The organism is Streptomyces thermocarboxydovorans (genome assembly GCF_039524635.1).
In the GTDB taxonomy this organism is placed as follows: Bacteria; Actinomycetota; Actinomycetes; order Streptomycetales; family Streptomycetaceae; genus Streptomyces; species Streptomyces thermocarboxydovorans.
Genome location: NZ_BAAAGU010000057.1, coordinates 1 through 42,549, shown reverse-complemented (window position 1 = coordinate 42,549; position 42,549 = coordinate 1). Strand labels below are relative to the sequence as shown.

Genomic DNA, 42,549 nt, shown 5'->3' with positions numbered 1-42,549 from the left:
TCTTGGTCGGTGAGTTCATGACGACGTACCACACCACCATGATCCACCATCTAGCGATCTTTGAAGACGGACCCTAGCAGTACTGGCCGGATCAGCTGCCGGCCGAGGGCTCGGTCCGGTCCCAGAAGTCCGCGAGAGCCTTCGCGGTCGCCTCCGGCCGGTCCGCGTTGGGGGAGTGCTCGGCACCCTCGATGACCGAGCGGTGCGCGTTCAGCCGCTTGGCCATGGCATCCAGGTCCGCCACCGGCCAGGTGTCGTCGCGCGACCCGGACAGCACATGGAACGGCAGCGGCACGGCGGATAGCCGGTCCACCAGGTCCGGCTCCGTGCACAACTGCCGGCCCGTGGCCAGGAGCTGCGCGGGCCGGGTGCGCAGCCAGCGGCGGCGCAGCAGCTCGGGCCCGCCGATGCCGCGCGCCGGGCCACCGACCTCCTCCGGCGGGCCCATCGCCAGGATCGCCTCCCAGCACTCCTCCATCGACATCACCGCGAGCGCGTCCCGCAGCAGCTTCACCCTCTGCTCCTGGGAGACGGAGATGCGCGCCGGCCCCGAGGCCATCAGGGTGAGGGAGCGGAAGGGGGAGGGGTCCAGCAGGACGGCGCGGCGGGCGATCAGCCCGCCGAGCGAGTGCCCGACCAGATGCACCCGTTCCCCGAGGGCCTCCACCTGTGCGAGCACGTCCCGCGCCAGCTCGTCCAGCGCGTAGGCGGACTCGTCGTCCGGCCCGTCCGACTCGTGCTGCCCGCGCCCGTCCACGGCGACGCTGCGGTACCCGCGCGCGGCGAGGGGTTCGTGCAGCAGCGTGAAGTCCTCCTTGCTGCCGGTGTACCCGGGCAGCAGCAGCGCGGTGCCCTTCGCGCCGGCCCCGGGGGCCGCGGGTACGTCGACGACGGCGAACGGCCCGCGCGCGGTGGGCAGTTGGCGGGTCTCGTAGCTGGGGACGTGGAGGTCGCTGGTCACGCAGTGAGGGTAACGGGCGGCCCTGGACACGCCGACGGCCCGGCCCCCGCGTGGGGAACCGGGCCGTCGCCGTTCGTTCAGCCCTCCGTGGGCTCCGCGGCCGCCGCCTTCTTGCGCGTACGGCGCGGCTTGGCCTCGGTGGCCTCGGCCGTGTCGACGCCGGCCTCCGCCTTGGCGGCGGTCTTGCGCGTGCGGCGCGGCTTGGTCTCCGCCTCCTCGGCCTCCGCTGTGGCCTGGGCCGGGATGTCGGCCAGGGGTGCGGTGCCGGCGGCCTTGCGGGTGCGGCGGCGGGGCTTGGCCTCGGTGCCTTCCGCGGTGTCGGCCGCGGCCTCGGCGGCCGTGGTGGCCGTCTTCCGGGTACGGCGCGGCTTGGCCTCGGCGTCAGCCACAGCCTCCTCCGCGGCCGCTGCCTTCTTCCGCGTGCGACGCGGCTTCGCCTCGGCGGCTTCGGCGGTCTCGGTGGCCTTGGTTGCCTCGGTCGACTCGGTGGCGCCCTCGGCCGTCTCGACCGCGGTTTCCGCGGCCGTGGACTTCCGGGTGCGGCGGCGCGGCTCGGCGGCGGGAGCCTCGGGCTCCTCGGCCACCGCCGTGTCCGTGCTCACCTCGGCCACCGGGGTCACCTCGGCCGTCGTCCCGGCCGCGACCGTCTCCGCCGAGCGGCGGGTCCGGCGGCGGCGCGGCTTGGCCGGAGCCTCGGCGGCGTCGTCCTGCGTGGTGCCCTCGGCGGTGGCGACGGCGGCCTGAGCCGCCGGTGCCGCCTCGGCCGTGACTCCGCCGCGCGTACGGCGACGGCGCCGCGGGGTGCTGGCAGCGGTGCCGTCCTCGGCCTCACCGGTGTTCTCGCTCGCCGCGGGCTGCGCCTGACCGGCCTCGTCCAGCGGCGTACCGGCGCGCAGCCGACGGCGGCGGCGCGGCGTACGCGCCGGGCGCTCGCGGTCGTGCTCACGGTCGTGCTCACGGTCACGGCCGCGGTCGGCGGAGCGGCCGCCCCGGCCGCCGCGCCCGGGCGGCCCGCCGCCGCCCAGCTCGCCCAGATCCTCCACCTGCTCGGCGTCCAGCCCGGCACGGGTCCGCGCCGAGCGCGGCAGGACACCCTTGGTGCCCTCGGGGATGCCGAGGTCGCTGAACAGGTGCGGGGAGGTGGAGTACGTCTCCGGCGGGTCGTTGAAGTCGAGCTCCAGCGCCTTGTTGATCAGCTGCCAGCGCGGGATGTCGTCCCAGTCGACCAGCGTGATCGCCGTGCCCTTGGCGCCCGCGCGGCCGGTGCGGCCCACCCGGTGCAGGTACGTCTTCTCGTCCTCGGGCGACTGGTAGTTGATGACGTGCGTCACGCCCTCGACGTCGATACCGCGGGCGGCGACGTCGGTGCAGACCAGCACGTCCACCTTGCCGTTGCGGAAGGCGCGCAGCGCCTGCTCTCGGGCGCCCTGGCCGAGGTCGCCGTGGACCGCGCCGGCGGCGAAACCACGCCGCTGGAGCTGCTCGGCGATGTCGGCGGCCGTGCGCTTGGTGCGGCAGAAGATCATCGCCAGTCCGCGGCCCTCGGCCTGCAGGATGCGGGCGACCATCTCCGGCTTGTCCATGGAGTGGGCGCGGTAGACGAACTGCTTGATGTTCGCCACCGTGGCGCCCTCGTCGTCCGGCGCGGTGGCGCGGATGTGCGTGGGCTGCGACATGTAGCGGCGGGCCAGGCCGATGACCGCGCCCGGCATGGTGGCCGAGAACAGCATGGTCTGGCGCCGGGCCGGAAGCAGATTGATGATCTTCTCGACGTCGGGCAGGAAGCCCAGGTCGAGCATCTCGTCGGCCTCGTCGAGCACCAGGGCCTTGACGTGGCTGAGGTCCAGCTTCTTCTGGCCGGCGAGGTCCAGCAGGCGGCCCGGGGTGCCGACGACCACGTCGACGCCCTTCTTCAGCGCCTCCACCTGGGGCTCGTAGGCGCGGCCGCCGTAGATCGCGACGACGCGCACATTGCGCACCTTGCCGGCGGTGAGCAGGTCGTTGGTGACCTGGGTGCACAGCTCGCGGGTGGGGACGACGACCAGCGCCTGCGGGGCGTCGGTGAGGTCCTCCGGCTTGGCGCGGCCCGCCTCCACGTCCGCCGGGACGGTGACCCGCTCGAGGAGCGGAAGGCCGAAGCCGAGCGTCTTGCCGGTGCCGGTCTTGGCCTGGCCGATGACGTCCGTGCCCGAGAGGGCGACGGGGAGCGTCATCTCCTGGATGGGGAAGGGTGTGGTGATGCCGACGGCCTCCAGGGCCTCGGCGGTCTCGGGGAGGATCCCGAGCTCTCGGAACGTCGTAGTCAGGGTGCTGCCTCTTCTGTGTGCGCGGTACGAGGCGAGCGCGGGGGTCTTGATGTGACCGTGCCGGGGACGTCGGCGCCTTACGGGCTGTGCCGTGAGGCACGGGACCACTGCCTACGCTCCAGCGCTCGAACCGCTGAGGGTGTCCCCCTCCGGATCCCGTACGCAATGTGCCGTACGGTCCATGGGGGCTGTCTGGTCGGAGCCGATCGGGCCACCGACCGGGCATCCTCATACATGCGGCCTGTCGAGTACGTCGAAGTGCTCAGCAGGCTCATTACCACCATACCCCGGATTCGCGCACATGCGATGGCCGATTTGGTCACGTAGTCGTCGTCACACTGATCGACCAGGACCTTCCCGGACGCGACGGGCGGGCTATTGTGCGCTTCATGACGAGCTCTGACAAGCCTGATCGCGCCGCGGACGCCCCCGAGACCACCGACGCACACACCGGTGTCGCCGCCCTCGACTGGGCCGCCGCCTCAGCCGACCCGCAGTACCGCGCCGCCGTCGTGGACCTGCTCGGCGCGCTCGCGTACGGGGAGCTGGCGGCGTTCGAGCGGCTGGCGGAGGACGCCAAGCTGGCGCCGACGCTGGACGACAAGGCGGAGCTGGCGAAGATGGCCTCGGCCGAGTTCCACCACTTCGAGCAGCTGCGCGACCGGCTGGCCGAGATCGGTGAGGACCCGACCATCGCGATGGAGCCGTTCGTCGCCGCGTACGAGGGTTTCCACAAGCAGACCGCGCCCTCCGACTGGCTGGAGGGGCTCGTCAAGGCCTACGTAGGCGACTCCATCGCCAGCGACTTCTACCGGGAGGTCGCCGCCCGGCTGGACTCCGACACCCGCGCCCTGGTGCTGGCCGTGCTGGACGACACCGGGCACGGCGGCTTCGCCGTGGAGAAGGTGCGCGCGGCGATCGAGGCGGACCCGCGGGTGGGCGGACGGCTGGCGCTGTGGGCGCGGCGTCTGATGGGGGAGGCCCTGTCCCAGTCGCAGCGGGTGGTCGCCGACCGGGACGCCCTGTCGACGATGCTGGTCGGCGGCGTCGCGGACGGCTTCGACCTCGCCGAGGTCGGCAAGATGTTCTCCCGCATCACCGAGGCCCACACCAAGCGCATGGCCGCCCTGGGCCTGGCGGCCTGACTGCCCCAACGCCAGGGGCGCGGGGAACCGCGCACGCAGCTGCAACTCAGGGCGCCAACAAAATCAACGCCCCCGACGTACACCCCGCCGGCGGCGACGCGCCTTCACGCCGTCGCCGACCGACGCCGCAGTCTTCCCGCGGGCCGCAACAGCAACGACAAGGACGCCACGCAAACAATCACCGCCCCCAGCAGGCTGGCCGCCAGGCCCCCCGCCTCCAGCGCCGTATCCGCGAGAAACGCACCGAACAACGCACCCGCCACCCCCGTGGACAACACCAGTGCACGGGCCGGAAGCCGATGCGACAGCCGGTGGACGGCCACCCACGCGAGAGCGAGGCCGAGGATCGCGGAGCTGAGCGCTTGCAAGAGCATCTCGGGGGTCCCTCCCACATGGCCGGCCTGCTCACATCGGTCGTAGCCCGGTTTACCCCTGGCCTGCGGAATCCAATCCTCCTGTAAGGGACCTGTGCTCCATCCGTGAACGCACCCGGACGAGCGAGGGCCCGGCGGTGTCGTAGTGTCGTACCGCCGGGCCCTCGCCCATGTCCCGCGCGTTGTGCCTACAGCGCGCCGAAGCCCACCTTGCGCGGAGCGGGCTCCCCGATCTCGACGTACGCGACCCGGTCGGCCGGGACGAGGAGCTTACGGCCGTGCTCGTCCATGAGGCTCAGCAGCTGCGACTTCCCGGCCAGCGCCTCGGCCACCACGCGCTCGACCTCCTCGGCGCTCTGACCGCTCTCCAGAACGATCTCGCGCGGCGCGTGCTGCACGCCGATCTTGACCTCCACGGCTATGTCCCTCCGACGGTCAGTGAAGTGCGCGACCTACCGCGCCGTACTCCGCACACATTAGCCCGGTGAGGGGACCTGCACGGTCCGCCCGGCCACGCCAGGAGCGAACAGCCGGCGGGAACAGACGCCCGCCCGCGGCGCTCAGCGCTGCTGCTCGCCGCCCTGCTGCTGACCGGCGTCGCTGCCGTGCAGCGGGAAGCCGGCGATGCCCCGCCAGGCGAGCGAGGTGAGCAGCTGGACCGCCTGGTCGCGCGGCACCGTGCGGTCGCTGTGCAGCCAGGCCCGGGCCACCACCTGGGCGAGACCGCCCAGGCCCGAGGCGAGCAGCATCGACTCGTCCCGGGACAGCCCGGTGTCCTCGGCGATGACCTCGCAGATCGCCTCGGCGCAGTCGTTGGTGACCTTGTCGACCCGCTCGCGCACGGCGGGCTCGTTGGTCAGGTCCGACTCGAAGACCAGGCGGAAGGCCCCGCCGTCGTCCTCCACATAGGCGAAGTACGCGTCCATGGTCGCCCGGACGCGCTGCTTGTTGTCCGTCGTCGACGCCAGCGCGTTGCGCACGGCCTGGATCAGTGACTCGCAGTGCTGGTCCAGCAGTGCGAGATAGAGGTCGAGCTTGCCCGGGAAGTGCTGGTAGAGCACCGGCTTGCTCACGCCGGCGCGCTCGGCGATGTCGTCCATCGCAGCCGCGTGGTAGCCCTGCGCGACGAACACCTCCTGGGCGGCGCCCAGCAGCTGGTTCCGTCGGGCTCGGCGCGGCAGGCGGGTGCCCTTCGGGCGAACCGCCTCTGTCTGCTCGATGGCTGTCACGCCGCCTCCCATTGTCGTCCACATGCGGTGTGAGCCGCGCCGCCATCGTACTTTTCGGTAACCGTGGTGCGCGCGGTGAGAACGCAGAAATTTCACGGACCGGACGACGACGAAAGCGGCACGGACGGTTTCAAAAGGCGCAGGAGAGGGCAACACGTGGCCCCTCCCCTGCTCTGATCAGCGGTAATCGTCCTCGTCCAGGGAGACGATCCGAGCCTGTTCCAGCAGGTCCGCCTCGTTGGCGCGGTCCGGATCGACGCCCGTCAGCGGGTCGTCGCCCTCCGGCGCGATGTCCGCCTGCTGCTCGGCCGCGTCGACCCTGGGGGCCTCGACGTCGTACTCCTCGCCCTCCTGGGCGTCCTCGACTTCCTCGAGCGTCTCGGGGTCGGTGGGGTCAACGGCCATGTCGGGCTCCCTTCCTGATCGTCCCTGGTGATGCAGGGGCCATATCCGGGTGCCCTCTGTCCGAGCCTAGGAGACACCCGATCCGGACGTTATGCGATGAGCGACCGTGAGGTGACACGGTGCGCACCCTGTGACCGGCCGCTTTCGGCCGGCCTGTGACGGCGAACACATGAACCACTGCGTGATCGTCTCGTAACATTGCCGCATGTCTTCGACCGAGCTGCCGTCCGTGCCGCCCGCAAACGTGCTGCCCAAGGTGGCCGCCGTGAGGGTCGGGGAGGGCGAGCATCTCAGGTCGGTCCGGCTGCCCGGCGTCACCTTGACACTACGTGCACGCAGGCCCGCGCGGGAGGGGCTGCCGCCCGCGCTCTACGTCCACGGCCTGGGCGGCTCCTCGCAGAACTGGTCGGCGCTGATGCCGCTGCTCGACGACGTCCTCGACAACGAGGCCGTCGACCTGCCGGGCTTCGGCGACTCCCCGCCACCCGACGACGGCAACTACTCGATCACCGCGCACGCCCGCGCGGTGATTCGCTATCTGGACGAGGCCGGGCGCGGCCCGGTCCACCTCTTCGGCAACTCGCTGGGCGGGGCGGTCGTCACCCGGGTCGCCGCCGTACGCCCCGACCTGGTCCGCACGCTCACCCTGGTGTCGCCCGCCCTGCCCGAGCTGCGGGTGCAGCGCACCGCCGTGCCGACGGCACTGCTGGCGGTGCCCGGGGTGGCACCCCTGTTCACCCGCATCACCCGTGAGTGGACCGCGGAGCAGCGGGTGCGCGGTGTGCTGGCGCTCTGCTACGGCGACCACTCGCGGGTGACCCCGGAGGGGTTTCGCAACGCCGTGCACGAGATGGAGCGGCGCATGCGGCTGCCGTACTTCTGGGACGCGATGGCCCGCTCCGCGCGCGGCCTCGTCAACGCCTACACCCTCGGTGGCCAGCACGCTCTCTGGCGCCAGGCCGAGCGGGTGCTGGCGCCGACCCTGCTGATCTACGGCGGCCGGGACAAGCTCGTCGGCTTCCGCATGGCCCAGCGGGCGGCCCGTGCCTTCCGGGACTCCCGGCTGGTGACGCTGCCCGACGCCGGCCATGTGGCGATGATGGAGTACCCCGAGACGGTGGCCGCCGCCTTTCGTGAACTCCTCGCCGATGCGGAGGAATCCTCCGCCGAGGGGGCTACCTTTGTCCGGGGCGCGAAGGGCGCCCCGGACGCGTCCGCCGGTGCGGACGCGTCCGCCGGTGCGGACGTGACCGCCGACGGCGGAGCCACCGCCGACAACGTGAGGGGCTGAGGCGCGACGTGGGACGCCACAGCCGTCGTGGACCCGCCCCCAAGGGCGGCACCACGGAGACGACCTCGGTGCGCCAGGGCCGCACGGGCGTGGACGAGACGCGCCGTGGCACGGGCCGCTGGGACACGAGGGCCCCGCAGGCCGCCCGGCCGCAGCAGGCCCCGCCCGGACAGGGGCCCGGATCCGGGCCCGGCGGGCGGACGTACCCGGCCGAGGGCCAGGGGGCTGCCGCGTACGACGGCGCCCGGTACGACGCCCCGGCTCACGGGACCCCGCCTCACGGGACGCCGGTCCAGGGTGCTCCCGGGCACGGGGCTCCGGGGCGAGGAGCTCCGGGGCAGGGTGGCCCGGCGTACGGTGCCCCGCCCTACGGCGGCTCGCCGCGTCCGATGCCGGGACGCGAGGCGCCGCGCGGCTACGGGACTCCGCCGCACGGGACGCCGGCGCAGGGCGTTCCGCGCTTCCCGGACGGGACCCCGGCCCATGGTGTTCCGCGTTTCCCGGACGGGACCCCGGCGCACGGTGTTCCGCGTTTCCCGGACGGGACTCCCGCTCATGGTGTTCCGCGTTTCCCGGACGGGACCCCGGCGCACGGTGTTCCGCGTTTCCCGGACGGGACTCCCGCTCATGGTGTTCCGCGCTTCGCCGACGGCACCCCCGCTCACGGCGTCCCCCGCTTCCAGGACGGGACCCCCGCTCACGGCGTCCCCCGCTTCCCCGACGGCACGCCCGCGCACGGCACGCCGCAGGTCCGCGGTGGGCACCCGGAGCAGCGGGAAGGCGGAGGCGGCTGGGGCGAGCTGAACGGGCGGACGGCCGCGGCAGCCGGTTACGGCAGGCAGGCCGGGATGACCGCGCCGCTGCCGCGGCAGCGGCAGGCACCTGCCGATGACACCGTCGGTGCCGGTGGCGTCCGCCAGGAGTACCTCGACGCCTTTGACGAGCCCGGCGATCTCTTCACCCCGCGCACCAAGCCGGCGCCCCGCACCCGCCCGGCCTCCGACCCCTACGCCACGGTCACCGACTGGGACACCGCCTCCGCGGCCGAGGCCCCGGACGCCCCGCACGAAACGGACGCGGCGGACGACGACGCGCCGCCCACCGGTGCGCCCGCGCGGCCCCGGGGCGGCAAGGGACGTACGTTCACCGGGATCGCGGCCGCGGCCGTCACCACCGCGCTGGCCGTCGTCGTCGCCGGGCAGGTCGCCGAGGACCGCAGCGGTGACGCGGTGCAGGCGCAGTCCGCCCCCGAGCAGTCCCGCGACGCCCGGGACCCCGCCTCGCGCGGCGACGGCCGCGAGGCGCCCGCCGGGGCGCCCGACGCCAAGCCGGCGACGTACGAGCAGAAGATGAGCAAGAGGTACCCGCTCGGCGCGGACTTCACCGGCTCGGGCGTGTTCGAGGCGATCCGCGGCGTCGACAAAGCCCCGGGCAGGGGGCAGAAGATCACCTACCGGGTGGACGTGGAGAAGGGACTCGGCCTGGACGGCGAGCTGTTCGCCGAGGCCGTGCACAAGACGCTGAACGACCAGCGCAGTTGGGCGCATGGCGGCGCACGCACCTTCGAGCGGATCCACTCCGGCCGCCCCGACTTCGTGATCACCCTGGCCAGTCCGGGCACCACCGCCAAGTGGTGCGCCAAGTCCGGCCTGGACACCACCGAGGACAACGTCTCCTGCGACTCGGCCGCCACCGAGCGCGTGATGATCAACGCCTACCGGTGGGCGCAGGGCGCCGAGACCTACGGCGACGACCTGCTGGGCTACCGCCAGATGCTGATCAACCACGAGATCGGCCACCGCCTGGGCTACGACCACGTCACCTGTGACAAGGACGGCGATCTGGCCCCGGTGATGCAGCAGCAGACCAAGTTCCTGGACCACGACGGCATCAGCTGCCGCCCCAACCCCTGGGCGTACCCGAACAACTGACGGTCGATCACCCCACCGCGACCCCGGCGGGCAGCCGACGGGCGCGTAGCGCGGCCAAACGCGCCCCGCACGGGAAAGTTACGGCCGTTCACCCCTTTTGGTGGAGCGACGGACAACCGTCCATCGCTCCAACGCCTTGTCCGCATACGTTCGTCCCGCTGCGAGCCGCCGGGGCAACGGCGGCTCCCCACACGGGAGATCGGGGGTGCTTGTGCGCATCGGACTGCTTACGGAGGGTGGTTATCCGTATGTGAGCGGTGACGCCAGGCTCTGGTGCGACCGCCTGGTGCGCGGGCTCGGTCAGCACGAGTTCGACGTCTATGCGTTCAGCCGCAGCCAGGCGGAGGAGGACGAGGGCTGGGTCCCGCTGCCACCGCAGGTCAGCCGCGTGCGCACGGCACCGCTGTGGACGCCGGAGGACGACGGGGTGGTGTACGGGCGCCGCGCACGCCGGCGCTTCACGGAGCACTACGCCGAACTGGCCGCCGCGCTCTGCGCCGCCGGCCCCGCCCCGACCGGCGCCCGTCCCGACGCGGGTCCCGCCACCGCCGAGACGCCCGGCGTCCCGCCCCAGGCGGACCGTTTCGCCAACGCCCTCTACGGTCTCGCCGAACTCGCCCGCGAGGAGGGCGGACTGGCGGCGGCCCTGCGTTCCGAGACCGCCGTACGCGCCCTGGAGCGCGCCTGTCGTGCGCCCGGTGCCCAGCGCCCCGCGCGCGAGGCGCGCGTACCCGATCTGCTCGCCGTGGCCGCGCACCTGGAGCGCGCCCTGCGCCCCCTGACCCTCGACTGGTACCAGGAGGACGGCCTCGGCGCGGTCGACCTGTGCCACGCCGCCTCCGGCGGCACGGCCGCGCTGCCCGGCCTGCTCGCCCGTCACTTCTTCGGCGTCCCGCTGCTGGTGACCGAGTACGGCGTGCGGCTGCGCACCCACTACCTGACCCGGCCCGACTCCTCACCGGCCGTCCGCTCGCTGCTCGCCGCCTTCCACGGCAGGCTCGCCGCCGAGATCTACCGTCAGGCCGCCTTCATCACGCCGGGCAACACCCACGCCCGGCGCTGGCAGGAACGGTGCGGCGCCGACCGGGCGAAGCTGCGCACGGTCTACTCCGGCATGGACGCCGCCCCCTTCACCGAGGTAGGGGAGGGTCAGGAGAGCGCCGATCCGCACACCCTGGTCTGGGTCGGGCGCGTCGAGCCGGCGAAAGACCTGGTGTCGCTGCTGCACGCCTTCGCGGAGATCCGCAAGCAGGAGCCCGGGACCCGGCTGCGCATCATCGGCGGCCCCGCCGGGCCCGAGGGCGAGGCCTACCTGGGCCACTGCCGGATGCTGGCCGCCCAGCTCTTCCCCGACGAGGCCGAGGGACCGCACGCCGTGGGCGACAACCCGGTGTCCTTCGAGGAGACCGGCGGCCCGGAGCTGCCCACCCCGGCCGACGCCTACGCCGCCGGTGCGGTGACCGTGCTGTCCAGCGTGGTCGAGGGCTTCCCCGTGCGGCTGGTCGAGGCGATGTTCTGCGGCCGGGCCACGGTCTCCACCGACGTCGGCGCGGTCGTCGAGGTCATCGGCGGCACCGGCCTCGTCGTCCCGCCGCGCAACCCGCGGGCGCTCGCCGAGGCGTGCGTCTCCCTGCTGCGCGACCCCGAGCGCCGTGAGCGCCTCGGGGCCGCCGCCCGCGCCCGCGCGCTGGAGCTGTTCACCGTCGAGCAGAACATCGCCGCCTTCCACGGCCTGTATCTGGAGATCGTCGCCCGCACCCCGGTCCGCCGCCTGCCGCTGGACCACACCGGCGCCCCCCAGCCCTTCGCCACCCCCGCCGAGGCCCACGTCCCCGGCCACTGGACCGACCCCGCGCCCCGCCCCGTGCCCAGCTGGGCCGCGCAGGAGCAGGTCCCCGTCACGGAGGCAGCACGATGACCGACCTCAGCGCGCCGGCCCGCGAGCCGGGCACCCCCGCCCCCCGCCGGGGCGCCGACCCGGTGAAGGCCCTGCTGCACCGCCACCGCGAGCTGTGCGAGACCGCCGTGGACCCCCTGGAGATCGCGGCAGGGCTGGAGGCGCACGGCGTCACCGACCGCACCGCGGCCCGCTTCCGCCACCGGGACGTCTTCTCCCTGGCCGAGGAGCTCTACGCCCGCGCCAACCACCACACCGACGCGCCCCCCGCCGCACCGCCCGCACCGGCGCCCCGCACCACCTGGGCGGTCCTCACCCTCCTGCCCGGCCTGCTCTGCCTCGCCACCCTCGCGGCCCTCCGCCTCACCGCCGGCCAGACGCGCCTGCTGACCGCCGCCGTGGGCACGCTGGCCGTCTTCCTCGCCCTGCGCGCAGCCCTGCGCCGGGGCCCCCTGAGCGGCCCCCGCTCCCCGGGCACGGCCCTGCCGGTCTGCTGGCTCATCGCCTACGCCCTCCTGGGCGAAGGGCTGCTGCGCGCCGCACTCACCGGCGGCCCCGACACCCCGCCCACCACCGCCGACTGGCCGCTCACCGCGGCGACCCTCGCGGCCCTAGCCCTGGCCTGCGCACCCGCCGCCTGGACGACCCACCTCTTCCGCACCCGCACCCACCGCCGGCTCACCGCCAGCCGGGCCCTGGAGGACTTCGCCACCTCGGTACGCCCGCTGCTGCTCGGCACGGTCGTCCTCCATCTGCTCGCGGTGGCCGCCCTCACCCTGCTCACCGCGGCCCTCCTCGACGAGGCCCCGGCCCTCGGCACCACCCTCACCCTGGGCGCCCTCCTCCACCTGTCCCGCCTTCTCGCCGTGCACGGCTTCACCCACGCCCCCCGGGTGATCCTCACCGCCACGGCCCTCACCCAGGCGGCCGCCCTGGCCACCGTGTTCGCCGCGCGCCTGCCCGGCCTGGCCGCCCTCGCCACCCCCGTGGAGACCCTGGTCACCGCCTGGACGCCGTCCGCCCTCCCCGCCCTCACCTGCGGCGCGGCGGCCTGCGTCCTGCTGCTCCACGCCGCTCGCCGGCTCACCCGAGCCTCGGCCCACGCCCACGCGGAGGCCCGCCGATGACCCCCGGGCAGCCGGGGCGCCCACCGGCAGCCGCACACGGCCTCACCCGCACGAAGGAGGACCCCACATGACCACCCGTCCAGGAGCCTCGGACGACGCCGAAGGAGTCGCGCGATGAGAGTCCTGCTGATCGGAGCCAACGGATTCATCGGCCGCTTCGTGGCGGACCGCCTGCTCGCCGACCCGGCCGTGCAGCTCACCGCCCTCGGCCGCGGTGACGACGCCGACGTCCGCTTCGACCTCGCCACCGGCAGCCCGGGAGCGCTCACCCGCTTCCTCGACGCCGTCCACCCCGGCGTCGTGGTCAACTGCGCCGGCGCCACCCGGGGCGGCGCCCGGGAACTCACCCGGCACAACACCGTCGCCGTGGCCACCGTCTGCGAGGCACTGCGCCGCAGCGGCTGCGGTGCCCGGCTGGTGCAGGTCGGCTGCAGCTCGGAGTACGGCCCCAGCCAGCCCGGCTCCTCCACCGCCGAGGACGCGGTGCCGCGCCCGGGCGGCCCCTACGGCGTCAGCAAGCTCGCCGCCACCGAACTCGTCCTCGGCTCCGGCCTGGACGCCGTCGTGCTGCGGGTCTTTTCGCCCGCCGGTCCCGGCACCCCCGCCGGCTCCCCGCTCGGCCGGCTCGCCGAGGCCATGCGCCGGGCCATGCAGTCCGGCGACGGCGAGCTGAAGCTGGGCGGCCTCGGCGCCCAGCGGGACTTCGTCGACGTGCGCGACGTGGCGCGCGCGGTCCACGCCGCCTCGCTCTCCGCGGCGCAGGGCGTCATCAACATCGGCTCGGGCCGGGCGGTCCGGCTGCGCGACGCCGCCGCGATCCTCGCCCGGGTCGCCGGATACGGCGGCGCGCTCCACGAGCTCGACAGCCCCGGCGTGCACGCCCCGCACGGGGTCCACGCCCACGGCACGTATCTGCGGCCGGCCATCGGTCACCCCCGCTCCGGCGACGCCGACCACCACCCGGCCCCCGTCGCCTTCCCCTACCCGGACGGCTGCGGCAGCTGGCAGCAGGCCGATGTGCGCACCGCCCGCGACCGGCTCGGCTGGCGCCCCCGCATCAACCTCGAGGAATCCCTGGCCGACATCTGGATGGAGGCGGCATGCCGTATCTGAGCCGTGCCAAACCGGGCATCACCTGCACGGACTTCCGCACCGGCTTCGGCATTCCCGGCATCGCGCACCCGCTCGTCGCCCCGGCCGAGTGGAAGGCGCTCACCACGCCCGGCGCACCCCTGCACTGGGTCGTCCTCGACGTGGCCGACGGGCCCGGCGCCCAGCCCGACCCGCACTGCCTGGACGCGGCCGGACGGCTGCGCAACGCCGGCGTCCGCGTCCTCGGCCGCCTCGACTCGGCGCACGGCGACCGCGGCTTCGGCCAGGTGATCGCGGACGCCCACCGCTACCTCGACTGGTACGAGGTCGACGGCTTCCTGCTGGACCGGTGTCCCGCCGACGCGCTGCGGCTCTACGAGATGCGGCGCACCACCGCCGCGCTCCGCGTGCTGCGTGACGATGCCCACATCGTGCTCGGGCACGGCATCCATCCGCACCCGGGCTACGCCGACATCGCCGACCAGCTGGTCACCTTCTCGGGCCCCTGGAGCGACTACCGCTGGTCGCAGGTCGCCGAATGGACGGCCGACCTGCCGCCCGAGCGGTTCTGCCACTTCGTCCACGGAGTGCCGCGGCCCCACCTGGAGGAGGCGCTGCGCATCGCCCGCTGGCAGGGGGCCGCGACGATCTACTTCACCGACCACACCGATCGCACCGGGCGCGGGGGCCGGTCCGAGACCTGGGAGACGAACCCCTGGGAGGTGCTGCCCGGCTACTGGGATGAAATCGTCTCGCGGATCGGAACAGGTGTCTCGGAATGAAAAAGCCCATGGCAGTGTTACGGAGGAACAACCGTACTGATTGACCGACCAACGGAGTCCCCGTGTCGCTGCCACCCCTGGTCGAGCCCGCTTCGGAGCTCACCGTAGACGAGGTCCGCAGGTACTCCCGCCACCTGATCATCCCCGACGTGGGGATGGACGGGCAGAAGCGGCTGAAGAACGCCAAGGTGCTGTGTGTGGGCGCCGGCGGCCTGGGCTCGCCGGCGCTGATGTACCTGGCCGCCGCGGGCGTGGGCACGCTCGGCATCGTGGAGTTCGACGAGGTCGACGAGTCGAACCTGCAGCGCCAGGTCATCCACAGCCAGGCCGACATCGGCCGCCCCAAGGCCGAGTCCGCCCGTGACACGGTCAAGGGCATCAACCCGTACGTGAATGTGGTCCTGCACGAAGAGCGGCTCGAGGCCGACAACGTGATGGACATCTTCAGCCAGTACGACCTGATCATCGACGGCACGGACAACTTCGCGACCCGCTACCTGGTCAACGACGCCTGCGTGCTGCTCGGCAAGCCGTACATCTGGGGTTCCATCTACCGCTTCGACGGCCAGGCCTCGGTGTTCTGGGCGGAGCACGGCCCCTGCTACCGCTGCCTCTACCCGGAGCCCCCGCCCCCCGGCATGGTTCCCTCCTGCGCCGAGGGCGGCGTGCTCGGCGTGCTGTGCGCGTCCATCGGCTCCATCCAGGTCAACGAGGCGATCAAGCTGCTGGCCGGCATCGGTGAGCCGCTGGTCGGCCGCCTGATGATCTACGACGCCCTGGAGATGCAGTACCGCCAGGTCAAGGTCCGCAAGGACCCCAACTGCGCGGTCTGCGGCGAGAACCCGACCGTCACCGAGCTCATCGACTACGAGGCGTTCTGCGGCGTCGTGTCCGAGGAGGCCCAGGCGGCGGCCGCCGACTCCACGATCACTCCCAAGCAGCTCAAGGAGTGGCTCGACGACGGCGAGAACATCGAGCTCATCGACGTCCGCGAGCCGAACGAGTACGAGATCGTCTCCATCCCGGGCGCCCGCCTGATCCCCAAGAACGAGTTCCTCATGGGCAACGCCCTGGAGAGCCTCCCGCAGGACAAGAAGATCGTCTTGCACTGCAAGACGGGTGTCCGCAGTGCGGAAGTCCTCGCCGTCCTCAAGTCCGCCGGCTTCGCCGACGCGGTCCACGTGGGTGGCGGCGTCGTCGGCTGGGTCAACCAGATCGAACCCCACAAGCCGGTGTACTGACCCGGGTTCGCCCGCCGGCGCACCAACGGGACTGAAGAAGCCCACGGCTCTGAACTGGTCAGATGCCGTGGGCTTCTGCCTCGAATGGCCGTAGCCGCGTCGCACGCTCTGTGGTCGTGCCGGAGCCTGGAGACGTGACCGATCGAAACGCCGGGCGAGTCCGTGTGGGACGATCACGCCTGGTGTGGGCTGGCGCTGCTCTGATGGTGGTAGGCCTGACTTTGCTGGCCGTGGTTCTGATCGGCGGTTTGACGTCGCCGAACGAATCAACGAGGCCGCCGCCCACACCATCCACCAGTCAGGAACCGGAGCCGCCGGCGCCCTCGCCGACCAGCGAGATGCCGGACGGTTCACCTCCCGCCGATTCCACTTTCAGCGAACCCGTTGAGGACACCGCCAGCAAACCTGCTGAGGAAACAGAACAGCCTCGACCCCCGTCAGCTCCTGCGGCGGTGACCATCACGGTCACGGAAACAAAGACGGAACCGCCCGGGGGCAGCAGTGGAAAGGCAGGACTCGACGTTCCCAGCACCATCACCGCAGTCGCGGGGCTGGTCACTGCTGGAGTCGGGGCAGCTTCCTTCCTCTCGGGAAAGAAGGGGAACCCACGAGCAGCCGACGAATCCGGGGCGCGGTGATCATGCGGGCGGCAGCAACCGCGCCTCGCGGCCTCGTCAGGAACAGACCTTCCCGTCCTTCGGGACCGTGCCCTCGATCAGGTATGCGTTGACGGTGGAGTCGACGCAGTCGCTGCCGTTGCCGTAGGCGCCGTGGCCCTCGCCCTTCCAGGTGAGGACTATGCCTACGTTCTTGCCGAGTTCGTCGGCCATGCGGCGGGCGCCCTCGTAGGGGGTGGCCGGGTCGCCGGTGTTGCCGATGACCAGGATGGGGGCGGCTCCCGGGGCGCTCACCTCGGGGGTGTCGTGCTGGCCGGGGACCGGCCAGTCGTGGCACCAGCCGGCGATGTCCCAGCCGAGGGCGGGGCCGAAGACGGGGGAGATCTTCTCGAACTCCGGCAGCAGCTTCTTGGTCTCCTCGAGGCTCGGCCGCGCCTTGTCGTCCAGGCAGGAGATGACGCGCTGGGAGTGGGTGGTGGTGCCGTAACGGCCGGAGGCGTCGCGCTCGTTGTAGCCGTCGGCCAGGGCGAGGAGTTCGGAGCCGTCGCCCTCCTCGGCGGCCTGCAGGGCGCTGGTCAGGGCCGGCCAGCCGTCCTTGCTGTAGAGAGGCAGGATGATGCCGGTGAGCGCCAGGGACTGGGTGAGCTCGCGGCCCTTGGTGGAGGTCGGCAGCGGCTCGGCGTCGATCCGCCGCAGCAGGTCCGCTATCTCGCGGGAGCCCTCCTCGGGGTCCTTGCCGGTGGACTTCAGATAGGCATCCAGGGCGCGCTGGAAGCCGAGGGTCTGGTTGCGGGCGTGGCCCACCATGTCGGCGCCGGGGTCGACGACCGCGTCGAGGGTCATCCGGCCCACCTTCTCGGGGAAGAGGTGGGCGTAGACGCCGCCCAGCTCGGTGCCGTAGGAGATGCCGAAGTAGTTCAGCTTGTCGTCGCCGACGGCCTGGCGGATGCGGTCCAGGTCGCGGGCCGTGTCGGTGGTGGAGACATGGCCCAGCAGCTCGCCCGCCGACTTGGCGCAGCCCTTGCCGAAGTCGGAGGCGTCGGACAGGAACGTCCGCTCCTCGGCCGGGGTGTCGGGCGTGGTGTCGACCGACGCCTCGGCCGCCTGGATGTCCTTGTCCTCCCGGCACCGGACGCCCTCGCTGGCCGCGACGCCCCGCGGGTCCCAGCTCACCAGGTCGTAGTGCTCGCGCAGCTCCGCGACCGTGTCGGCGTAGGACGGCAGCATCGACACGCCGGAGCCGCCGGGGCCGCCGAAGTTGAACACCAGCGAGCCGCGGCGCTCGTCGCCGGTCGCCTCGGCGCGGATCAGCGCCAGGGCGATCTTCTTGCCGTCCGGCTTCGACCAGTCCAGCGGCACCTCGAGCGTGGCGCACTGCCACTCGTCGCCCGGCGCGGGGGCGTCGCCGGTGGACTCGCACTTCGTCCAGTCGAGCGCCGAGTTGCCCCTCTTGTCGTCGTCGCGGGCCCCGTCGTCGCCGGACGAGCCGCTGCAGCCCGCCGTCAGGAGCGCGGCGGCGACCCCGAGAGCCGTCCACCGTACGAAGCGCGTCATGTGCCACATCCCCCCTCAGGTGCCCTCCGCATGTGCCGCGGCCGGCGGTCAGGCCATGGTAGGCGCACCCCGGCCGTGCCGTGGCAGCCTGTGGACAACCCTCTGACCTGCTGGCTTCTGACGCAGATCGGCGCAATCAGGTGCAGACGGTGCCGGTGGGCGGCACCTCTCCGTCCAGCAGATAGCCGTGCACCGCGTTCCGCACGCACCCGTTGCCGCTGCCGTAGGCGCCGTGCCCCTGCCCCTTGTACGTGAGCTCGATGCCGACTCCCTCACCGAGCGCCCGCACCATCCTGCGCGTCCCCTCGTAGGGGGTGGCCGGGTCGCCGGTGTTGCCGATCACCAGGATCGGCGCGGCGCCGGGCGCGCTCACATCGGGGTGGTCGGCGGCTCCCGGCACGGCCCAGTCGGTGCAGGTGACCAGGCCCCAGGCCAGGTAGTCGCCGAACAGCTCGGAGGCGGCGCGGAACCGGGGCAGGCTGCGCTCCACGTCCCCGGCGGTGTAGCGGGGCTTGTCGTCGGCGCAGTTGATGGCGACGTTGGCGGGGACGAAGTTGCTGTACTCGCCGTTCTCGCTGCGGCCGGTCATGCTGTCGGACAGGGCCATCAGGATGGTGCCGTCGCCGTCGTAGGCCCGCTCCAGCCCGTCGGTGAGGAACTCCCAGAACTCCTGCGAGTACAGGGCCTGGGCGATCCCGTTCATCGCCTCCGTCTGGGTCAGCTCGCGCGGGGGGATGCCGGGGATGGTCTTGCTGTCGAGGTCCTTCAGCAGGGCGGCGATGCGGTCCTTCACGTCCTGGGCGGTGTCGCCGACGGGGCACTCCTCGGTCTGCGAGACGCAGTTCTCCGCGTAGTTGTCGAGGGCGCGCTGGAAGCCCCGCGCCTGGCCGAGCGAGCCCTGCTCCGGGTCCTGCGTGGGGTCCACGACCGCGTCGAACACGGCACGGCCCACCTTCTCGGGGAAGAGGTGTGCGTAGACGCCGCCGAGTTCGGTGCCGTAGGAGACGCCGAAGTAGTACAGCTTGTCGTCGCCGAGGACCTGCCGCATCAGGTCGAGGTCGCGAGCGGTGTCCGTGGTGCGCACATGCGGCAGGATCGGCTCGGACCGGTCCTCGCAGGCCGCGTTGAACGACTTGGTGCCCTCCAGCAGTTCGGTGCGCTCGGCGCTGTCGTCGGGGGTGGCGTCCTGCTGGAAGTGTGCATCCAACTGCCGGTCGTTCAGGCAGAGCACCGGGGCGCTGCGCCCGACGCCGCGCGGGTCGAAGCTCACCAGGTCGTAGCGGGTGCGCAGGCGCTCGTAGTCCTCGCCGAAGGCGGGCAGCGCGGTGACGCCGGAACCGCCCGGTCCGCCGAAGTTGAAGATCAGGGAGCCGATGCGCCGGTCCGCCGGTCCGCTGGACCTGGACCGGATCAGCTCCAGACCGATGGTGTCGCCCTCGGGGTCGTCCCAGTCGAGCGGCGCCTTCATCGTGGCGCACTGCCAGGTCCCGCCGCCGGGCAGGGGCGAGGGGGAGGGGCCGCCGCCCTGGGCCTCGGAGGGGGCCGGGCAGTCCTTCCAGCTGAGCTTCTGACTCGTCAGGTCCTGCCCCGGGCCGCCGTCCTCGCCGCAGCCGGCCAGCAGCGCCGGCAGCAGCAGGGCGGAGGCGGTCAGGGCCGCGGCGCGCGCACGGAAGGACTTGGGCATGACCCCATCCTGCGGCCGTACCCGGCGGTAGGCGCGGGGCACCGGCCGTCCGGGCGAAACGGCCCCGGGGATCCCTGCACAGGCAGCGCTTCGGCGCTTGCGAGCCGGTGACGCCTGGAGCGCTTCCGAGCAGGCGAGCCCTACAGCGCTTCCTTGCGCGTGAGGTGGTTGAAGGCGAGCCAGCCCGGCAGCACCGGCAGCCACAGGGTCAGCAGCCGGAACAGCAGCACGGCCGGGGTGGCGACCGCCTGCGGGAGACCCACGGCGATCAGACCGACCGTGAGAGTCACCTCGACCGCGCCCACACCGCCGGGCGTCGGCGCCGCGGAACCCAGCGCGTTGCCCGCGAGGAAGACGACGGCGACGCTGGCGATGCTGATGGAGGTCGACTCGTCGCCGAAGGCGCGGACCGAGGCGTCCAGGCAGAGCACGAAGCAGGCGGTCAGCAGCAGCATCCCGCCGATGCCGGTGATCAGCTTCTGCGGCCGCTGCAGCACGTCCAGCATGCGCGGCACCACACCCGCGAACAGCGAGCGCACCCGGGTGACCACGAACTTCCGCAGGAACGGCACCGAGGTCACCACCAGCATCAGCACCGCCACCGTCAGCAGGCCCGCGATGACCGTGCGGGACGGCGACAGCGAGGGCGTCTTCTCGGTGCCGGTCAGGTAGCCGAAGGCCAGCAGCATCAGGACGTGACAGCCGAGCCCGAACAGCTGCGAGGCGCCGACGCTGGCCACCGCGAGGCCCGGCCGCACCCCCGCCCGCTGGAGGAACCTGGTGTTCAGCGCCACGCCGCCCACCGCCGCCGGGGCGACGATCTTCACGAAGGACCCGGCCACCTGCGCGGCCACGGTCCGCAGGAACGGCACCCGCTCCGGCACGAACCCCAGCAGCGCCAGGGCCGCCGCGAAGTAGGTGGCCGCCGAGAACAGCACCGCCGCGATCACCCAGCGCCAGTCCGCGTTGGCGATCAGCGGCCCGAACTCGATGTGGGTGAGCTGGGTCAGCAGGAAGTACGCGCCGATGGCACCGGCGATGAAGCTGATCAGGGTGCGCGGACGCACCCGCTCCAGACGGGCCGGCTCCACCGGCGCCTGGGGCCTGATCCGCAGCACCTGGTGCCGGATCTGGGTGAGCAGATCCTCCTCGCGCGCCTCCTCCAGGGCCTCGTCCAGCGCCCGCTTCTCGGCCCGCTGCTCGGCCCGCGTGGCCTTCTTGCCGGGCTTGCCGGGCGGGGTGCCCGCGGACTGCTCGGCGCGCAGCTGCTTGGCCTGCCGGGACGCCTCCAGCACCGCCTCGCGTTCGCGTTCCGCGCGCTCCCGGGCCAGCTTGCGCAGGGTCGCGCGGGTGGAGCGGCTCAGCGCGATCGGCTGAAGCATCGGCAGGCAGTCCGCCACGGCGTCCGGTCCGAGCACGCTCACCGCCGAGGACACCGCGCGCTCGGCGCCCACCCGCAGGCCGAGCGTCACCAGCAGCTGGGCGACGTCCATACGCAGCAGCAGCTCGCCGGCGGCGATCTCGCCGGCCCGCAGATCGGTGAGGAACACCCTGCCGGAACGATCCACCAGGATCGCCTCGCCCACCAGCCTGCGGTGCGCGATGCGCCGCGACTGCAGGGCCCGCACCTGGAGCCAGGTGTCGCGCAGCAGCTCGTCGGTGATCTCCTCGTCGGACAGCGCGTCGAGGGTGCGTCCGCCGATGTGCTCGTAGACGAGCATGACCGCGTCGGGGCCGAGCTCCGAGGTCGCGATCAGCTTGGGGGCGTTGGCCCCGGCCGCGATCGCCGCGTAGGCCAGCAGCGCCTCCTGCTCCAGCGCCTGGCGCAGCGAGGGGAGGCTGCGGCGGGTGGCGAAGCCGCGCAGGGTGAGGTTGCGCCACGCCCGGTAGAAGAACCCCTGGGCCTGCTGCTCCCGGTCCACCACCGTCACGTCCAGCGGCGGGCCGTCCTCCAGGGTGACGAAGTAGCGGCGGCCCCGGTCGCCGGCCTCGGGGGACTCCGCGGACTCCACCCGGGAGGCGGTCACCGGCCGGAAGCCCACCGTGCGCAGGCCCGCCATCAGGGTGCGCCCGGTGGGACGCACATTGGGCGAGCCGACGGCGTAGAGCGTGCCGTAGGCGACGGTCCAGCCGATCAGGACGGTGAGGATGATCGAGAACGGGGTGGTGTACCCCGCGACCAGCATGGAGAAGGCGTCGAGCAGCAGCACCACCCACAGCACCGCGCGCCACCGGGGTCTGCGGGACATCCCGACGGCCGTCATGTACGCGATCACCGGGGCGAGATAGCCGTGCACGGGATCGGTCAGGGCGTTGACGTCGCCGGGGGAGGGCTGGGTGAGCGCCTCCTGGATGGAGTCGGGGGCGGCCCGTGCCACCCACAGGTCGGTGGCGAGGGTCACCCCGTGCGCCAGGACGGCCGCGAGCACGCCGTCGGCGATCCGCAGGCCGTCGCGTTTGATCAGCCGCTCGATGGCGAACGCCACCGGCACCAGCAGGATCGCGATGCTGGAGGCCAGTCCCGCGATCTTGATGAGCAGGTCGGGCGCCTGTCCGGTGCCCTTGTTGATGTCCTGCTCCAGTCCGGCGGTGGTTCCGTGGGCGAACGCGGCGATCGCCAGCAGCACGCCGACGGCCAGGACGCCCACCAGCAGGCGCATGAGGTCGGACGGGCGGTGCACGCGGGCGGGGAGCAGCGGCTCATCGCCCTCGACCTCGTCGATGTGCACCGTGTCAGAAATGTCGGGCGCGTCCTGCTTCTTTGCCGCCTCGCGCCGGGTGTTCTTGCCGGATTCGCGTGACTCGCTCGACTTGCCCGACTCGCCGCCGTTCTTCGACTTGCCCGGCCTGCTGCCGTGCTTCGGGCCGGTGTCCGGGGTCCCCGGGCGCGACGAAGCGTCAGAGGTGCCCTCCGTGCCCTCGGGGTGCGCACCCTGCTGCTTCATCGTCTCTTCTTGGTCTCGTATCACCAGTCACCGCCCGCACGATGGTGGCATGCCGTACCGGTACAAGGGGGCATCAGGGTCCATATGCGGGCCGCACAGTCTGCCGGAAGCGCCGCCCCGGGGCGAGACACCGGCGTGCCCCCGTGCGCGTCGCGTTGTCGGTGGGGTGGTGCAGGATGGGCCGGATGAGTCAGGAGAGCCGACTGCCGGACATCGCTGCCGGCGCCGGGAGCGAGGGTGCCGGTCAGGCCCGCGCGGATGACGCCGGTGCGGGGGAAGCCCGCGCGGATGCGGCCGGTCAGGCCCGCGCCGGTGACGCCGGTGCCGGGGAGGCCCGTGCCGGTGACGCTCTGCCGCCGTACGTGGAACGCGTCCTCGAGGTGGCCGAACTGATCCCTCCGGGCCGTGTCATGACGTACGGGGACGTGGCCGAGTGGCTGGGCGAGGGCGGCCCGCGCCAGGTGGGGCGGGCGATGTCCCTGTACGGCGGCGCCGTCCCCTGGTGGCGGGTCGTCCGCGCGGACGGCGTCCTGCTGCCGGGGCACGAACTGCGGGCCCTGGCCCACTACCGCGCGGAGGGCACGCCGCTGAGAGAGGCGAGCCGGGCCGCCGAGGGCCACCTCCCGCGCCTCGACATGAGACGCGCGCGGTGGGACGGCGGCGGACACACGGAGGGTCACACCTGACAGCTTCCGGCATCCGGCGCCGCGCCGTGTGACCTGTGATCCGTACGGGGGAAGAAGGGCACGTCCGTGCCATGACGTACGTTCGTGAGGCGAGGGACGCAAGTGGCGCGCGTGCCTGGCGGGAAGAAGCGGAAGCCCTGCTTCCGGGGTCTCCACCGGCGTAGCGTCGGCTGCACGCGTCCCCCTCATCCCGCGGCCACCGCCCGCACCGCGCGGGACACCCAGCACACCCACCAGGACCGGCGAACCACGTGAGCTCCTCTTCCTCCACCAGCGACCTGCCGCACCCCCGGGTGCGCCGGGGGAGCCGTGGCGCCTATCGGCTGGTGCGTACCCCGCCGGCTCGCGTGAATCCCCCTCCACTGGACGCCGCACAGCGCTCCGTGGTTGACCACGAGTCCGGTCCGCTGCTGGTCCTCGCCGGGCCGGGCACCGGGAAGACCACCACGCTCGTCGAGTCCGTCGCCGCCCGCGTCGCCCGCGGCCAGGACCCCGAACGCATCCTGGTGCTCACCTTCAGCCGGCGCGCGGCCGTGGACCTGCGCGACCGCCTGGCGCTGCGCACCGGCGCCGCACGCGCCCCGCAGGCGACCACCTTCCACTCGTTCTCCTACGCCCTGGTCCGCGCCCACCAGGACAGCGACCTCTTCGTGGAGCCGCTGCGGCTGCTGTCCGGCCCCGAGCAGGACGTCACCGTCCGCGAGCTGCTCGCCGGGCAGGCCGACCTGGAGAAGCTCGGCCTCGCGCATGTGCGCTGGCCGGACGAGCTGCGCGCCTGCCTGACCACCCGCGGCTTCGCCGACGAGGTCCGCGCGGTGCTCGCCCGCAGCCGCGAACTGGGACTCGGGCCCCGGGAGCTGGAGGCCTTCGCCCGCCGCATCGGGCGCCCCGACTGGCGGGCCGCCTCCGCCTTCCTCGCCGAGTACCTCGACGTCCTCGACCTCCAGGGCGTCCTCGACTACGCCGAACTCGTCCACCGCGCGGTGCTGCTCGCCCGCCGCCCCGAGGTCGCCGCCCGGCTCGTCGAGCAGTACGACGCCGTGTACGTCGACGAGTACCAGGACACCGACCCCGCCCAGGTACGGCTGCTGCACGCCCTGGCCGGCGGCGGCCGCACCCTGGTCGCCTTCGGCGACCCCGACCAGTCGATCTACGCCTTCCGGGGCGCCGACGTGAACGGCATCCTCGACTTCCCGCACGCCTTCCGCCGGGCCGACGGCCGACCGGCCCCGGTCGAGGTGCTGCGCACCTCCCGCCGCTCCGGCGCGGCGCTGCTGGCCGCCACCCGTCTGATCACCCAGCGCATGCCGCTGCCGCGGCTGCCCGCCGACAAGGTCCGCGCCCACCGCGAGCTCACCGCGGCGCGCGACGGCGGCCGGGTCGAGGTGTACACCTACCCGACGCCCGGCACCGAGCTGGACAACATCGCCGACATCCTGCGCCGCGCCCACCTGGAGGACGGCGTTCCCTGGAGCGAGATGGCCGTCCTGGTCCGCGCGGGCGCCCGCACCCTGCCCACGCTCCGCCGGGCCCTCACCTCGGCCGGCGTCCCCGTCGACGTCGACGGCGACGACGTACCCCTGCGCCACGAGCCGGCGGTGGCCCCACTGCTGACGGCACTGCGCGCGGTGGCCACGGCGGAGGTACGGCGCCGGGATGCGGGGGATGCGGGGGATGCGGGGAACGCGGGGGACGCGGCGGGCACGGAGGGTGCTCCGGAGACCGGTGGCCGGGGGAGCGCCGGTTCGGAGAGCGCCGGTGAGACGGCGCCCGGTGATCACGAGCGCGGCGAGGCGGAGTCAGGCGGGCCGGGCGCCGGTGGTGTTGAGCCCGGCGGGCCAGGTGCCGGTGGCGTGGAGCCCGGCGGGCCAGGTGCCGGTGGTGTTGAGCCCGGCGGGCCAGGTGCCGGTGGTGTTGAGCCCGGCGGGCCGGAGTCCGGCAATGCGGAGTCCGGGGACTTTGAGCCCGGTGCCGCGGAGCGCGGCAGAGGCGAGGAGTCCTGCTGGCTGGACACCGAGACCGCGCTCACGCTGCTCACCTCGCCGCTCGCCGGGATGGACACCGCCGATCTGCGGCGCCTCGGGCGCGCGCTGCGGGAGGAGGAGCGGGCCGCGGGCAACCCGTTGCCGCCGCCGTCGGACGAGTTGCTCGCGCGGGCGCTCGCCGAGCCCGAGCGGCTGGCCGTGCACGACCCGGCGTACGCGCGGGGGGCGCAGCGCCTGGGCGCGCTGCTGCGCAAGGCACGTGAGTGCCTGGCCGGCGGGGGCACCGCCGAGGAGGTGCTGTGGGAGCTGTGGAACGGCACGCCCTGGCCGCAGCGCCTGGAGCGCGCCGCCCGGCGCGGCGGGGCGGCCGGCCGCAACGCCGACCGGGACCTCGACGCCGTCTGCGCGCTGTTCGCCACCGCCGCCCGCGCCGAGGAGCGCACCGGGGGCCGCGGCGCCCTGAACTTCCTCGAGGAGATCGAGGCCGAGGACATCGCCGCCGACACCCTCACCCGCCGCGCCGCCCGCCCCGACGCCGTACGCCTGATGACCGCGCACCGCTCCAAGGGTCTGGAGTGGCGGCTGGTCGTGGTGGCGAGCGTGCAGGAGGGGCTGTGGCCGGACCTGCGCCGCCGCGGCTCCCTGCTGGAGGCCGACCGCATCGGCCGCGACGGACTCGCCGAACCCCTCACCCCCGGCGCGCTGCTCGCCGAGGAGCGCCGCCTGTTCTACGTGGCCGCCACCCGCGCCCGGGACCGGCTGGTGGTGACCGCGGTGAAGGCCCCGGCCGACGACGGCGACCAGCCATCCCGCTTCCTCACCGAGCTCGGCGTCGAACCCAGGGACGTCACCGGCCGCCCGCGCCGTCCGCTGTCCGTGGCGGCGCTCGTCGCCGAGCTGCGCGCCACCACCGTGGACCCACGGGTCTCCGACGCGCTCCGTCAGGCCGCCGCACAGCGCCTCGCCCGGCTCGCCGCGCTCACCGACGAGGACGGCCGCCCGCTGGTGCCGGCCGCCCACCCCTACCGGTGGTGGGGCATGTTCGAGCCGACGGAGTCCAAGGTGCCGCTGCGCGACCGCGACCAGCCCGTGGTGCTCTCCGGCAGCGCCCTCGAGCAGCTCGCCAACACCTGCGCCCTGCAGTGGTTCCTGGGCCGCGAGGTGAAGGCGGATGCCCCCGCCACCGCCGCCCAGGGCTTCGGCAACGTGGTGCACGTGCTCGCCGACGAGGTGGCCTCCGGACGCACCCCGGCCGACCTCGACGTGCTCATGGAGCGCCTCGACTCCGTGTGGAACGCCCTCGCCTTCGACGCGCCGTGGAAGTCGGCGCAGGAGAAGGAGAACGCCCGGGTGGCGCTGGAGCGCTTCCTGAAGTGGCACGTCGACTCCAACCGCCTGCGCCCGGGACGCACCCCGGTGGCCAGCGAGCACGACTTCGACGTCACCCTGGAGGCCGGCGACTACCAGGTCCGCATCCGCGGCCAGATGGACCGCGTGGAGGCCGACGGCGAGGGCCGCGCCTATGTCGTCGACTTCAAGACCGGCAAGCAGGCGCCCACGGCCAAGGAGGTCGAGCGGCATCCGCAGCTCGCCGTCTATCAGCTCGCCGTCCGCGAGGGCGCCGTCGACGATGCCTTCGACGGGGTGCGCCCCGAGCCGGGCGGCGCCGAACTGGTCCAGCTGCGGCAGGGAGCCGCCAAGCGGGACGGCGGCGAGACCCTGCCCAAGGTGCAGGCGCAGCAGCCGCTGGAGGGGGAGTGGGTCGGCGAACTGCTGGCCACCGCCGCCGGGAAGGTGCTCGACGAGCGGTTCACCCCGAGCGCGGGCCAGCACTGCACGCGCTGCGCCTTCCGCGCCTCGTGCAGCGCCCGGCCGGAGGGACGGCACGTGGTGGAGTAGGGGCGGCTCCGGACTCCGCAGGGTGGCCCCCGGATTCTGCGGGGTGGCGCACGGCTCCCCGCTGCCGGCGCACGGCTCCCCGCTGCCCCCGCCCGCACCGCCCGTCATCCGTTGTCAGTGGCCGCCGCTAGCCTTCCTCGATGTGCCCGCACGTATCACCGATCCCGCGCAGCTCAAGGAGCTCCTCGGCATCCCGTTCACCCCGGAGCAGACGGCCTGCATCACCGCGCCGCCCGCCCCGCAGGTGATCGTGGCCGGAGCCGGCTCCGGCAAGACGACGGTGATGGCGGCGCGCGTGGTCTGGCTGGTCGGCACCGGCCAGGTCGCCCCCGAGCAGGTGCTCGGCCTCACCTTCACCAACAAGGCCGCCGGTGAGCTCGCCGAACGCGTCCGCAAGGCACTGATCAAGGCCGGCGTCACCGACCCCGACGCCATCGACCCGGACAACCCGCCGGGCGAGCCCGAGATCTCCACGTACCACGCCTTCGCGGGCCGCCTGCTGACCGACCACGGACTGCGCATCGGGCTGGAGCCCAGCTCCCGGCTGCTCGCCGACGCCACCCGCTACCAGCTCGCCGCCCGCGTGCTGCGCGAGACACCCGGCCCCTACCCGGCCCTCACCCGCTCCTTCGCCGACCTCGTCGGAGACCTGCTCGCCCTGGACGCCGAGCTCTCCGAACACCTGGTGCGCCCCGAGGACGTGCGCGCCCACGACACCGAGCTGCTGGCCGCCCTGAGCCGGCTCAAGCTCACCAACGCCGACCTGCGCAAGGTCCCTGAGGCCGCCGCCGCCCGGCGCGAACTGGCGGACCTGGTGCTGCGCTATCGCGCCGCCAAACGCGAGCGCGACCTGCTCGACTTCGGCGACCAGATCGCCCTGTCCGCCCGGCTCGCCGCCATCCCGGAGGTCGGCCGCATCCTGCGCGACGAGTTCCGGGTGGTGCTCCTCGACGAGTACCAGGACACCTCCGTCGCCCAGCGCGTCCTGCTCGCCGGGCTGTTCGGCGGCGGCACCGGCCACCCCGTCACCGCGGTCGGCGACCCCTGCCAGGCGATCTACGGCTGGCGCGGCGCCTCCGTCGCCAACCTCGACGACTTCCCCGAGCACTTCCCGCACGCCGACGGACGCCCGGCCACCCGCCAGTCGCTCAGCGAGAACCGCCGCAGCGGCGGACGCCTGCTGGACCTCGCCAACGGCCTCGCCGAACCGCTGCGCGAGCTGCACGCCGGGGTGGAGGCCCTGCGCCCGGCGCCCGGCGCCGAACGCGACGGCATGGTCCGCTGCGCCCTGCTGCGCACCCACGCCGAGGAGCTGGAGTGGATGGCCGACTCCATCGCCCACCTGGTGCGCACCGGGAAGCCGCCCGGCGAGATCGCCGTGCTGTGCCGCACCGCCACCGACTTCGCCGACATCCAGGCCGCCCTGGTCGCCCGGGACGTGCCCGTGGAGGTCGTGGGCCTGTCCGGCCTGCTGCACCTGCCGGAGATCGCCGATCTGGTCGCCGTCTGCGAGGTGCTGCAGGACCCGGGCGCCAACGCCTCCCTGGTCCGGCTGCTGACCGGCCCGCGCTGGCGCATCGGCCCCCGCGACCTGGCCCTGCTGGGGCGCCGCGCCCGGCTGCTGGTGTCGCATGCGCGGGTTGAGGGCGACGACGACCCCGACCGGCGGCTCGCCGAGGCCGTCGAAGGCGTCGACCCGGCCGAGGTGATCTCGCTCGCCGACGCCCTCGACACCTTCCTGGAGAGCCCGCTGGACGGCGACGGAGGCGACGACGGGCTGCCCTTCTCGCCCGACGCACGGGTGCGCTTCGCCCGCCTCGCCGCCGAACTGCGCGACCTGCGCCGCTCCCTGGCCGACCCGCTGATGGACGTGCTGCACCGCGTGCTCGCCGTCACCGGTCTGGAGGTCGAACTGTCGGCGTCCCCGCACGCGCTCGCCGCCCGCCGCCGCGAGACCCTGTCCAACTTCCTCGACATCGCCGCCTCCTTCGCCGCCGGCGACGGCGAGGCGACCCTGCTCGCCTTCCTCGGCTTCCTGCGCACCGCCGCCCAGTACGAGAAGGGCCTGGACAACGCGCTGCCCGGCGGCGAGAACACGGTCAAGGTGCTCACCGCGCACAAGTCCAAGGGCCTGGAGTGGGACGTCGTCGCCGTCCCCGGCCTGGTCAAGGGCACCTTCCCCAGCAGCCAGGGCCGGGAGAAGTGGACCGCCCAGGGCAAGGTGCTGCCGCACCGGCTGCGCGGCGACGCGGCCACCCTGCCCGACGTCACCTCCTGGGACGCCCGCGGCATGAAGGCCTTCCACGAGGCGATGAAGGAGCACCAGCACACCGAGGAGCTGCGCCTGGGCTACGTCACCTTCACCCGGCCCCGCTCCCTGCTCCTCGGGTCCGGCCACTGGTGGGGTCCCTCGCAGAAGAAGCCGCGCGGTCCCTCCGAGTTCCTGCTGGCCCTCCACGACCACTGCGCCGCCGGGTACGGCGAGATCGAGGCGTGGGCGGAGAAGCCGGGCGAGGACGAGGAGAACCCGAGCCTGCACCGGCCCGCAGGGGACCAGGTGTGGCCCCTGCCCCTGGACGACGCCGCCCTCGCCCGGCGCCGGGCCGCCGCCGAGACCGTCCTGGCCCACCTCGAAGCCCTCGCCGCCCGCGAGGACGGCCACCCGGCGGCCGCGCCCGAGCCGGACACATACCCGGACACCTACGAGGACCCGGACTGGCCCCCGCCGCCGGACGACGAGGAGCTCCTGCCGGAGGACGAGGATCCGTTCCTCGAGGAGGATGATCCGTTCCTCGGGGACGACGACCCGTTCCTCGGGGACGACGACCCGTTCCTCGGGGAGGGCGACTCGTCCGCCGAAACGAGCGGCACGCTCGCCGAGGACCGTGACCACCACCTGCCGGACCCCTCGGACCGCCTTGACCGGCCCACCGCCCCGGACCGCCCCACCGCCCCGGACCGCCCCACCGTCCCGCGCCAGGCCACAGCCCCGGAAGGCCGCGGCCGCACCCGCGCGACGGGGCCCGCACAGCCCCGCACCCCGCACCCCGCGGAGCCTGCCGACAGCCGCCTCACCCCGGAGGAGGCCCGCACCGTCGCCTCCTGGGACCGCGACCTCGACGCCCTCACCGGGGAGCTGCTGCGCGCCCGTGAGAGCGTCACCGAGGTTCAGCTGCCGGCCTCGCTCACCGCCTCCGAGCTGCTGCGTCTGGCCGCCGACCCGGACGGCTTCGCCAAGGAGCTGGCCCGCCCCATGCCCCGCCCGCCGCAGCCCGCCGCCCGCCGGGGCACCCGCTTCCACGCCTGGGTCGAGTCCCGCTTCGAGGAGCTGACCCTGCCCATGCTGGAGCCGGAGGAACTGCCCGGCAGCGAGGCGGAGATCGCCGACGAACGCGATCTCGAGGCGCTCAAGGAAGCCTTCGAGCGCACCGAGTACGCCCGCCGCACGCCCTACCGCGTGGAGGCCCCGTTCCAGCTCAGCCTCGCCGGGCGGGTGGTGCGGGGCCGCATCGACGCCGTCTACCGGACCGGGGAGGGCGAGGGCGAGCAGGCCACGTACGAGATCGTCGACTGGAAGACCAACCGCGCCCCCACGGCGGACCCTCTGCAGCTCGCCGTCTACCGGCTCGCCTGGGCCGAGCAGCAGGGCGTGCCCCTGGAGAACGTCACGGCCGCGTTCCTGTACGTGCGCACCGGCGAGGTGGTCCGCCCCGAGGGGCTGCCGGACCGCGCCGAGCTGGAGCGGCTGCTGCTCGGGGAGCAGTCCGGTGAGATACCGCACGCCGAGGACGCCCCCGCGGGCCGATAGGCTCGGGGGCATGAGCCAGCCCGTTGACAGTGCCGTCGACGCCGTCCGTGCATACATCGATCAGCACCGCGCCGCCTTCCTCGACGACCTCGCCGCATGGCTGCGCATCCCCTCCGTGTCGGCCCAGCCCGAACACGCCGCCGACGTGCACCGCAGCGCCGAGTGGCTCGCCGCCAAGCTCAAGGAGACCGGGTTCCCGACCGCCGAGGTCTGGCCGACCCCGGGTGCCCCGGCCGTCTGCGCCGAGTGGCCCTCCGCCGACCCAGGCGCACCCACGGTGCTGGTCTACGGCCACCACGACGTGCAGCCCGCCGCCCGCGCGGACGGCTGGGACAGCGAGCCGTTCGAACCGGTGGTCAAGGGGAACCGCCTGTACGCGCGCGGGGCGGCCGATGACAAGGGGCAGGTGTTCTTCCACCTCCTCGGCGTCCGCGCCCACCTCGCCACCACCGGCCGCACCACCCCGGCCGTCAACCTGAAGCTGCTGATCGAGGGCGAGGAGGAGTCCGGCTCGCCGCACTTCCGGGCGCTGGTCGAGCAGCACGCCGAGCGGCTCGCCGCCGACGCCGTGATCGTCTCCGACACCGGGATGTGGTCCGAGGACACCCCCACCGTGTGCACCGGGATGCGCGGCCTCGCCGAGTGCGAGATCCGGCTGTACGGCCCCGACCAGGACATCCACTCCGGGTCCTTCGGCGGCGCCGTGCCCAACCCCGCCACCGCAATCGGCCGCTTGGTCGCCGCCCTGCACGACGAGAACGGGCGCGTGGCGATCCCCGGCTTCTACGACGGCGTGATCGAACTCACCGACCGCGAGCGGGAGCTCTTCGCCGAGCTGCCCTTCGACGAGGAGCGGTGGCTGGCCACGGCCAAGTCCCACGGCACCGCGGGGGAGGCCGGCTACAGCACCCTGGAGCGCATCTGGGCCCGCCCGACCGCCGAGGTCAACGGCATCGGCGGCGGCTACCAGGGCGCAGGCAGCAAGACGATCATCCCGTCCTCCGCCATGGTGAAGCTGTCGTTCCGGCTGGTGGCGGGCCAGGACCCGGCGCATATCGAGAAGATCGTCGGCGACTGGGCCCGGGCCCAGGTGCCCGACGGCATCCGCTGCGAGATCGGCTTCAGCTCCGCCACCCGCCCGTGCCTGACCCCGCTGGACCACCCGGCGCTGCAGTCCGTGGTCCGCGCGATGGGCAGGGCCTTCGGCAAACCCGTCCGCTTCACCCGCGAGGGCGGCTCCGGCCCCGCCGCCGACCTCCAGGACGTGCTCGGCGCCCCCGTGCTCTTCCTCGGCATCTCCGTCCCGTCCGACGGCTGGCACGCCCCCAACGAGAAGGTCGAGCTCGATCTGCTGCTCAAGGGCGTCGAGACCTCCGCCCACCTGTGGGGCGACCTCGCCGAGCACTGGCGGCACGCCCCCTGAAGAACCGAGCGGCCCCGGGCCCGGCCCGCCGACGGGCGGGTCCGGACCGGCCACCCGGCCGGGGCACACTGGGAGAAACCCCGCCCACCGGCCGGAAGCGCCGCCGGACCGGTCGCCTCCCGCCCCACGTCCGCCGACCGCCCGCCGACCCGATCCGTTCCACCGGGGGAGTTGGAAGCACCCGTGACCACCTGGACCGACCACACCGCCGACCGCCCCATCTCGCTCACAGCGCCCAGCGGCATCGACCGCGCCGCGCACCACCGGCTCGACGAGGCATGGCTCGCGGCGGCGTGGAGCCACCCCTCGACGCGCTGCTTCGTGGTCTCCGGCGGCCAGGTGCTCATCGACGAGACGCCCGACGGCCGTACCGAGCTCGTCATGACGCCCTCCTTCGAGGCCCCGCTCACCGAGGCGCACCGCTACTTCCTCGGCATCGACGAGGACGGCGTCGCCTACTTCGCCCTCCAGAAGGACTCCCTGCCCGGCCGCATGGACCAGCCGGCGCGCCCCGCCGGCCTGCGCGAGGCGGGCCTGCTGCTGTCGCCCAGGGACGCCGCGCTGATGGTGCACGCCGTCGGCCTGGAGAACTGGCAGCGCACCCACCGCTTCTGCTCCCGCTGCGGCGAGCGCACCGTGATCGCCGCGGCCGGTCACATCCGCCGCTGCACGGCCTGCGGCGCCGAGCACTACCCCCGCACCGACCCGGCCGTGATCATGGCGGTCACCGACCAGGACGACCGCATCCTGCTGGGCCGCCAGGTCCACTGGCCCGAGGGCCGCTTCTCGACGCTCGCCGGCTTCGTGGAGCCAGGCGAGTCCATCGAGCAGTCGGTGCGGCGCGAGGTGCACGAGGAGGTCGGCATCAGCGTCGGCGAGGTCCAGTACATCGCCAGCCAGCCCTGGCCCTTCCCGTCCAGCCTGATGCTGGGCTTCTTCGCCCGGGCCACCTCCACCGAGATCAACGTCGACGGCGACGAGATCCACGAGGCCCGCTGGTTCTCCCGCGACGACCTGACCGCCGCCTTCGAGTCCGGCGAGGTCCTCCCGCCCTACGGCATCTCCATCGCCGCCCGCCTCATCGAACGCTGGTACGGCAGGCCGCTGCCGACCCGCAGCTTCGTCTGAGCACACCGGGAGGGGCGGTTCCGAGCACGCCGAGAGCGGCGCTTCCGAACACGCGAAAGGGGCGGTTCCGGCCAAGGAACCGCCCCTTCCGTTCGCCGACGCCGGGCGCCGGGCGCCGGGGAATCAGACCGCGAGGGCCTGCTTCACCTGCGCCAGGCTCGGGTTCGTCATCACGATCTCCTCGCCGCCGGTGGCAGGCACGATCCGCACCGTGGGCACCGTCTGGTTGCCGCCGTTCGCCTTCTCCACGAACGCCGCGGACTCCGGGTCCTGCTCGATGTTGATCTCGGTGTACGCGATGCCCTCGCGGTCCAGCTGGCTCTTCAGTCGGCGGCAGTAGCCGCACCACGTGGTGCTGTACATCGTCACAGTGCCCAGCATGTCCTTGTGCGCTCCTTCGGCGGCTGAGGGAAAGTCGGTGCTGCTGACTGGGGAACGTACTTGAAAGCGCCACAATTCCCGCAGCCGGTGCCCGGCCGGTCACGGCGGACGTGATGCCCGCCGCACCGGCCGGACGACGCCTGCCGGACTGGCCGGACGTGATGCCCGCCGCCCTGGCCGGAAGTGGTGCCTGCCGCACCGGCGGACGTGACGCCTGCCGCATTAATACGACTGCAAGCCCCTGCCTGTGGACAACCGGCTCACCCGTCTCCCGCGACCTGGCAGCATGGCCGTGTGACAGCAGCAACGCACTCCTCGCTCTTCCCGCAGGTACCCGACTCGGCCGATGCGGTGCTCGAAGGGCTCGACCCCGAGCAGCGCGAGGTCGCCACCGCGCTGCACGGCCCGGTGTGCGTGCTGGCCGGCGCCGGTACGGGCAAGACCCGGGCGATCACCCACCGGATCGCCTACGGGGTGCGCGCCGGCATCCTCCAGCCGTCCAGCGTGCTCGCCGTCACCTTCACCAACCGCGCCGCCGGCGAGATGCGCGGCCGGCTGCGCCAGCTCGGCGCCGTCGGCGTCCAGGCCCGCACCTTCCACTCGGCGGCCCTGCGGCAGCTGCAGTACTTCTGGCCGAAAGCCATCGGCGGGTCCATGCCCCGGCTCGTCGACCGCAAGGTCCAGCTCGTCGCCGACGCGGCGGCCGCCTGCCGCATCCGGCTCGACCGCGGTGAGCTGCGGGACGTCACCTCCGAGATCGAGTGGTCCAAGGTCACCCAGACCGTCCCCGGCGACTACGCGCCCGCCGCCGCGAAGGCCGGCCGCGAGACACCCCGCGACCCCGCCGAGATCGCCCAGATCTACTCCGTCTACGAGGACCTCAAGCGCGAGCGCGGAGTGATCGACTTCGAGGACGTGCTGCTGCTCACCGTGGCCGTGCTGCAGGACCGCCCCGATGTCGCCGAGCAGGTCCGCGCCCAGTACCAGCACTTCGTCGTCGACGAGTACCAGGACGTCAGCCCCCTCCAGCAGCGCCTGCTGGAGCTGTGGCTCGGCGACCGGGAGAACCTGTGCGTGGTCGGCGACGCCAGCCAGACGATCTACTCGTTCACAGGCGCAACCCCGGACTACCTCCTCGACTTCCGCACCCGCCATCCCGGCGCCACCGTCGTCAAGCTCGTCCGCGACTACCGCTCCACCCCCCAGGTGGTCCACCTGGCCAACGGCCTGCTCGCCCAGGCCCGCGGCCGCGCCGCCGACCACCGGCTGGAGCTGGTCTCCCAGCGCGCCCCGGGCCCCGAGCCGGTCTTCACCGAGTACACCGATGAACCGGCCGAGGCCGAGGGCGCCGCCCACCGGATCCGGGAACTGATCGACTCCGGCGTGCCGGCCAGCGAGATCGCCGTGCTGTTCCGCACCAACTCCCAGTCCGAGAGCTATGAGCAGGCCCTCGCGGACGCCGGGGTGCCCTACCAGCTGCGCGGCGCCGAGCGCTTCTTCGACCGGCCCGAGGTGCGCAAGGCGATCGCCGCCCTGCGCGCCGCGGCCCGCTTCGGCGGCAACGACCACCTCCTCGACGACGCCGTCGACCTGCCCTCCCAGGTGCGCGCCGTGCTCTCCGGCGAGGGCTGGACCCCCGAGCCCCCGGCCGGCTCGGGAGCGGTGCGGGAACGCTGGGAGTCCCTGGCCGCACTGGTGAACCTCGCCCAGGACTTCGCCGCCGTCCGGCATCAGGCCGGCCTGCCCGATCTCGTCGTCGAGCTCGACGAGAGGGCCGGAGCCCAGCACGCCCCGACCGTCCAGGGCGTCACCCTCGCCTCCCTGCACGCGGCCAAGGGCCTGGAGTGGGACGTGGTCTTCCTGGTCGGGGTCGCCGAGGGCATGATGCCGATCACCTACGCAAAGACCGACGAGCAGATCGAGGAGGAACGCCGCCTCCTCTATGTCGGTGTCACCCGCGCCCGCGAGCGGCTGCACCTGTCCTGGGCGCTCTCCCGCTCCCCGGGCGGCCGCCCGAGCCGCCGCCCCAGCCGCTTCCTCGACGGCCTGCGACCGGGATCGACCGGCACCGGGGCCAGGGGAGCGGCCGGCGGCACGGGAGGCGTGGAGCGCGGCTTCCCGGCGGCGCGCACCGGGCCGGCGGGGACCGAGAGCCCGCGGCGCAGACTGCGCACCCCCGCCCGCTGCCGGGTCTGCGGGCGCACGCTGACCGACGCGGGCGAGATGAAACTGATGCGCTGCGAGGACTGCCCGTCCGACATGGACGAGGGCCTCTACGAGCGGCTGCGCGAGTGGCGGGCCGAGCAGGCGCGGCGCAGCGGGCAGCCCGCCTTCTGCGTCTTCACCGACAAGACCCTGATGGCGATCGCCGAGTCCTCGCCCGAGGACGAGTACGAACTCGCGCGCATCCCCGGTGTGGGCAGACGCAAGCTGGGCCGCTACGGCGCGGACGTTCTGGCCATCTGCGCAGGCCGGGAACCCGCCGGGGAGCAGGAACGGGACTGATACGAACTCGTCGAAAAAATAGTTTGCGCATGCCCCGGGAATCCCCATAGGTTCTTAGGCACGGAAGCGGCGGCCTTCTCGGAGGCGCTGATTCCGTGTTGTACTTGCATATCCGCCGGACTGGCTCAGCCCAGTCCCCGATGCGCCGAGAGGAGGCGAGTCCAGTGATCAGCATCAACTTCAGCTCCGACGTCAAAATGACCGATCGCCCGGCCGTCTCCCTGTGCATGCTCGGCGCCTCGAACAAGGGCACCGGTGTGTCCGGCCTCCGTGCCGCCGCGCACCTGGAGTCCGCCATTGCTCCCGCGGGTCTTGCCATTCGTGGGCGCGACGAGCGACCGACCGAGGCACTGGAAGCAGTAGTGGCGCAGGCGCAGGCCTATGCCTTTGCGGCGACCGGTGCCGGATTCCGGAAGCAGACGCAGCACAACCAGATGTGGGCCTTCCGTGGGCCAGAACCCTGGAGTGATCCAGCCTGATTCGTCAGGCCGGCGCCTTCAGGGCCGCGGAACCCCATCCGGGATCCGCGGCCCTTCTGTTTGTCCACCAACGCGGACAGCGGAACGAAGGGGCCTCGGGACAAGAAAAGACCCGGTACCAGCCGCCCATCCGGCCAACCGGCCGGACACGACCAGACGAGGAAGACGAACCGTGCAACTCGAAGCGCACGCCCCGTCCGTACCGCCTTCCGACACGATCCCCAAGCCCGGCTCCACGGAGGACCCGACCTTGACTCCGCTCACCGCGCTCACCGCGCTCGACGACGCCATCGAGAACCTGGACGTGCCCGTCCCCTGCCGCTCCTACGACCCGGAGGTCTTCTTCGCGGAGTCGCCGGCGGACGTGGAGTACGCCAAGTCCCTCTGCCGCACCTGCCCGCTGATCGAGGCCTGCCTCGCCGGCGCCAAGGAGCGGCGTGAGCCCTGGGGCGTCTGGGGTGGCGAGCTGTTCGTCCAGGGGGTTGTCGTTGCCCGGAAGCGGCCGCGTGGTCGCCCGCGCAAGAACCCGGTCACGGCATGAACACCCGCGGAACGATCGACCGTCCCCTCACGCACGACCCCCAGAAGCAGGCCCCGATGACGCCGTCCACTCACGAGCCCGCAGGCTCCGCGACCGAAGACTTCACCACCAGCGGCGCGAACGACTCGCGCCAGAACAGGACCCGAGAGATGCAACTCATCCCAGAAGCCCTGGCCCGTGCGCATATGCACGAGCGACTGCAGGAGGCCGAGCGCGAGCGTCTGGCCTCGCGCCTGGCGACCGCCCGCCGCATGCAGCGGCGAGCCGAGCGTGCCTCGCGGCGTGCCCGCCGTGCGCTCGCCATGGCCGTCATGCAGTAGACGGCAGCAGTCAGGCCGTAACGTCACCAGCTGAGAGCGCTGGCCTCCCGACCGGGAGGAGAGCTTCTCCCCGCGGGGGCCGGTCCGTATCGAAGCGGGCCGGCCCCCGCGGTGCGTCCGGCCGGGCGGGCCGCCCGGTGCGGCGCTATCGTCGCCGGATGACGAGTCATCCCGGTGACAGCGACGACGGCTCCCCGGCGGAGCAGGAGTCCCTCGAGTGCGCCCGCTGCGGCGCCCGGGCCGAGGGACCGCTACCGACCTGGACCTTCTCCGTGGAGCAGGGCGAGCACCGCCACTACTGCGAGGCCTGCTCACGGGAGAACCTGCGCGCGATAGAGGGCAGGCTGGACTCGCAGTGGTGGTAGGGAGCGTCCAGGAACGTGGAGGAAGCGGCGGGCAGCGGAACCCGGGCCGGCGGTGACCTGGCCGGCGGTCACCCAGCCGGGAGCCGGGCGCCTCTCACGCCTCGGCCGCCTGCTCCTCCTCGGCCTCGGGCACGAACCCGGGCAGCCACTCCTCCAGCTCCTCCCGCAGCCGGACCGTCGCGCCCAGCTGGCACAGCACACCGATCGTGCTCAACGTCACCCGGTGGATCAGCAGATACGCCGGCGGCAGATTGAGCTGCTTGCCCAACTGGTAGGCGGGGGACCGGGGATCGGCGACACGGGCGGCCTGGCTGCGCATCCAGCCGCGGGTGAAGGTGAACTCGTCGACCTGTGCCGGCTCGATGATCGGCAGCAGATAGTCGAGGACCGCGTCCGGGTCCAGCTCTATGGACTCCTTGACGAAGCCCTCCTCGCACAGCATCTCGTAGACGGTCTCCGCCTCACCGTCCAGCGTCATCCGCAGCGCCTCGCCGATGGTGACGGGCAGTCCGCCCGGCAGACGGTCGACCGTGCCGAAGTCCAGCACGCCCAGACGCCAGTCGTCCTCACCGTCCGGACCGCCGGGCAGCAGCCGGAAGTTGCCCGGGTGCGGGTCGGCGTGCAGCAGACCGGTGCGGGCGGGACCCGAGAAGAGGAAGCGTGCCAGAAGCTGCCCGGCCCGGTTGCGCTGCGCCTCGCTGCCGTTCGAGATGATCTCCGACAGCGGGACGCCGTCCATCCACTCGGTGATCAGCACCTGGTCGGTCTGGTGGACCACCCCCGGCACCACCACGTCCGGATCGCCGTCGAACTCCTCCGCGTGGACCTGCTGGGCCTGCGCCTCCAGGCCGTAGTCCAGCTCCTCCGAGACCCGGTCCCTCAGCTCCGCGATCAGCGGCTTCACATCCATGCCCGGCACCAGGGGGCCCAGCAGCCGGGCGAAGCGGCTGAGCTGGTTCAGGTCGGACAGCAGGGCCTCGCCCGCGCCCGGGTACTGCACCTTCACCGCCACCTCGCGGCCGTCGTGCCACACGCCCCGGTGCACCTGGCCGATGGAGGCCGCCGCCGCGGGCTTGTCCTCGAACTCCAGGAAAAGATCGCGCCAGTTCTCGCCGAGCCGCTCGTCCAGCACCCCGTGCACGGTGCGGCTGGGCATCGGCGGGGCCGCCTCCTGCAGCTTGGTGAGCGTCGCACGATAGGGACCGGCGATCTCCTCGGGCAGCGCCGACTCGAAGACCGACAGGGCCTGGCCGAACTTCATCGCCCCGCCCTTCAGCTCACCGAGCACCTTGAACAGCTGCTCGGCGGTGCGCTGCTGCAGCTCGCGGCCGACGATCTCCGCGGACTCGCCCACGATCCGCTTGCCGAGTCCCCAGGTCGCCCGCCCGGCGAAGCCGAGCGGGAGCGCCGCCAGCTTGGCGGTCCTGGTGACCGCCTTGCGGGGAAGATCAGACATGCGCCCTCCAAGTCCCTGCCGGCCGCTGTGCGTGCGCCTCGTGGAGCGACCCCTCCGGCGGCCCGTGCACGGCCATTGTCTCGTGCGACCGCCCCTGACCGGAGGTGTGTTCTCCCTTACCTTTCTCCGCCGCTCCGCACGGGCATGCCGGATGCGCCAGGACCGGGCGCGCATGCCAGTCGAGGCCGGGAAGCGCGACCTCCCACCGGGCTCCCGCACTGGACGGAAGACGGCCGTCGAGAAAGGCGAGCACATGGGCGGCTGCCAGTCCGGCCACCGTAGTGGCAAGAGCGAGGTCGCAGGCAGTCATCCGGCGCTTTCTCCCGGACCGCCACTGGGCGACCAGCCGTGGCCAGACGGGGTCGCGGTCGGTGCGGTGCTGCTGGAGACAGCCCGCGCAGCCGGTCTCGCCCGGCAGCACGAGCGGGCCCACCACACCGGTTCCCTCCACCACCCCGGCGTACAGATGGGGCGTGCCCGAGGCCAGCAGGGGCTCGGCGGAGACCGGGTCGGGCGCGTGCACGGCGACGTCGTCCCGCGGGGCGAGCACCACCAGGGAGAAGCAGGGGGTGTCCGCCGAGAGCCGAGGGCGCTCGGTGCGGCGGGGCGGCCGGTCCGGTGCCGCGCGGCGCACGATCCGGCGGACCGCCTCCTCCCGGCGCTCGCCGACGGCCTCGGCGGGCAGCCCGCCCGGCGTCACGTCCCACGGCTCGACCTGCCCGACGTCCCGCACCTCCACCCCGCCGACGCCGGCCCCCGACAGCAGTGCCGCCAGCACCGCGCCCACCCGGCCCGCACCCCGCACCTGCACCCGCGCCTCGCGCCGGGCCGCCAGCCGCCCCAGGGCCTCGCCCGGCTCGGAGGTGGTCAGGGTCAGCGAGGCCAGATCGGGGCCGAGCCGCTCCATGACCTCCCGCTTCTCGCGCAGCGCGTCGGCGGCCGGCCCGCCGCCCCGCGCGTCGTCCAGCAGCCCGGCCCGCGCCAGCCTTCTCACCAGCCGGTCGACCTGGTCGCCGGGCAGATCCATCCGCAGGCCCTCGGCGCGCAGCAGCTCGAGGCCGCGCGTGCCGTCGAGCCGCTCGAGAAAGTGGCCCGTCGCCGTGTCCACCGGCCCCAGCGTCAGCGCGTGCGCCGGTGTCATCCCGAACTGCACCGTGTTCAGATCGCGCCAGCCGCGCCGGAGCGCGGGCTTCACCACCGGATGCATGACAGTCCCCCGTACGTACTCGTGTGCCTGGATCGCGTACTCGTGTGCCTCGTGTGCCTCGTGTGCCTCGTGTGCCTGGATCGCGTACTGGTGTGCGTGGATCGTCCACCGGACGTCCGTCCGGGTCGTCCCCGTGTTCCGGCCGGGCCCGGTCGAGGCCCGGCGACTGCCAGCATGCCCGGATGCGGCGAGGGCCGCCGAAAGTTGTCCACAGGCGGGCGGGATTCGTCGTACAAATCCGGCGCCCGGTGACCGTAACCGCATCGAACCGTCCCGGAGCCGGGACTTCCCGGTGCTCAGCGGGTACGGTCGGGGCGTGCCCGCCGACCCACTGCACCGCGCCGGAAAGTCACAGCGCAGCACGACGAGCCAGCCGACGAGCGGCTCACGGGCGAGCGCGATCGAGGTCCGCAGGAGCGCCCGCCGACGCAGAACGGTCTCCGCGTACCGCGAGGGCGATCGCACCGTCGTGCTCATCCCCGCCCGGATGTCCGAGGCGGAGGAGCAGCGCTGGGTCACCGTCATGCTCGACAAACTGGCCGCACAGGAGAGCAGGCGGGCGCTCGGCGACGCACAGCTGGCCGAGCGTGCCGAGCGGCTCTCCGCCCAGTACTTCGAGGGCCGACCCCGGCCCGCCTCCGTGCGCTGGGTGACCAACCAGAACACCCGCTGGGGCTCGTGCACCCCCTCCGACGGCAGCATCCGCCTGTCGCACCGGCTGCAGGGCATGCCCGAGTACGTCGTCGACTACGTCCTCTGCCACGAACTGGCCCATCTGCTGGTGCCCGGGCACGGGCCGCGCTTCTGGCGGCTGCTGGAGGCGTACCCGAAGACCGAGCGGGCCCGCGGGTACCTCGAAGGCGTGGTCGCCGCCGAGCGGCTGCCGCACGTGCCGGGCGCCCGGGACGAGCGCCCCGCGCAGGACGACCGGCCGCAGGACGACTGACCGCAGACACGACAGGCATCACGAAGACCGACCCCGGATGGGGAAGACCGACCCCGGACCGGCTCCCGTGCGGCTCCCACCGTAAGGTGCCGGCGATCGTTCTGTACCGGGTCTGTACCGGCTTCATCCGGTGTCCGGGATTGACGTTAGCCTGGCGCGACGCACTCACATTCGGGATGGGGGACGGTCGTACGCATGGCCAGGGAATTCCAACGCGGCCACAAGGCCAAGATCAGTGATCTCACGGCGGGTACGGATCTGTACGTAGGCGTACAGATCTCCGGTCCCGGGCTCACCTTCGACATCAGCTGCTTCGGTCTGGACGCCGACGAACGGCTCTCCGACGACCGGTACTTCGTGTTCTACAACCAGCCGAAGTCCCCGGAGGAGTCCATCCAGCTCCTGGGCGCCCAGGCGGGCGACACGGAGTCCTTCCGGGTCACGCTGGACCGGATTCCCGATCACATCAAGAAGCTCTCCTTCACCGCCACCATCGACGGCGCCGGGCAGATGTCCCAGATCGGCCCGGGCTATCTCCGCATAGTGGCGGGCGGCGAGGAGGTCGCCCGCTACCCGTTCAACGGTTCGGAGTTCACCACCGAGCGGGCCGTGATGCTCGGTGACTTCTACTTCAAGGACGTCTGGCGCTTCGCCGCCGTCGGCCAGGGCTTCGACGGCGGACTCGACGCGCTGCTGAAGAACTTCGGCGGCGAGGTCGCCGAGGAGGAGCCGGCCGGCGCGCAGCAGCCGCAGGCCGGCGGTGCCGCGCCCGGCTTCGCGCCGCCCGCGCAGACCGCCTCCCCGCCGGAGGTCTTCAGCTGCGCGTCGGGTCCGCCCTC

General features: G+C 73.2%; 32 protein-coding genes. 20 read left to right on the top strand and 12 right to left on the bottom strand.

The window, feature by feature from the left end; all coding sequences use genetic code 11:
- Positions 1-91: 91 nt before the first annotated feature.
- Positions 92-961, bottom strand: coding sequence for an alpha/beta fold hydrolase (locus ABD198_RS24360; RefSeq protein WP_344005693.1), 870 nt, complete (start codon positions 959-961; stop codon positions 92-94).
- Positions 962-1,038: 77 nt separating this feature from the next.
- Positions 1,039-3,174, bottom strand: a complete 2,136-nt coding sequence (locus tag ABD198_RS24355) for a DEAD/DEAH box helicase (RefSeq protein ID WP_344005691.1) — start codon at positions 3,172-3,174, stop codon at positions 1,039-1,041.
- Positions 3,175-3,656: 482 nt separating this feature from the next.
- Here ABD198_RS24355 and ABD198_RS24350 point away from each other — a divergent pair, with 482 nt between their 5' ends.
- Positions 3,657-4,412 (top strand): ferritin-like fold-containing protein, encoded by a 756-nt coding sequence (locus ABD198_RS24350; RefSeq protein ID WP_344005689.1) that lies wholly within the window; start codon positions 3,657-3,659, stop codon positions 4,410-4,412.
- Positions 4,413-4,516: 104 nt separating this feature from the next.
- Here the strand turns inward: ABD198_RS24350 and ABD198_RS24345 are convergent, their stop codons facing one another.
- From ABD198_RS24345 to ABD198_RS24330, 4 genes are all read right to left on the bottom strand, one after another.
- A complete protein-coding gene (locus ABD198_RS24345) occupies positions 4,517-4,786 on the bottom strand; it encodes a hypothetical protein (protein ID WP_344005687.1) in 270 nt (89 codons plus the stop codon).
- Positions 4,787-4,974: 188 nt separating this feature from the next.
- Complete coding sequence (locus tag ABD198_RS24340; RefSeq protein WP_344005685.1) at positions 4,975-5,202, bottom strand: DUF3107 domain-containing protein; 228 nt, start codon at positions 5,200-5,202, stop codon at positions 4,975-4,977.
- 144 nt (positions 5,203-5,346) lie between these two features.
- Positions 5,347-6,015 (bottom strand): TetR/AcrR family transcriptional regulator, encoded by a 669-nt coding sequence (locus tag ABD198_RS24335; protein ID WP_167997239.1) that lies wholly within the window; start codon positions 6,013-6,015, stop codon positions 5,347-5,349.
- 177 nt (positions 6,016-6,192) lie between these two features.
- On the bottom strand, positions 6,193-6,420 hold the full coding sequence (locus tag ABD198_RS24330; protein ID WP_344005682.1) for a hypothetical protein: 228 nt from the start codon (positions 6,418-6,420) through the stop codon (positions 6,193-6,195).
- Positions 6,421-6,625: 205 nt separating this feature from the next.
- Here ABD198_RS24330 and ABD198_RS24325 point away from each other — a divergent pair, with 205 nt between their 5' ends.
- From ABD198_RS24325 to moeZ, 7 genes are all read left to right on the top strand, one after another.
- Positions 6,626-7,711 (top strand): alpha/beta fold hydrolase, encoded by a 1,086-nt coding sequence (locus ABD198_RS24325; protein WP_344005680.1) that lies wholly within the window; start codon positions 6,626-6,628, stop codon positions 7,709-7,711.
- 389 nt (positions 7,712-8,100) lie between these two features.
- Positions 8,101-9,642, top strand: a complete 1,542-nt coding sequence (locus tag ABD198_RS24320) for a DUF3152 domain-containing protein (RefSeq protein ID WP_344005678.1) — start codon at positions 8,101-8,103, stop codon at positions 9,640-9,642.
- 211 nt (positions 9,643-9,853) lie between these two features.
- Entirely contained in the window at positions 9,854-11,560 is a 1,707-nt protein-coding gene (locus ABD198_RS24315) for a DUF3492 domain-containing protein (protein WP_344005697.1), read from the top strand.
- Positions 11,557-12,666: a hypothetical protein gene (locus tag ABD198_RS24310; RefSeq protein WP_344005676.1), complete on the top strand. Its 1,110-nt coding sequence runs from the start codon at positions 11,557-11,559 to the stop codon at positions 12,664-12,666. Before ABD198_RS24315 ends, ABD198_RS24310 begins: the two co-directional genes overlap by 4 nt.
- 114 nt (positions 12,667-12,780) lie before the next feature.
- The gene (locus ABD198_RS24305) at positions 12,781-13,779 is read left to right on the top strand and encodes an NAD-dependent epimerase/dehydratase family protein (protein WP_344005674.1); all 999 of its coding nucleotides are present in this window, start codon (positions 12,781-12,783) and stop codon (positions 13,777-13,779) included.
- Positions 13,767-14,540, top strand: coding sequence for a spherulation-specific family 4 protein (locus ABD198_RS24300; protein WP_344005672.1), 774 nt, complete (start codon positions 13,767-13,769; stop codon positions 14,538-14,540). The genes ABD198_RS24305 and ABD198_RS24300 overlap by 13 nt, the downstream gene beginning before the upstream one ends.
- Positions 14,541-14,602: 62 nt before the next feature.
- On the top strand, positions 14,603-15,781 hold the full coding sequence (gene moeZ, locus ABD198_RS24295; RefSeq protein ID WP_344005670.1) for an adenylyltransferase/sulfurtransferase MoeZ: 1,179 nt from the start codon (positions 14,603-14,605) through the stop codon (positions 15,779-15,781).
- Between the two features lie 674 nt (positions 15,782-16,455).
- Here the strand turns inward: moeZ and ABD198_RS24290 are convergent.
- From ABD198_RS24290 to ABD198_RS24280, 3 genes are all read right to left on the bottom strand, one after another.
- Entirely contained in the window at positions 16,456-17,952 is a 1,497-nt protein-coding gene (locus ABD198_RS24290; RefSeq protein ID WP_344005668.1) for an alpha/beta hydrolase, read from the bottom strand.
- 136 nt (positions 17,953-18,088) lie between these two features.
- A complete protein-coding gene (locus ABD198_RS24285) occupies positions 18,089-19,636 on the bottom strand; it encodes an alpha/beta hydrolase (protein WP_344005666.1) in 1,548 nt (515 codons plus the stop codon).
- 140 nt (positions 19,637-19,776) lie between these two features.
- Positions 19,777-22,581 (bottom strand): lysylphosphatidylglycerol synthase domain-containing protein, encoded by a 2,805-nt coding sequence (locus ABD198_RS24280; protein ID WP_344005664.1) that lies wholly within the window; start codon positions 22,579-22,581, stop codon positions 19,777-19,779.
- Between the two features lie 350 nt (positions 22,582-22,931).
- Between ABD198_RS24280 and ABD198_RS24275 the strand changes: the two genes are divergently transcribed.
- The 5 genes from ABD198_RS24275 (at position 22,932) to nudC (ending at position 33,510) form a co-directional block, all read left to right on the top strand.
- Positions 22,932-23,267, top strand: a complete 336-nt coding sequence (locus tag ABD198_RS24275; protein WP_344005695.1) for an MGMT family protein — start codon at positions 22,932-22,934, stop codon at positions 23,265-23,267.
- 251 nt (positions 23,268-23,518) lie between these two features.
- Entirely contained in the window at positions 23,519-27,151 is a 3,633-nt protein-coding gene (locus ABD198_RS24270; RefSeq protein WP_344005662.1) for a UvrD-helicase domain-containing protein, read from the top strand.
- 142 nt (positions 27,152-27,293) lie between these two features.
- Positions 27,294-30,959, top strand: coding sequence for an ATP-dependent helicase (locus ABD198_RS24265; protein ID WP_344005660.1), 3,666 nt, complete (start codon positions 27,294-27,296; stop codon positions 30,957-30,959).
- Between the two features lie 10 nt (positions 30,960-30,969).
- Positions 30,970-32,382 carry a dipeptidase gene (locus ABD198_RS24260; RefSeq protein WP_344005658.1) on the top strand — a complete coding sequence of 471 codons (1,413 nt, stop codon included), beginning with the start codon at positions 30,970-30,972 and terminating at the stop codon, positions 32,380-32,382.
- Between the two features lie 183 nt (positions 32,383-32,565).
- Complete coding sequence (gene nudC, locus ABD198_RS24255; protein WP_344005656.1) at positions 32,566-33,510, top strand: NAD(+) diphosphatase; 945 nt, start codon at positions 32,566-32,568, stop codon at positions 33,508-33,510.
- Positions 33,511-33,633: 123 nt separating this feature from the next.
- On the opposite strand, the gene ABD198_RS24250 is transcribed toward nudC, so the two are convergent.
- Positions 33,634-33,891 (bottom strand): mycoredoxin, encoded by a 258-nt coding sequence (locus ABD198_RS24250; protein WP_344005654.1) that lies wholly within the window; start codon positions 33,889-33,891, stop codon positions 33,634-33,636.
- 207 nt (positions 33,892-34,098) lie between these two features.
- On the opposite strand from ABD198_RS24250, the gene ABD198_RS24245 reads away from it, so the two are divergent.
- The 5 genes from ABD198_RS24245 to ABD198_RS24225 all read left to right on the top strand — a co-directional run bounded on the left by ABD198_RS24245 (position 34,099) and on the right by ABD198_RS24225 (position 38,101).
- The gene (locus ABD198_RS24245) at positions 34,099-36,396 is read left to right on the top strand and encodes an ATP-dependent DNA helicase UvrD2 (protein ID WP_344005652.1); all 2,298 of its coding nucleotides are present in this window, start codon (positions 34,099-34,101) and stop codon (positions 36,394-36,396) included.
- 164 nt (positions 36,397-36,560) lie between these two features.
- Positions 36,561-36,875 carry a hypothetical protein gene (locus ABD198_RS24240; RefSeq protein WP_344005650.1) on the top strand — a complete coding sequence of 105 codons (315 nt, stop codon included), beginning with the start codon at positions 36,561-36,563 and terminating at the stop codon, positions 36,873-36,875.
- A 172-nt stretch (positions 36,876-37,047) separates the two neighbouring features.
- A complete protein-coding gene (locus tag ABD198_RS24235) occupies positions 37,048-37,416 on the top strand; it encodes a WhiB family transcriptional regulator (protein WP_344005648.1) in 369 nt (122 codons plus the stop codon).
- Positions 37,413-37,736, top strand: a complete 324-nt coding sequence (locus ABD198_RS24230; RefSeq protein WP_344005646.1) for a hypothetical protein — start codon at positions 37,413-37,415, stop codon at positions 37,734-37,736. The genes ABD198_RS24235 and ABD198_RS24230 overlap by 4 nt, the downstream gene beginning before the upstream one ends.
- 158 nt (positions 37,737-37,894) lie before the next feature.
- On the top strand, positions 37,895-38,101 hold the full coding sequence (locus ABD198_RS24225; RefSeq protein WP_344005644.1) for a hypothetical protein: 207 nt from the start codon (positions 37,895-37,897) through the stop codon (positions 38,099-38,101).
- A 94-nt stretch (positions 38,102-38,195) separates the two neighbouring features.
- Here the strand turns inward: ABD198_RS24225 and ABD198_RS24220 are convergent, their stop codons facing one another.
- Together ABD198_RS24220 and ABD198_RS24215 are read right to left on the bottom strand one after the other, a co-directional pair.
- Positions 38,196-39,557, bottom strand: coding sequence for an ABC1 kinase family protein (locus ABD198_RS24220; RefSeq protein WP_344005642.1), 1,362 nt, complete (start codon positions 39,555-39,557; stop codon positions 38,196-38,198).
- Positions 39,550-40,764: a TOMM precursor leader peptide-binding protein gene (locus ABD198_RS24215; RefSeq protein WP_344005640.1), complete on the bottom strand. Its 1,215-nt coding sequence runs from the start codon at positions 40,762-40,764 to the stop codon at positions 39,550-39,552. Before ABD198_RS24215 ends, ABD198_RS24220 begins: the two co-directional genes overlap by 8 nt.
- A 316-nt stretch (positions 40,765-41,080) precedes the next feature.
- On the opposite strand from ABD198_RS24215, the gene ABD198_RS24210 reads away from it, so the two are divergent.
- Positions 41,081-41,710, top strand: a complete 630-nt coding sequence (locus ABD198_RS24210; RefSeq protein WP_344005638.1) for a M48 metallopeptidase family protein — start codon at positions 41,081-41,083, stop codon at positions 41,708-41,710.
- A 195-nt stretch (positions 41,711-41,905) separates the two neighbouring features.
- Positions 41,906-42,549 (top strand): TerD family protein (locus tag ABD198_RS24205; RefSeq protein WP_344005636.1); only part of this gene is annotated, 644 nt, incomplete at its 3' end.

Excerpts from the sequence above, each read along its gene's own strand:
- ABD198_RS24225 (WP_344005644.1), top strand. The coding sequence starts at position 37,895 with ATGACGAGTCATCCCGGTGACAGCGACGACGGCTCCCCGGCGGAGCAG.
- ABD198_RS24355 (WP_344005691.1), bottom strand. The coding sequence starts at position 3,174 with ATGACGCTCCCCGTCGCCCTCTCGGGCACGGACGTCATCGGCCAGGCC.
- ABD198_RS24310 (WP_344005676.1), top strand. The coding sequence starts at position 11,557 with ATGACCGACCTCAGCGCGCCGGCCCGCGAGCCGGGCACCCCCGCCCCC.
- ABD198_RS24305 (WP_344005674.1), top strand. The coding sequence starts at position 12,781 with ATGAGAGTCCTGCTGATCGGAGCCAACGGATTCATCGGCCGCTTCGTG.
- ABD198_RS24215 (WP_344005640.1), bottom strand. The coding sequence starts at position 40,764 with ATGCATCCGGTGGTGAAGCCCGCGCTCCGGCGCGGCTGGCGCGATCTG.
- ABD198_RS24330 (WP_344005682.1), bottom strand. The coding sequence starts at position 6,420 with ATGGCCGTTGACCCCACCGACCCCGAGACGCTCGAGGAAGTCGAGGAC.
- ABD198_RS24260 (WP_344005658.1), top strand. The coding sequence starts at position 30,970 with ATGAGCCAGCCCGTTGACAGTGCCGTCGACGCCGTCCGTGCATACATC.
- ABD198_RS24290 (WP_344005668.1), bottom strand. The coding sequence starts at position 17,952 with ATGACGCGCTTCGTACGGTGGACGGCTCTCGGGGTCGCCGCCGCGCTC.
- ABD198_RS24250 (WP_344005654.1), bottom strand. The coding sequence starts at position 33,891 with ATGCTGGGCACTGTGACGATGTACAGCACCACGTGGTGCGGCTACTGC.
- ABD198_RS24285 (WP_344005666.1), bottom strand. The coding sequence starts at position 19,636 with ATGCCCAAGTCCTTCCGTGCGCGCGCCGCGGCCCTGACCGCCTCCGCC.
- ABD198_RS24320 (WP_344005678.1), top strand. The coding sequence starts at position 8,101 with ATGCCGGGACGCGAGGCGCCGCGCGGCTACGGGACTCCGCCGCACGGG.
- ABD198_RS24220 (WP_344005642.1), bottom strand. The coding sequence starts at position 39,557 with ATGTCTGATCTTCCCCGCAAGGCGGTCACCAGGACCGCCAAGCTGGCG.
- ABD198_RS24325 (WP_344005680.1), top strand. The coding sequence starts at position 6,626 with ATGTCTTCGACCGAGCTGCCGTCCGTGCCGCCCGCAAACGTGCTGCCC.
- ABD198_RS24280 (WP_344005664.1), bottom strand. The coding sequence starts at position 22,581 with ATGAAGCAGCAGGGTGCGCACCCCGAGGGCACGGAGGGCACCTCTGAC.
- ABD198_RS24300 (WP_344005672.1), top strand. The coding sequence starts at position 13,767 with ATGCCGTATCTGAGCCGTGCCAAACCGGGCATCACCTGCACGGACTTC.
- ABD198_RS24345 (WP_344005687.1), bottom strand. The coding sequence starts at position 4,786 with ATGCTCTTGCAAGCGCTCAGCTCCGCGATCCTCGGCCTCGCTCTCGCG.
- ABD198_RS24350 (WP_344005689.1), top strand. The coding sequence starts at position 3,657 with ATGACGAGCTCTGACAAGCCTGATCGCGCCGCGGACGCCCCCGAGACC.
- ABD198_RS24230 (WP_344005646.1), top strand. The coding sequence starts at position 37,413 with ATGAACACCCGCGGAACGATCGACCGTCCCCTCACGCACGACCCCCAG.